The sequence below is a fragment of the Desulfosporosinus lacus DSM 15449 genome, from assembly GCF_900129935.1.
In the GTDB taxonomy this organism is placed as follows: domain Bacteria; phylum Bacillota; class Desulfitobacteriia; order Desulfitobacteriales; family Desulfitobacteriaceae; genus Desulfosporosinus; species Desulfosporosinus lacus.
The window spans coordinates 259,522-317,192 of sequence record NZ_FQXJ01000006.1 but is presented as its reverse complement, the minus strand read 5'-3'; the positions used below and the strand labels follow the sequence as shown (position 1 = coordinate 317,192).

At 42.4% G+C, this 57,671-nt stretch carries 51 protein-coding genes, 1 tRNA gene and 1 pseudogene (1 of these 53 running past the window's edge); 47 read left to right on the top strand and 6 right to left on the bottom strand.

From position 1 onward, the window contains the following. From BUB11_RS10430 to mbdU, 14 genes are all read left to right on the top strand, one after another. Window positions 1-490: the end of an acetyl-CoA C-acetyltransferase gene (locus BUB11_RS10430; RefSeq protein ID WP_073029686.1), read on the top strand. The gene continues 689 nt to the left of window position 1, outside the view; only the last 490 of its 1,179 coding nucleotides appear in the window; its start codon lies off the left edge, out of view; the stop codon is at window positions 488-490. Between the two features lie 480 nt (window positions 491-970). Beyond that, on the top strand, window positions 971-1,123 hold the full coding sequence (locus BUB11_RS27535; RefSeq protein WP_159436928.1) for a hypothetical protein: 153 nt from the start codon (window positions 971-973) through the stop codon (window positions 1,121-1,123). A 60-nt stretch (window positions 1,124-1,183) separates the two neighbouring features. Further along, window positions 1,184-1,321 carry an oxaloacetate decarboxylase subunit gamma gene (locus BUB11_RS10425; RefSeq protein ID WP_073029685.1) on the top strand — a complete coding sequence of 46 codons (138 nt, stop codon included), beginning with the start codon at window positions 1,184-1,186 and terminating at the stop codon, window positions 1,319-1,321. A 47-nt stretch (window positions 1,322-1,368) separates the two neighbouring features. Continuing rightward, on the top strand, window positions 1,369-2,481 hold the full coding sequence (locus BUB11_RS10420; protein ID WP_073029684.1) for a sodium ion-translocating decarboxylase subunit beta: 1,113 nt from the start codon (window positions 1,369-1,371) through the stop codon (window positions 2,479-2,481). Between the two features lie 122 nt (window positions 2,482-2,603). Next, window positions 2,604-2,816 carry an acyl-CoA carboxylase biotin carboxyl carrier protein subunit gene (locus BUB11_RS10415; RefSeq protein WP_073029683.1) on the top strand — a complete coding sequence of 71 codons (213 nt, stop codon included), beginning with the start codon at window positions 2,604-2,606 and terminating at the stop codon, window positions 2,814-2,816. 142 nt (window positions 2,817-2,958) lie between these two features. After that, complete coding sequence (locus BUB11_RS10410; protein WP_200797897.1) at window positions 2,959-4,743, top strand: acyl-CoA carboxylase subunit beta; 1,785 nt, start codon at window positions 2,959-2,961, stop codon at window positions 4,741-4,743. Window positions 4,744-4,881: 138 nt separating this feature from the next. Further along, window positions 4,882-5,271, top strand: coding sequence for a hypothetical protein (locus BUB11_RS10405; RefSeq protein ID WP_073029682.1), 390 nt, complete (start codon window positions 4,882-4,884; stop codon window positions 5,269-5,271). 479 nt (window positions 5,272-5,750) lie between these two features. After that, window positions 5,751-6,752 carry a TAXI family TRAP transporter solute-binding subunit gene (locus tag BUB11_RS10400; protein ID WP_073029681.1) on the top strand — a complete coding sequence of 334 codons (1,002 nt, stop codon included), beginning with the start codon at window positions 5,751-5,753 and terminating at the stop codon, window positions 6,750-6,752. A 19-nt stretch (window positions 6,753-6,771) separates the two neighbouring features. Then, window positions 6,772-8,766: a TRAP transporter permease gene (locus BUB11_RS10395; RefSeq protein WP_073029680.1), complete on the top strand. Its 1,995-nt coding sequence runs from the start codon at window positions 6,772-6,774 to the stop codon at window positions 8,764-8,766. Between the two features lie 146 nt (window positions 8,767-8,912). After that, the gene (locus tag BUB11_RS10390) at window positions 8,913-11,033 is read left to right on the top strand and encodes an acetate--CoA ligase family protein (RefSeq protein WP_073029679.1); all 2,121 of its coding nucleotides are present in this window, start codon (window positions 8,913-8,915) and stop codon (window positions 11,031-11,033) included. Between the two features lie 305 nt (window positions 11,034-11,338). Then, on the top strand, window positions 11,339-11,836 hold the full coding sequence (locus BUB11_RS10385) for an ACT domain-containing protein (protein WP_427846306.1): 498 nt from the start codon (window positions 11,339-11,341) through the stop codon (window positions 11,834-11,836). 59 nt (window positions 11,837-11,895) lie between these two features. After that, window positions 11,896-11,972: transfer RNA gene (locus BUB11_RS10380), tRNA-Pro, on the top strand. A 351-nt stretch (window positions 11,973-12,323) separates the two neighbouring features. After that, window positions 12,324-12,539 (top strand): ArsR/SmtB family transcription factor, encoded by a 216-nt coding sequence (locus BUB11_RS10375; protein ID WP_073029677.1) that lies wholly within the window; start codon window positions 12,324-12,326, stop codon window positions 12,537-12,539. Between the two features lie 133 nt (window positions 12,540-12,672). Further along, on the top strand, window positions 12,673-14,046 hold the full coding sequence (gene mbdU, locus BUB11_RS26605) for a metal-binding double selenoprotein MbdU (RefSeq protein WP_427846305.1): 1,374 nt from the start codon (window positions 12,673-12,675) through the stop codon (window positions 14,044-14,046). Window positions 14,047-14,302: 256 nt separating this feature from the next. On the opposite strand, the gene BUB11_RS10355 is transcribed toward mbdU, so the two are convergent. Continuing rightward, window positions 14,303-14,902 carry a cysteine hydrolase family protein gene (locus tag BUB11_RS10355; RefSeq protein WP_073029676.1) on the bottom strand — a complete coding sequence of 200 codons (600 nt, stop codon included), beginning with the start codon at window positions 14,900-14,902 and terminating at the stop codon, window positions 14,303-14,305. Between the two features lie 149 nt (window positions 14,903-15,051). Between BUB11_RS10355 and BUB11_RS10350 the strand changes: the two genes are divergently transcribed. Further along, window positions 15,052-15,465 carry an Lrp/AsnC family transcriptional regulator gene (locus tag BUB11_RS10350; protein ID WP_073029675.1) on the top strand — a complete coding sequence of 138 codons (414 nt, stop codon included), beginning with the start codon at window positions 15,052-15,054 and terminating at the stop codon, window positions 15,463-15,465. Between the two features lie 223 nt (window positions 15,466-15,688). Here the strand turns inward: BUB11_RS10350 and BUB11_RS10345 are convergent, their stop codons facing one another. Next, on the bottom strand, window positions 15,689-16,000 hold the full coding sequence (locus tag BUB11_RS10345) for a LysR substrate-binding domain-containing protein (protein WP_345788576.1): 312 nt from the start codon (window positions 15,998-16,000) through the stop codon (window positions 15,689-15,691). On the opposite strand from BUB11_RS10345, the gene BUB11_RS10340 reads away from it, so the two are divergent. The 4 genes from BUB11_RS10340 (at window position 15,992) to BUB11_RS10325 (ending at window position 19,286) form a co-directional block, all read left to right on the top strand. Further along, complete coding sequence (locus tag BUB11_RS10340; protein WP_084110238.1) at window positions 15,992-16,417, top strand: MFS transporter; 426 nt, start codon at window positions 15,992-15,994, stop codon at window positions 16,415-16,417. The genes BUB11_RS10345 and BUB11_RS10340 overlap by 9 nt on opposite strands. A gap of 126 nt (window positions 16,418-16,543) precedes the next feature. Further along, on the top strand, window positions 16,544-17,227 hold the full coding sequence (locus BUB11_RS10335) for a CDGSH iron-sulfur domain-containing protein (protein WP_073029672.1): 684 nt from the start codon (window positions 16,544-16,546) through the stop codon (window positions 17,225-17,227). A 318-nt stretch (window positions 17,228-17,545) separates the two neighbouring features. Further along, on the top strand, window positions 17,546-17,986 hold the full coding sequence (locus BUB11_RS10330) for a MarR family winged helix-turn-helix transcriptional regulator (protein ID WP_073029671.1): 441 nt from the start codon (window positions 17,546-17,548) through the stop codon (window positions 17,984-17,986). 145 nt (window positions 17,987-18,131) lie between these two features. Then, entirely contained in the window at window positions 18,132-19,286 is a 1,155-nt protein-coding gene (locus BUB11_RS10325) for an epoxyqueuosine reductase (protein ID WP_073029670.1), read from the top strand. Window positions 19,287-19,570: 284 nt separating this feature from the next. Here the strand turns inward: BUB11_RS10325 and BUB11_RS10320 are convergent. The 3 genes and pseudogenes from BUB11_RS10320 to BUB11_RS10310 form a co-directional block, all read right to left on the bottom strand. Then, a pseudogene (locus BUB11_RS10320) lies at window positions 19,571-19,864 on the bottom strand (DUF3102 domain-containing protein); the annotation flags it as partial. Between the two features lie 401 nt (window positions 19,865-20,265). Next, window positions 20,266-21,285, bottom strand: coding sequence for a spermine/spermidine synthase domain-containing protein (locus tag BUB11_RS10315; protein WP_073029669.1), 1,020 nt, complete (start codon window positions 21,283-21,285; stop codon window positions 20,266-20,268). Between the two features lie 300 nt (window positions 21,286-21,585). Next, window positions 21,586-22,020 carry a PaaI family thioesterase gene (locus BUB11_RS10310; protein ID WP_084110237.1) on the bottom strand — a complete coding sequence of 145 codons (435 nt, stop codon included), beginning with the start codon at window positions 22,018-22,020 and terminating at the stop codon, window positions 21,586-21,588. A 726-nt stretch (window positions 22,021-22,746) separates the two neighbouring features. On the opposite strand from BUB11_RS10310, the gene BUB11_RS10305 reads away from it, so the two are divergent. The 23 genes from BUB11_RS10305 to BUB11_RS10195 all read left to right on the top strand — a co-directional run bounded on the left by BUB11_RS10305 (window position 22,747) and on the right by BUB11_RS10195 (window position 48,869). Continuing rightward, the gene (locus BUB11_RS10305) at window positions 22,747-24,501 is read left to right on the top strand and encodes an acyl-CoA dehydrogenase family protein (protein ID WP_073029668.1); all 1,755 of its coding nucleotides are present in this window, start codon (window positions 22,747-22,749) and stop codon (window positions 24,499-24,501) included. Between the two features lie 62 nt (window positions 24,502-24,563). After that, on the top strand, window positions 24,564-25,418 hold the full coding sequence (locus BUB11_RS10300; protein ID WP_073029667.1) for a 3-hydroxyacyl-CoA dehydrogenase family protein: 855 nt from the start codon (window positions 24,564-24,566) through the stop codon (window positions 25,416-25,418). Between the two features lie 24 nt (window positions 25,419-25,442). Next, window positions 25,443-26,225: an enoyl-CoA hydratase/isomerase family protein gene (locus tag BUB11_RS10295; protein ID WP_073029666.1), complete on the top strand. Its 783-nt coding sequence runs from the start codon at window positions 25,443-25,445 to the stop codon at window positions 26,223-26,225. 78 nt (window positions 26,226-26,303) lie between these two features. Next, on the top strand, window positions 26,304-27,497 hold the full coding sequence (locus BUB11_RS10290) for a thiolase family protein (protein ID WP_073029665.1): 1,194 nt from the start codon (window positions 26,304-26,306) through the stop codon (window positions 27,495-27,497). A 375-nt stretch (window positions 27,498-27,872) separates the two neighbouring features. Beyond that, window positions 27,873-29,330 carry a sigma-54 interaction domain-containing protein gene (locus tag BUB11_RS10285; RefSeq protein WP_084110236.1) on the top strand — a complete coding sequence of 486 codons (1,458 nt, stop codon included), beginning with the start codon at window positions 27,873-27,875 and terminating at the stop codon, window positions 29,328-29,330. A 411-nt stretch (window positions 29,331-29,741) separates the two neighbouring features. Further along, a complete protein-coding gene (locus tag BUB11_RS10280) occupies window positions 29,742-31,088 on the top strand; it encodes an MFS transporter (RefSeq protein ID WP_073029664.1) in 1,347 nt (448 codons plus the stop codon). Between the two features lie 191 nt (window positions 31,089-31,279). Continuing rightward, the gene (locus tag BUB11_RS10275; RefSeq protein ID WP_159436927.1) at window positions 31,280-32,617 is read left to right on the top strand and encodes an acetyl-CoA hydrolase/transferase family protein; all 1,338 of its coding nucleotides are present in this window, start codon (window positions 31,280-31,282) and stop codon (window positions 32,615-32,617) included. A 114-nt stretch (window positions 32,618-32,731) separates the two neighbouring features. Next, complete coding sequence (locus tag BUB11_RS10270) at window positions 32,732-32,914, top strand: hypothetical protein (RefSeq protein ID WP_073029662.1); 183 nt, start codon at window positions 32,732-32,734, stop codon at window positions 32,912-32,914. Next, window positions 32,901-33,830 carry a DMT family transporter gene (locus BUB11_RS10265; RefSeq protein ID WP_073029661.1) on the top strand — a complete coding sequence of 310 codons (930 nt, stop codon included), beginning with the start codon at window positions 32,901-32,903 and terminating at the stop codon, window positions 33,828-33,830. Before BUB11_RS10270 ends, BUB11_RS10265 begins: the two co-directional genes overlap by 14 nt. Before the next feature lie 268 nt (window positions 33,831-34,098). Continuing rightward, entirely contained in the window at window positions 34,099-34,455 is a 357-nt protein-coding gene (locus tag BUB11_RS10260) for a DsrE family protein (RefSeq protein WP_073029660.1), read from the top strand. A 280-nt stretch (window positions 34,456-34,735) separates the two neighbouring features. Continuing rightward, the gene (locus tag BUB11_RS10255; protein ID WP_073029659.1) at window positions 34,736-35,932 is read left to right on the top strand and encodes an HpcH/HpaI aldolase/citrate lyase family protein; all 1,197 of its coding nucleotides are present in this window, start codon (window positions 34,736-34,738) and stop codon (window positions 35,930-35,932) included. Next, on the top strand, window positions 35,883-37,286 hold the full coding sequence (locus BUB11_RS10250) for a phosphoribosyltransferase family protein (protein ID WP_073029658.1): 1,404 nt from the start codon (window positions 35,883-35,885) through the stop codon (window positions 37,284-37,286). Before BUB11_RS10255 ends, BUB11_RS10250 begins: the two co-directional genes overlap by 50 nt. A gap of 52 nt (window positions 37,287-37,338) precedes the next feature. After that, entirely contained in the window at window positions 37,339-38,457 is a 1,119-nt protein-coding gene (locus tag BUB11_RS10245; protein ID WP_073029657.1) for a cysteine protease StiP family protein, read from the top strand. After that, complete coding sequence (locus BUB11_RS10240) at window positions 38,454-39,290, top strand: HAD family hydrolase (protein WP_200797896.1); 837 nt, start codon at window positions 38,454-38,456, stop codon at window positions 39,288-39,290. The genes BUB11_RS10245 and BUB11_RS10240 overlap by 4 nt, the downstream gene beginning before the upstream one ends. A 287-nt stretch (window positions 39,291-39,577) precedes the next feature. Beyond that, window positions 39,578-40,195 (top strand): TerD family protein, encoded by a 618-nt coding sequence (locus tag BUB11_RS10235; RefSeq protein ID WP_073029655.1) that lies wholly within the window; start codon window positions 39,578-39,580, stop codon window positions 40,193-40,195. Between the two features lie 28 nt (window positions 40,196-40,223). Continuing rightward, window positions 40,224-40,802 (top strand): TerD family protein, encoded by a 579-nt coding sequence (locus tag BUB11_RS10230; protein WP_073029654.1) that lies wholly within the window; start codon window positions 40,224-40,226, stop codon window positions 40,800-40,802. Between the two features lie 150 nt (window positions 40,803-40,952). Further along, window positions 40,953-41,537, top strand: a complete 585-nt coding sequence (locus BUB11_RS10225; RefSeq protein ID WP_073029653.1) for a TerD family protein — start codon at window positions 40,953-40,955, stop codon at window positions 41,535-41,537. A 186-nt stretch (window positions 41,538-41,723) separates the two neighbouring features. Then, a complete protein-coding gene (locus tag BUB11_RS10220) occupies window positions 41,724-43,661 on the top strand; it encodes a proton-conducting transporter transmembrane domain-containing protein (RefSeq protein WP_073029652.1) in 1,938 nt (645 codons plus the stop codon). Window positions 43,662-43,671: 10 nt separating this feature from the next. Next, entirely contained in the window at window positions 43,672-44,640 is a 969-nt protein-coding gene (locus BUB11_RS10215) for a respiratory chain complex I subunit 1 family protein (RefSeq protein WP_073029651.1), read from the top strand. A gap of 3 nt (window positions 44,641-44,643) precedes the next feature. Then, window positions 44,644-45,297, top strand: a complete 654-nt coding sequence (locus BUB11_RS10210; RefSeq protein WP_073029751.1) for a hydrogenase — start codon at window positions 44,644-44,646, stop codon at window positions 45,295-45,297. 6 nt (window positions 45,298-45,303) lie between these two features. Continuing rightward, entirely contained in the window at window positions 45,304-46,758 is a 1,455-nt protein-coding gene (locus BUB11_RS10205; protein ID WP_073029650.1) for a hydrogenase 4 subunit F, read from the top strand. A gap of 1 nt (window position 46,759) precedes the next feature. Beyond that, the gene (locus BUB11_RS10200) at window positions 46,760-48,358 is read left to right on the top strand and encodes a hydrogenase large subunit (RefSeq protein ID WP_073029649.1); all 1,599 of its coding nucleotides are present in this window, start codon (window positions 46,760-46,762) and stop codon (window positions 48,356-48,358) included. Window positions 48,359-48,377: 19 nt separating this feature from the next. Then, entirely contained in the window at window positions 48,378-48,869 is a 492-nt protein-coding gene (locus tag BUB11_RS10195) for an NADH-quinone oxidoreductase subunit B family protein (RefSeq protein ID WP_073029648.1), read from the top strand. Window positions 48,870-49,052: 183 nt separating this feature from the next. On the opposite strand, the gene BUB11_RS10190 is transcribed toward BUB11_RS10195, so the two are convergent. After that, a complete protein-coding gene (locus tag BUB11_RS10190) occupies window positions 49,053-50,930 on the bottom strand; it encodes a sigma-54-dependent Fis family transcriptional regulator (RefSeq protein WP_073029647.1) in 1,878 nt (625 codons plus the stop codon). Window positions 50,931-51,344: 414 nt separating this feature from the next. Here BUB11_RS10190 and BUB11_RS10185 point away from each other — a divergent pair, with 414 nt between their 5' ends. The 5 genes from BUB11_RS10185 to BUB11_RS10165 all read left to right on the top strand — a co-directional run bounded on the left by BUB11_RS10185 (window position 51,345) and on the right by BUB11_RS10165 (window position 57,532). Beyond that, window positions 51,345-53,138, top strand: a complete 1,794-nt coding sequence (locus BUB11_RS10185; RefSeq protein WP_073029646.1) for an aldehyde ferredoxin oxidoreductase family protein — start codon at window positions 51,345-51,347, stop codon at window positions 53,136-53,138. Window positions 53,139-53,347: 209 nt separating this feature from the next. Beyond that, window positions 53,348-53,572 carry a MoaD/ThiS family protein gene (locus BUB11_RS10180; protein WP_073029645.1) on the top strand — a complete coding sequence of 75 codons (225 nt, stop codon included), beginning with the start codon at window positions 53,348-53,350 and terminating at the stop codon, window positions 53,570-53,572. After that, window positions 53,573-54,265, top strand: a complete 693-nt coding sequence (locus BUB11_RS10175; RefSeq protein WP_073029644.1) for a HesA/MoeB/ThiF family protein — start codon at window positions 53,573-53,575, stop codon at window positions 54,263-54,265. 84 nt (window positions 54,266-54,349) lie between these two features. Next, window positions 54,350-55,591 carry a molybdopterin molybdotransferase MoeA gene (locus BUB11_RS10170; RefSeq protein WP_073029643.1) on the top strand — a complete coding sequence of 414 codons (1,242 nt, stop codon included), beginning with the start codon at window positions 54,350-54,352 and terminating at the stop codon, window positions 55,589-55,591. 33 nt (window positions 55,592-55,624) lie between these two features. Next, the gene (locus tag BUB11_RS10165; protein ID WP_073029642.1) at window positions 55,625-57,532 is read left to right on the top strand and encodes a molybdopterin biosynthesis protein; all 1,908 of its coding nucleotides are present in this window, start codon (window positions 55,625-55,627) and stop codon (window positions 57,530-57,532) included. Window positions 57,533-57,671 lie beyond the last annotated feature (139 nt).

Below are 57,671 nucleotides of genomic sequence, written 5' to 3'. Positions count from 1 at the left end.
CAAACTAAAAGGCGCTTTCAAAAAGGAGGGAACCGTCACTGCAGGGAATGCTTCGGGGATCAATGACGGGGCTGCTGCTGTCGTCGTTATGGCTAAGGAGAAGGCAGTGGAACTGGGCTTAACCCCTCTTGCGACCATCGCATCATGGGGTTCAGCAGGTGTAGATCCCTTAATTATGGGAACTGGGCCTATTCCGGCTAGCCGTAAGGCATTAGAAAAAGCGGGACTGAAAATTGAAGATATTGATCTTGTGGAGGCTAATGAAGCATTTGCTTCTCAAACTTTAAGAGTTGCTAAAGAGTTACAGCTTGATATGGCGAAAACGAATGTAAACGGTGGAGCAATTGCTATCGGTCATCCTGTGGGTGCTTCTGGAACTCGTATTCTAGTAACACTGTTGTACGAAATGAAACGTAAAAATGCCCGTCGTGGATTAGCCACATTGTGTATTGGTGGAGGTCAAGGGATCGCCATGATTGTAGAACGTTAAAAGACCTGTGCATTGTCCTTTATTGATTGCAGGAGATGTGTCCTGAAAACACAACAGTTGAAGAAATTACATCTTTAAAATGGGCATGCCGCGCTAAAAGCGGAAGATTGATTTGGCTATTAATCAAATATACGGAGCTAGAATCATTTGCCGTTACAGTTTTTGTGAGAGTAGTCCTAAAAGAGCATCCTGATCAGGATGCTCTTTTTTCTTATGATTAAATAACAATCAGTTTTTACTAAGTATCTTGCAGATAAAGAGTAAACAAAATAATCTGATAAATTGGCACGTATATTGCATTACACATTAAGAGGATCTTATAAATAATATTTGAACTAATGATTGATTAGGTGGTGAAGCCTGAACAAAACTGTCAAGAACTGCTCCAATTGGCCGTAAGAAGACAGGTTGCCTGATGTCGGACCCCAAGTCGTGGCCACTGAGCTTAGGAATTATGCGTTTTGACAAAAGGGCTAAGGTATGTATTTAGCTGAAGGAATTACCCAGCGGCAGATTCGAGAAAATATTGGTTTTGAAATGGATGTAAGCAGAGGTGAGGAAGCTGAACCTCCCAGTCAGGAGATTCTCGATATTCTCTTAAATAAAGTAGATCCCCAGCGCTTAATGGTTTAAAGATATGCCCTGCTAAAAGGCCTAATGACGTTTAATTAATGCAGGAAAGGGGGGGAGTATATGTCATTGCCGCTAACTACTTTTATCTCAGGAATATCTGGAGTATTTATAGTTATGACATTTTTACTGATAATGATTAAATTAAGCTCTAAACTTGCAATAGCCTTAGAGAAGAAACAGGAAAAACAGGAATCATAAGTGCAATGATGCTAACAAGTTAATTAGTCAGAAAGGAGTTTGGAAAAATGGAGTTATTACAAGGCATGTGGACGTCCATGGCTTTTGACAACCTCTACTGGGGTAATTTTGTCATGTGGACCATTGCGTTAACATTTGTTTATCTCGCTATTAAGAAGGGTTTTGAACCCCTGCTGTTATTACCAATAGCCTTTGGTATCCTTTTAGTTAATCTTCCCTCAGAAATCATGACACCCGGGGAAGGACTGCTTTGGCGTTTTTACCATTATGGCGAGGAGTGGGCTATAATTCCTCCCCTCATCTTCCTGGGCATTGGCGCCATGACCGATTTTGGTCCGGTTATTGCCAATCCCAAGACTCTGCTGTTGGGTGCAGGTGCTCAGGGCGGGGTGTATGTTACCTTCTTTGGAGCTTTGGCATTGGGCTTCGATATTAACCAGGCGGCTGTCATCGGAATTATTGGAGGTGCGGACGGCCCGACCACTATTTTTCTAGCATCTAAACTGGCTCCGGAAATGATGGGTATATGTGCGGTGGCTGCTTACTCCTACATGGCTCTTGTACCGGTTATCCAACCACCGGTGATGAAATTACTTACCACTGAAGCGCAAAGAAAGATCCGCATGAAATCCTTACGCAAGGTATCCAAACTGGAAAAAATATTCTTCCCTATTATTACGGTTATAGTTATTACCCTTGTTGTACCAGATGCTGCTGCCCTGATGGGTATGTTCTGTTTCGGTAATCTTTTGAGAGAATCCGGGGTGGTAGATCGTCTGAGTCTTACGGCTCAAAATGAATTGATGAATATTGTTACCATATTCTTAGGCATATCAGTTGGGGCAACTATGCCGGCAGAGGTGTTTTTGAGTCCTAAGGTTTTGGGTGTATTTGCGCTGGGTTCGATAGCATTTGCTTCTGCTACTGCCACCGGTATAGGGTTGGCACATCTAATGAATTTATTCCTAAAAGAAAAGATCAATCCATTAATTGGGGCTGCTGGTGTTTCAGCTGTTCCGATGGCAGCTCGGGTAGCTCATAAAGTAGGTTCAGAAGCAGATAAGAAAAACTATCTTTTAATGCATGCCATGGGTCCTAACGTAGCCGGTGTTATTGGTACTGCGGTGGCAGCAGGCATGTTCATCAGTGTATTAAAGTAAACTAATATTTGTTCCTGAGGTTAAGGAGATTATCCGACCAACAGCACAATATAAACCGGATTAGGATTAATCCTTAACTTTAGTATAAAGAGAAAAAAGATTTTAAAGGAGGAAAATTTATAATGGCAAACATTGAATGCCCGATGTCAGGTAAAGTTTGGAAGATCCTTGTTAAGGTGGGAGACACTGTTGCTGAAGATGATGAAGTAATCATTCTCGAAGCTCTGAAAATGGAAAATCCTATATATGCACCCGAAGATGGCGTTGTAAAAGAAATCAGCGTTAAAGAAGGCCAGCAAGTCACTGAAGGTGATGTACTAGTTGTATTGGAATAGTCCTTTTAGATAATTAGGTGCAAAGATTGGAAGTTGAATGATTATTCAGCTTCCTCTAGCTGTATATCTAAATGAGATTTAGAGTGATCGCTTATGCGCGCTTATTTAAGCAGTACTTTGTACTTGAAAGGAGTGTTAATTAGTGAGTGAATTCGGATATTCTATGCCTAGATATTTTGCGAAAATGAATGATCTGGGGACTGTATTAAAAAAGGTAAATACGAAAAATGCCGAAGAACTGTTAACAGTTGAAGCTGAAATTGATGCAGAAGTTGATCGGATTAAAGGCGGTGGAAAACCTAGCGATAAAATAAATGCCGGTGGAGAATGGACTGCATGGCAGCGTATCGACTATTTGGTCGAACCAGGTACATGGTGCCCGTTGCATACTATTTACGACCCTACCGCTAACGAAGAGGGTACTACTGGGGTTATCGATGGAATTGGAAAAGTTAACGGCAAATGGGTAGTGGTTATTGCCTCGGATAATAAGTATTTGGCTGGTGCTTGGATTCCGGGACAGGCTGATAATATTACTCGAGTAACTGATATAGCAAAGAGAATGAACCTGCCATTAGTTTGGATTTTGAACTGCAGTGGTGTTAAGCTGAGTAATCAAGAAGAAGTATACGCAAATCGTATTGGTGGTGGAACTCCGTTCTACAGACATAATGAACTGGAGCAGTTGGGTCTGCCGATAATAGTAGGTATCTACGGCACTAATCCAGCTGGTGGCGGATATCATAGCATCAGCCCCACCATTTTGATTGCTCATAAAAAAGCTAACATGGCTGTTGGCGGTGCTGGCATAGTGGGCGGTATGAGTCCGAAGGGTTATGTGGATGAAGAATCTGCTCAGGCATTAATTGATGCTACCCGCGAATTTAAATCCACTCCTCCAGGAAGAGTTGAAATTCATCATGGTGTAACTGGTTTCTTCCGTGAAGTCGCTGATAGTGAAGAAGGCGTTTTGGACGCTATTAAAAAGTATGTAGGGGCTTTACCTGCTTATAAGCCTGAATTCTTCAGAGTTGCTGATCCAGCCGAACCTAAATTCTCCGGTGAAGATCTCCGCAGTATAGTTCCTGCTAATCAGAGGAGAGGCTACGATATATATGAAGTATTAGCTAGGCTCTTTGATAACAGCGAGCATATGGAATATAAGCCTGACTATGGTCTGGAAATGTATACCGGCATAGCCAAAATCGATGGTTTGCTTTGCGGTTTCGTTGCTAATAAACAAGGCGTATTGAAGAATTATCCGGAATATACTAAAGAGTATATAGGCATTGGAGGTAAACTCTATCATCAGGGTCTGATCAAGATGAGCGAATTTGTTACTCTCTGTAATCGCGACAAACTGCCGATAGTCTGGATTCAGGATACAACGGGAATTGATGTTGGTGATATAGCAGAGTCAGCAGAATTGTTAGGCCTGGGACAGTCTCTGATTTATTCTATCCAAAACACTGATATTCCTCAGATGGAAATTACCCTCAGAAAGGGTACCGCTGCTGCTCACTATGTATTAGGTGGACCTCAGGGTGCTAAAACTAATGCATTTAGTATTGGAACTGCAGCAACAGAGATCAATGTAATGCATGGGGAAACTGCTGCGGCAGCTATGTATTCCCGCAGATTAGTTAAAGATCAGGATAGTGGTAAATCTCTGGATGGTACCATTGCCAAGATGAATGACCTGATTAAGGCGTACGCTGAAAAATCCAGACCGGCATACTGTGCTAAGAAAGGCTTCGTTGATGAAATTGTTAAGATGCCAGAATTGCGTAACTATATTAAGGCATTTGTCGGGGGAGTATATCAAAATCCAAAATCTATATGCCCGGTACATCAGTTGATTACTCCTAGAGCCATTAAAGACCATATGGACGTATATGTAAATAAAAGTACGGTAAGGGATAATTGATTTTTTAAAAGTATAAATAAGCGAGCTGGTATAATAAAGCCGCTTTATTTACATGCAAAATCTGATTCAAAGGACTAAAGGGCAGAGACATTTCAACCACGTGCCGCAGGATTTCTGGCGAAAGAGGAGTTGTTGGATATGTACAAGGTTACAAGTAAAGAACTGAATTGCAGAGCCTGTGGCAAGACTGTCCTGGAAAATGCTTATCATTGTCCGAACTGTGGCGTTGGAGCTCCAGGAATATATAGCAGATGTCCTAAATGTAAGTCGGAAAATTATATCTATCATAAATATGGCTATGCGATTATCCGAGCTCTATTAGCCACCTGTGTTTGTGGCCCACTCGGTCCGGTCTTTGGATTTGTGGGTTACAATAGAACCGAATGTATTTGTCTTACCTGTAATCAGGGATGGTTTCCATTTTTAGAAGATGAACAGCTCGGACCCTTTAACACCTTTGTCGGAGAAGAAGGTAAAATGAGCAGAAGATTTAAGAAAAAAACCACTAGAACCTCTGTTCAATTATAGAAAGATCTGTTGCAGCATGCACTCACCCTTTATGAGAATGTTTTTTGGGTAGCAAGGGTTAAATATTTAATGAGACGATAAAGAAACCTTAAGAGATCAAATGAGGACGTAATGAAGTTAGCGAAGAGCGATTTCATACGTCCTCATTGATTTACATGCTATGACTATATCGTTTTATTGAGATTATTTCTCCCACCAAGATATGGAGAAACTTGAACTCGATTTACACAATGAAAATTAATAGTCAAATTACAATGAAAATTTAGAAATTTCAAATAAAGTGTATAGACTTTGAAAAGGATGGTGTGATATAATTTTTATAGGAACATTGTTCCTATAATAGGAACAGGTAATTAAATGTTGTGGAAATGATACCGTATATCGGTATCGTGATAAATCAGAGGAAGGAGTTGAGAAAAACTAGGTTTACTTATCCAAAATTAAAGAGGAAAAAATTATTGGAGGAGGGCGAATCTAAAATGCACAAAAAACTGGCGTTAATTATGGTAATCATTATAACTTTGGCTCTGACGGGGTGTGGAAGTACCAGTTCTACTAGCGAAGGTCAAACTACCGGAAAGATTCAAAAAGTAAACATTGCTACGGGGACGACTTCGGGTGCTTATTACCCAATAGGAAATGCCTTGGCTAAAATTTGGTCGGACAAGGTTCCGGGCGTTAAAGCTTCGGCCCAGTCAACCGAGGCAAGCGCGGCTAATATGAATTTCTTGCAACAAAAGGAAGCCGAAGTGGCTTTTACTATGGCCAATGTGGCTGTGTACGCTTATGAAGGCCAGGATACATTTCAGGGACGGCCCAACAAGGAGCTGCGCGGTATGACGTTCTTATATCCTAATGTGACTCAAATTGTCGTACGCAAGGATTCCGGAATCAACTCGCTCAAGGATCTTCAAGGAAAGAGATTTGCCCCAGGGGCCACTGGGAGCGGAACGGTAACCAATTCTAAAGAAGTCTTGGGTGCCTACGGGCTAAATTTCTGGGAGAAGGATAAGAGTAATGTGAAAGCGGATTACGTCGGATTTACTGAGGCAAGTGAATTATTAAAAAATAAGCAAGTCGATGCCGCTAACTTCTCAGGTGCCATGCCCTTAGCGGCGATTATGGATGTCTCTAACTCGATTGACATAAAGCTGATTTCTCTTGAACCAGAAATGATAAAAGAAATAATCACCCAATATCCCTTCTATTATGAGGTTGTCATTCCTAAGGGAACCTATAAGGGGCAGGAGGAAGATGTACACACCGTAGCCTTAGCCAATCTACTACTTACCCGGGCCGATCTCAGCGAAGATTTAGTCTATAATCTTACGAAAGGTATTTATGAAAACTTGCCGGATCTGTTGAATGCCCACTCTATCACTAAGAACATTAAGAAAGAAGATTCCAGTAAAGGGATGGGTCCTCTGCCCTTGCATCCTGGTTCCATTAAGTACTTCAAGGAAATCGGAATAATGAAGTAAGGAAGGCGGTGAACAGTGCATGAACGACCAACAAGGAAAGAGTGACGATAAAGAGGGGACGAGATTATCAGCCGATGGAATCGCCTCAGAAGAAGTCGTCCAAGAACTCCTGGAAAAATACGACAAGGAATCTCAATTTCGGAAGTTTAAACCCAGAACAAAGCTTGCGTTATTAGTCTCAGCAATCGCTGTTTCATTTTCTCTTTTTCACCTGTGGGTAGCGGGTTTTGGTGCGCTGGAAGCCATTAAGTTACGCTCCATTCACCTGACTTTTGTCATGGTGCTGATTTTCCTGCTCTATCCTGCCCGTAAGAAAGGGATGAGGAGCAAACCGGGCATTATAGACTGGATCATGGTAGCTCTTAGTATGGTAACCGGTCTTTACATGGTATTTGCCAACGAGCAATTAGCACTGCGTGGTGGTCTGCCGATTACCCAGGATTACATCATGGGCGCATTAGGCATCTTGGTTGTGTTAGAAGCCGGACGCCGCGCCCTTGGCAAAGAGTTGCCAATCCTCGGCGTACTGTTTCTCCTCTATGCCTATTTCGGTGAATACGTCCCTGGTACCTTCGGGCACAGTGGTTTCAGCCTGAATCGGATTATAGCTCACATGTATATAGGTTCAGAAGGTATCTTCGGTGTTGCACTCGGTGTTTCGGCCACGTTTATTTTCCTTTTTGTGTTATTTGGTGCTTTCCTTGGGGAAACTGGCATGGCCAAGTTGATTAATGATGCATCAATGGCTATGGCCGGAACCTCACCGGGCGGGCCAGCCAAGGTCGCTGTATTTGCAAGTGGAATCATGGGAACCATCAGTGGCAGCGCGGTAGCTAATGTAGCTACGACCGGTGCCTTTACCATCCCCTTGATGAAGAGCGTCGGCTATAAGCCCCATTTTGCTGCGGCAGTAGAGGCCGTAGCTTCGACTGGTGGTCAGTTAATGCCTCCAGTCATGGGAGCAGCGGCTTTTATCATGGCGGAATTCTTAAACATCCCTTATAAAGACATAATGATTGCCGCACTGATACCAGCGTTTCTCTATTACTTAGCGGTCTTTGCTATGGTACATCTAGAAGCGCTTAAGACGGGATTAGTGGGCGTATCCCGTGAGAAATTACCCATTATGAAAGTGGTTTTAAAAGAGCGGGGTCATCTCGTATTGCCACTCATTGCGATCGTTTACCTGCTTATGAAAGGTGTAACCCCAACGTTTGCGGCTTTTTATGGGATCTTGGTTGCCATTGGGGCCAGCTTCTTGCGGAAAACGACACGCATGAGTTGGCGCGGGCTTCTAATGGCGCTGGAAATGGGGGCTAAAGGGAGCGTGAGTGTAGCTATTGCCACTGCAGTCGTCGGGTTTATCGTCGGGGTATCTTCACTGACGAGCTTAGGCATTACGCTAGGAGACAATATGATTGCCTTTGCTCACGGAAACTTGTTTGCAACCTTAGTTTTGACGATGATCACAGCCATAATCCTAGGCATGGGAATGCCCACCACTGCAGTCTATATCGTGGGTGCTACTATTGCTGCCCCGGCTCTCCTGAAACTGGGGATTGCTCCGTTGGCCGCTCACCTTTTCGTATTCTACTTTGGCAATATCTCTAATGTCACCCCTCCTGTGGCCTTGGCTGCCTTTACAGGAGCAGGGATTGCTGGTTCAAGTCCAAGTCGAACGGGGTGGGCAGCAGCTCGCTTGGCATCAGCTGGGTTTTTGATTCCCTTCATTTGGATCTATTCACCAGCCTTAATAGCACAAGGGAGTATGACCGAGGTGCTTTGGTCGCTTGTGACAGCAACTGTGGGGGTTATTACGCTAGCTTGTGCTGTACAAGGTTATATGCTAAAAGCAACTAATACTATCCAGAGAATATTATTGTTTGTAGCTGCCTTTGGGCTGATTAAGCCGGGATTAATTACTGACACGCTTGGTATTTCGGTACTGATAATTGTATTCCTCTGGCAACGGTTTCAGTGCAATTCAGTTAAGGCCGGCAGTGTTAATGTGTAGTATTTAGTTAAGTTTTAGTTTGTTGTAATTTGCAGACCAAACTTAAGGAAGGGATACACTAACAGGCTGAGCTTAGCAGGCTGCCAGAATAGGGGTAGGCCGTTAAGTATCTGAATATTGTGACTTTCGAGAGGGGGACAGAGGAAATGGATTATTTTATGGAGCCAACAGGGGTTGCTATTATAGGAGCTAGCCAGGATTTTAAAACCATTAATGGTAAAATCCTTAAATATTTACTTAAGCATAAATATCAGGGCCAGATTTATCCGGTAAATCCAAAGTACAGAGAAATTGAGGGGTTGCCTTGTTATCCTTCAGTTGACGCAATTCCAGAACGAGTAGATTTAGCGCTGATTGCTGTGGCCGCAGCGCGGGTGCCCGGAATTTTAAGGGATTGCGGTGCCAAAAAGATTAAAAGGGCTGTCATTTTTTCATCTGGATTTTCTGAAACCGGGTCAGAAGGTAAGAAAATTCAAGAAGAAATTATCAAGATTGCTCAAGAATTTGAGATGCGCTTGATAGGCCCAAATTGCCTGGGTGTCCTCAATGTCTCTACAGGGCTGATCGCTTCTTTCAGTGCCTCGATGGAATTAGACAGCATCAAGGAGGGCCCGGTAGCTTTAGTATCTCAGAGCGGTGCTGTTGGTTTTCTGCTGTTTAATCTATTGCAAGATGCTGGTGTTGGAGTAAACTATGTTATCACTACTGGCAATGAAGCGGATGTAACTGTTAGTGAAGGTTTGGCCTATTTGGTGGAGAATCCGAGTACTAAAGTAATCTTAACCTATTTGGAAGGTTTAAGGGATGGAGAGACCTTTAAAAGGACAATTGAAAAGGCTGCAGAGGCAGGTAAACCAATTATTGCCTTAAAAGTTGGCAATTCTGCCAGCGGTCAAAAAGCTGCCGCTACTCATACGGCAGCCTTAACCGGCTCAGGAGCCGCCTACAAAAGCTACTTTGATAAAATGGGCATCATACAGGCCAAAGACAGTGATGATATTATCGACTTGGCTCAGGCCTTTGTGCCCGGAAAGTTGCCTAAAGGAGCTAGGCTGGGTATTGTAACAATGTCAGGTGGAGTTGGTATCTTGCTGGCAGATCGTTTAGAAGAAGTTGGGCTACAAGTACCACAATTAAGCGAAGCATTGCAAGAAGAGGTGCGCAAGGTCATTCCGGCCTTTGGTTGCGCTCAAAATCCAGTTGATGTCACTGCCCAATCTCTAAACGAGGGAGAAGAGTTTAAGAAATGTTTAAAAATTCTCTTGGAGTCAGATGAACTGGATATGCTGATCGTTGCTATAACTATGGCTACTGGGAAACTGGCAGAAAAAATCGGCCGTGACGTTGCCGAAGCGGCTTTAGAGACAGATAAACCTCTAGTTGTCTGCTGGAGTGTAGGGCAAGTAGCTAAGCCAGGATTTGATGTCCTAAAGGATGCGGGTATCCCCCTCTATCACTCTCCAGCCCGGGCGGCTAAAGTCATGGGGGTTTTATACAACTATGCCAGATTTAAAGATGGCTGGAAAACAACCGTTGCAGAAAAAATAAACATCCCCAGGCAAACCAAAGTCCAAAATGCCCTCAAGGAAAGTAACAAAGCTTTAAGTGAACATGCTACAAAGGAATTGTTAGAACTGTACGGGCTCCCAGTTACTAAAGAATATGTTGCTAAGAGCGCGGAAGAAGCTGTAGCCATTGCTGAAAATATGGGCTACCCGGTAGTGATGAAAATTGACTCTCCTGATATTTTGCATAAAACAGAAGCAGGAGGAGTTGCAGTAAATATTAACTCAGCACAAAGCGTAGAAGCCACCTTTAATGAAGTCATGAAAAGGGCCCTAAATTACAATCCTCAAGCCAAAATCAATGGAATCTTAATGCAGGAGCAAGTTCCGGCAGGAGTAGAGGCAATCATTGGGCTTCAGAGGGACCCGGTTTTAGGTACTCAGATCATGTTTGGTCTCGGTGGGATCTTTGTAGAGGTGTTTAAAGATGTCGTATTAAAGCCAGCACCTTTAAGTCGTGAAGATGCCCTTGAGGTGTTGAATCAGATCAAAGGAGGTGCTCTCTTAAACGGTGTCAGGGGCGGACAGCCGGCAGACAAAGAGGCTTTAGTAGAAATATTGCTTGGAGTCAGTCAATTAGCAGTAGAGGCAGGAGAGGATCTGCTCAGTCTAGATATAAACCCAGTAACGGTTCTGGCCCAAGGCCGGGGCGCAAAAATCCTGGATGGGGTGCTTGTCAGTTCAGGTTTGGACAATAACTAGATTCAGTAAATTACCTCTTGCTTATTAGGACCATATAAGCATGGGCCTGTGGTTTATCTCCGATGAATAACTTAACCATGACTAGCAGTAACTATCTCGGTTCAAGTCGGACTGCTTCTGAAAAGATTGAAGGCGTGCCAGGGTCCTTGCCTGACCATCTGTGCCGTATAATTCTTGGCCGGTTATATCAAGCTCTTCTAAATTATTAGCCTTTGGTTTAAAAATCGTTTTATGCTTTAAACGCTAAAAGCTTACTAAGAGTTGAATGTTCTTGCAATACTCACACAAATTAACATATAATATGCATGAATCATTATTACCGGATAAGGTTAGAAGAGTTAGATAGGGGCGATTTAGTGGCTGGCAAGACTAACGATTTTTTAATTGTCAGTAAAAATATTTTGTCGGAGGCCATTTTAAAGACTGCGCAGGTGAAAGAACTCCTTGTAAAAGGAGATGCCGATACAATTAACGAAGCTGTGGAGCGTGTAGGGCTTAGCCGAAGCGCTTTCTATAAATACAAGGATGGCGTATTTCCGTTTTACGAGGCTAGTCGTGAAAGAATCGTTACCATTTCCTTGATTCTAGAAAACAAAGCTGGTGTGCTTTCTCACGTTCTTAACTTTATTGCCTCAGTAAAGGGTAACGTTCTGACAATTAACCAAGGGATCCCCTTGCAGGGAGTTGCCAATGTCTCGATTTCCATCGAAACTGCTGGAATGGAGGATACTCCGGAGAACCTTTTGACTGGGCTTGGGGAAATTGTTGAAGTAAGAAAAATTGAAGTTATCGGTCAAACTTAGGGTTGCGATTTTGGAGTAAATATGGTATCCTTTAAAAGCCTTAACAAGAGGGCATTAATCGGGGCGTGGCTCAGCTTGGTAGAGCGCTACCTTGGGGTGGTAGAGGTCGCATGTTCAAATCATGTCGCTCCGACCAGTAATATCAAGGCTTTCAGCCTTTTGGGAATATGGCAAAACACCAAATTAATACAACCGTTTTTAATTAGCTTTTTCTAACTAGATTCCTCCCATTTTGGGGGGATCTTTTTTATCTTTTTAAGTAACCCCATTCATAGTTATAGAGGTTTGGACTTTTACCTCTGGCATGACGTGTGCGTAAGTGTCACCTGAAGTGCATTCCTAATATGCCGAGGGATTTGGGGCATCATCGATGAGTTGCCTCACATGGTTGAGTCAAGTGTTGACCGATCTTTAGTGGTATTTATATAAATGATCATTGATATAGATAGTTGTTTATGCTAAACTCAATAACAAAAAGGTGAATGCAATGGAAGATTACATAGAGGAGCAAACATTTTTTAAAGCTTTGGCAGACGCGAATAGGCTAAGGATAATAGAAGTTCTTTCTTTGGAGTGTAAGAGTGTCAATGACATATCAGAGTTAGCTGGGCTTTCACAACCCTTGACCTCGCACCATTTAAAGGTCTTGACGAAGGCCGGGATAACCCGTGCTGAAAGCAGAGGAAGCTTTAATTATTACTGAATAACTAACCCGGTGATCTGGAAGATCATAAAAGACTGTCGAGGTTTTTTGCAATCCATTCGGTGAAAATAAGGGATTAAATCCTATCGTTGCTAGCTTTACTGTACAAAAAAAATGAATTTGGGGTGTTGCTATGATTGAAATGTTCAATACTACTCAACCATCAGCAAATTGCTGAGCTCCGAAAAATGATGCTGGTCAGCATCAATTGGAAACCAACACGGAAAATTGCCAAATCTGTGGTCAATCGCTGAACTACTTTAGTGTGGGTAAAGAAATGACCTGTCAACAATGCGGAAAGAGTGAGATAGGCAACATTAGCTGTCCAAATGGGCATTACATATGTGACGATTGCCACGGGAAACATCTTTTCGAAATCCTTTTGAAGGACATTCAAACAACACAGGAACAAAATCCCTTTGCGATTGCTGAGCGCCTCATGAGCGATGAAAGGGTGCCAATGTTAGGTTGTGAGAACGCCTGGATCGCAGCCGGCTCTTTCCTCGCGGCACTTAAAAACGAAGGAACGCTTAAGATAACCGACAATCAGATTAGCGAAGCTTTACAACGAACGAAAAGACAAGCCATCGGCGGATATTGCGGTTTAACGGGTGTTTGTGGCATTGCCCCAGCCATTGGAGCCTGTTTTAGTGTTATTCTAGGAGCGGCGTGTCCCAAGGATCAAGAAACAGCAAAAACCATGACTGTTGTTGGTAACATCGTTCATGCTATTGCCGCTCTTACTGGTCCGTGCTGCTGTAAGGCTTTTGTCAGGGTTGCCCTCACTGAGGCCGTAGCATCTGCTCGAACGTTCTTTAATGTCTCCCTGGCTGCACCCGATCAGATTGTTTGTACTTATAGCGCACGGCACCCTCATGAATGCCGAGAAGATAAATGCCCGTATTATAAGCAAACGGATAAGGCAACAGAAATTTTTAGCATTTCAAGGGAGGAAGTGAAGCAGGTGCAACATGAGTTAAGCAAAGTTGAACAGCTCCAGAAAAGAGCAATAGAGCTGGGTGCTCAGGGCGCAAAGCTAATTCAGACAAGTTCAATTGCCGTTGCGGAATGGGTACAATGGAAATGCAAATATGGATGCCCCTTTTATAATAAGGATTCATTGCATCCGCCTTTATCGCCAAGCGCGGAAGAGACCAAAAAGGTGCTTAAGGAATATGATAAGGCACTGTTACTTACGGGTTCCGATGGACCGCAATTATCTCAGCACGCAATTAAGCTTGAACATGAGGCCTATGCTATGGGATATTATAAATCATTTGCTTTGTTGGCCTTGCCCTTCGGTACGGGCCCTTCCTGACAAACGGGGCAAAATGTGACTCAGTCTGAGTCACCCGTACCTCAGGGGAAAAACAAAGATGTCAGGCCTTTGATGGAGGCTTGTGGCATAGATGTATTTAAAACAGCCAGAGATAACGGATATCAGGTCGATACTAAAAAAGAAACCTATGGACAGTGGAACTATTTTGCTCTGGTATTGCTTGAATAGACATAATTATTTTATCGAGTGGCCGATTCAAGGCCGCTCTTTTTGTTGCCATAGCAGCTGGGCATAAGGCCTCAAAATATGTTGTTTAAAAGTGTCGTGTTAACGGCAATCTGGAAGGTACAACGTCAACTGAAAAAATGATGCAATATGTGCGATGGAAGAATGGTGTAAATCAAAGCCACTCCTGGAAAATCAATCGGTTTAAGGTAAACCGTATAGTCGCTATGACGGAAGAGAGTTATCTTGAAGATAACATTCATGGGATATGAAGGCTGGGAAGTTTTTTGGAATTCTCGAAACTATATTTTTCATTTAACCCTTTAATCCAATCATCTGTAGAAATCACCTTGGAGAACCGCATAGCTTGAGTAACAAGAATGGCATTGTGAAGTTCCTTCGCTGTTATTTTTCCAGCATAATTTGATACATCCATAGTGCCGGTAGCATCTGACAGAAATTCAACTGAGAAACCTAGATGAACTGCCTGTCTTGCAGTTGTATCGCAGCACATCTGAGTCATGTATCCACAGATGACAACTGTATTTATACCCATTTTCTTCAATAAATTCTCAAGTTCGGTATCTGTAAAACTTCCCGGCAATTTTTTATCAATAATGCATAAATGTTCTTTTTTGAGGATCTCATCAAGAATTTTCCATCCTCTACTGTTTTTAACAAAAGTAGTAGCATTCTTTTGCGGTGCTTCATGTCTGATTAGAATCACTTCTATTTTATTTCGATTGGCTGCATCTACAGCTTTAAGGACATTATCGAAACTATCTTCAGGATACGTAACCGGCATCTTTCCGGTAAAATATTCATACTGTACATCAACCACCATTAATGCTCTATTCATTCATAATTCCTCCAAACTATTCCCCTAAATCTTGTTTGAATTGTTTATCCTGCTAAGTCCTCTGCTATAATTATTATACAGACTAATGTAATTGTGCCGGGAAAGTATCCGACGTTTTTTGCTTTCTCCAGGAAAGGATTTATTGAGAAATGCTTGATAATACTGATTTGAAAATTTTAAAACTATTAAAATCAAACTGCAAAATGCAATTTAGAGATATTGGCGAAGTAGTTCATTTAACCGGACAAGCAGTTTCCAATAGAATTTCAAGAATGGAACATTTCGGAGTAATAAAAGGTTATACCGTTTTGCTTGATGAAAAAATGCTTAATAAATCCTTAACTGCTTACATAACCATTTTTATGAAAACAACTAATCATGAAGTATTTTGCGAATTTTTATCAAATAATGAATCGGTTTTGGAGGCTAATCGGATCAGCGGAGAGGGATGTTATATGCTGAAAATCCAAGTTAATTCCCAAGAGGATTTAAATGATTTTTTAGATTCCGTTTTGAAATATGGAAATTACCGAGTTAATATTTCTATCGGAAAAATCAAATAGGGGTTGGAGTTTTGCCCAACCCTAAAATACTTTATTAGAGTAAATTTGCCGCAAGATTTTACCTCACTTATCTCCATTGTTAATTATCTCATGTTAATTATCTCAATCTTGTATACCAGTTAAACACATATTCGAGGTAAACGAAGCCTTGTTTGCTTTCGACCAAGTACTGCTCGGAGGCTAATGTCGTTCTGAAAGCGACCTATTAGCCTCATTATGTTACCTATTCGGTTAAACGCATGGTGTTTTCAACATAGGACTTAAAATATGTTGCGGCAGGCGACATATACCCATTTGTTCGCCAAACCATTTGAATGACTATTAAACAACGAGGTTCACGGACACGAATCAGTGAAATTTTCTGCATATCAAGTCCAGGCATTAATGGGATGAGTGCAACGCCAAACTTTGCTCCAACAAGTCCAGCAACGGTCCGTTCTTCAAAAGCTTCAAAGGACATTTTCGGATGAAACCCAGTATCATTACAAAGCCCTTCAATGACATCATGTAGTGCAGATTCAGGTCTATAAAGAATAAATGGATCATTGCGGGGCAGTGGGTAGGCAAAGGTTCTCAGAAAAAGATTCTTATTTACTCGGCCATTGCGTTTCTAATTGGAATGTTCCTTTTAAGTCAAGCCCACTCGAGTGGCGTTATTTTGATGGCTGGAGCTATTATTGGTATCGGTTATGGTTCGGTAACGCCAATATTTCAAACACAAATCATTAGTTCGGTGGAACCTCAGCGGATAGGAATCGCTAACTCTTTATTCTTTAACTCGATGGATGCTGGAATGGCAATTGGTGCGTATACTTTAGGCATAGTAGCGGGTGTTACAGGCTATCCTAGCATTTATGAGGTGGGATTTGTATTGATTATCGTTGCTGGCCTTCTATATTTTGCTCTAACACAAAAGAGAAAAACTGAAGCGAGTGAGTTAAGTCTGTCGTGACTCTTCTTTGCTTATGGTGGTTTTCTGAATCATGCTCAGCAGAAGATCAACTGGTTAACGGCTTATGTCGATATTTTAACAGAACAAGAAATCAAATTACGTAAAAAATTTAAAGGGTGATTGCATATGATGGACAAAAATAAACTAGCTAAGATTAAAATATTAAAAAATGGGCCGTATCTTATCACGGGAAATGTTCCTTTGGCGGAAAGGATCATAGTTCCTAAGGGAAAAATCTATGAATATAAAAATGGACGTGAATTGCCGCAGAGTGAAGAATATGCTCTCTGCCGATGCGGTCAAACAAAGAATGCTCCCTTTTGTGATGGCTCACATGAAAAAGTCGGTTTTATCGGAGAGGAGAAGGCATCAAGGGAGACGTTTGAAGACCGGGCAGATTTGTTTGAGGGTCCGGCTCTCGACCTTCTCGATGATAATCGATGTGCCTTAGCGCGTTTTTGTCACAGGAAAGACGGAAATGTATGGGAGCTTACCGAAAACTCGGATAATCCGAACTATAGAGCAGAGGCAATTATTGCAGCATCTGAATGTCTAGCAGGAAGATTAGTTGCCTACGATAAAACAGGAAAACCGATTGAACCTAAGTATGAACCTTCCATAGAAATACTTCAGGATGCCGAAAAAGAAGTCAGTGGCCCAGTTTTTGTTAAAGGAAACATTCCGATTGAATCTTCGGAGGGTTTCACCTATGAAATCAGAAATAGAGTCACTCTATGTCGCTGTGGCAAGTCAAGAAATAGCCCATTTTGCGACGCCACACATATTTCAATAAAATTTTCTGCTAAGTGAGAGTGTTATCGGTTTCCGGTATGTATTGCTGCGATTGACCGATAAAAGTTTAAGTCATGTGGCCATCTCGGCAATTTAAACATTCAATGACTAGCGGATCTACCTCTATAGTTTAAAGGGTGTTGTAGTTATATTGGCATGCAAGAAACGCCCTCCTACGCTGATTTTTAAACGTTAGGAGGGCGCTTCTATTTTAAAACCCTTATTTTTAGACCCACATCCTTGAAGTGTAATGCAATTTGTAATATATTATATAGAAATAATAAGTGTATATACACGTTTTTGGGGTGCATAATATATAGAAGAAGGCGATAATCAATGAAACATATCAGATACGATCTTAAATCTTCTAGCCCTTGTCACTGTTTGAATATAAGGCGCGCTTCCCGGGCGGTAACCCAATTTTATGAAAAGGTTTTGGAACCAAGCGGACTTAAAGTTACGCAGTATTCGTTATTGCGGAATCTAGAACGAGTGGAGTCAGTTAGTATGAGTGCACTAGCCAAAACCATGCGTATTGACCGAACTACTCTGAACCGGAATATTAAGCCACTGATGAATGCTGGTTTAATAATGGTTAATTCTGGAGAGGATTCGCGCTCTAGGCATGTGATGCTCACTGATGCTGGCAAAGCCGCGTTGGTCAACGCTTGGGCGCTATGGGGTGAAGCGCAAACATTATTGGAGGAATATTTGGGAGTGGAAGAATTAGATGTTTTTGAGAAATTGCTTTCAAAACTGGAGGCTCTGACTAGGTAAATCTGTGTTAGGAGGCGAGGTTATGTAGAAATGCTTATTATTGAAGATCTCTATCATTAAATTGGTGTATATACACATTATTACTAAATCTAATTTGACAAAATCAAACTCGGAACTCGTCGGAAATTGAGAGGAGAGACGAAGTATGTCGCTTACAACACAAATTAAAGAATTTGCCTTAGATATAGGGTACAGCAAGGTCGGCATTATTCCTGCCGAAAGCTTTCCTGAATACATCGCTGATTTAACCGATAGACATGAGATGTATTCATTTTATATCAAAGGACCGTCTCGTCCGTTGGTTGCAGCTGAACCCCGTTCGCTGATGCCTACGGCGAAGTCCATCATTACAACAGTTTATGATTATGCACAAAAGAGCTTTCCGAAGGAATTGACCGATAAAATCGGCCGTGTCTATCAAGCGAGGTGTTATAATGCACCAGATGAACGGATCAATGGAGCCAGACCACAACTGATGCGGGAATTTCTGCGCAAACTCGGGTGCGAAGTGGGTGATAAGATAAATTTGCCAGAAAGATTGGTTGCGGCTAAAGCAGGCATAGTAAATTACGGTAGAAATAATTTCGCTTATGCCGAAGGTATTGGCTCTTTTATCTATCTTACATCCTTCGTAGTCGATATAGAGCTTGACTATGATAGTCCAACCGTTGAGGTTGGTTGTCCGGAAGGCTGTTCTGCCTGCATGAAAGCTTGTCCTACGCAAGCCATTTATGAGCCGCTAAAATTGAATCCGCGCCGTTGCATTGCGTTTAATACATTCATAACGCAGGATCGTATGGTTGGAAGTCACATTGAACCTGAAATCCGTGAAAAAATGGGGACGAAGGTTCATGGATGCGACATTTGCCAAGAAGTATGTCCCCGCAATCAGACGAGATTAAAAGAAAAACTGCTGGACGATGAGTTTTTGGTGAAAGTGGCTCAGGATTTCAGTCTCTCACAAATGCTCAATATGACAGATGAATTTTATTCGACTAGAATACAACCGCTGATGTACAACTATATAAAAGAGAGGAAATACTTTCAGCGGAATGCCGCCATTGCTCTTGGTAATCTAGGCGACCCGGCATTTGTTCCCAATCTCGCAGTTGCCATGAATGATCCTGAAGATTTAGTACGTGGTTATGCCGCATGGGCTTTAGGGAAAATCGGTAGCAGATCAGCCAAACAAATACTTAAGGATAATCTTAGCAAGGAAACAACTGAATCTGTAATAGAAGAGATTAGGAACGCTTTATTTAGAAGTGAAATAAGGGGCGAACTAATCGACTTTAGTTGAACGAGTTCACTGGTAAAGACTTTACTTGGTTTCTGCCAGAAGCTTTTGCTTCATAAAGAGCTTTATCAACGATCAGAAATAACTCTTTCGGTGAACAATCAAGATAGGGAGCCACGGAAGTTTATGGCTTCAGTTTATCTAAAGGGTCGAACGCCAGCGAATACCAAAATGGCAATCAGAGACCACAAAGTGGTCTTTTTTCTTCCTCAAGTAGGCCTTGGTGCCTATGTAGTTGTGCCATGAACTCATCAACGGACTTTGTTATTTTGCAACGTCCAAGATTCGGTCAAATTCGTCTGCGCCGACGAATTTGAGCTGCCGCCGTCATCGCTGGAAGCGAACAGTTTATCTCCATATTCTTCAAAGAGCTGTATCAGCCTGTTGGCTGTGCTGGGAATAGCTCACCGATTCGACCAACCATTTTCCCCATTCTCCATGGGGGAGCAAGGCCTTGGCCTCCTTCAGGCGCTTGCCGACCTCGATGGCATTGGTAAGCATGATTTTAAAGTCTGTTGTTTGATCCTATTAATCTCAGCCGCGATGCCTTGCAGTGTACGTTCAATGATTGGTTCATTCATTTTGATTCCCGCCTTTTGGTAGCTTTAATTACAGCATATGTAGACGGGCTTTCGATGGTGAAGGCTTAGGTATAAATGCCAGGACCTAAAGGTTCTGGCTTTAATTTGTTTAATTTGGAAGGAATGAACAGGCGAGATGTGGAATTTCATATACAAGGCGCTGGTTGTCGGCCAAACATCATAGGGTCCTGACGAAGAAAGAAGTGATGAGATGAACTGGAGAAAGAAATTGCTTTTAATCGTAATCATTATTTCTCTAGGGTTTTGGACGCGAAGAAAACGACCGGAGGGATAAGTTAACGGCCTCGGCCTGCTGCAGGTCTTTCCTCGGATCAATACATAAGGTGTGACACTGCTCAGAGGCAAGCTGTCGTGCGACTGTTCCCAGGATAATGATTTTTCTACTGGGCGAGTATCTCTCTCAAAACATCTTTCCCATGTATGATACTCAACAACTCATCTTCCGTTCGTACTACGTCATTCCTGGTCTTGAAGTATCTGTTTACTTTCGTCGCAAGTTCCTTCAAATCTCCGTCAGTAGAGGAGATGAAATCTGTCACACACCTGCCTTCGTAAACGGCGTAAAGATACGGGGCTATGATGTATTTCACGTTGTGGAGCATAGAGTCCTCCACCCAAAAGTCGACATGAGGGAGGTCCCTCTTCTTTTTCATGAGCCTTGTGTACAATCCCAAACCATCTCCGCTAGATTCCCAGAAGTCCACATACACATAGTCGAACTGGTTCAGGAAGTCTTCGTTGTAGTAGTCGAAGGCATCACCATGAATGATTTCAAGTTTCTTAGCGGTTCTAAACTGTGGTCTGATGTATTTTTCAAACAAATCGATGACGTCTTGGTTGATTTCAACGACCGTCACACTTTCTACCTCGTCTTTCAGCAGCCAAAGATAGGGGAGGACCCCGATTCCAAGCCCTATGGTCAGGCATTTCCCATGCCCTTTTTCAGTACCCTCTCCCATGCTCTCAAGTTCGCTGATGGCAGGGGACATCCATATTTTCTTGCCTTCTTTTAAGACTGGCAAATCGATGTCTGCTTCAAAGTACCCGATGGGATGATGGTGAAACAGGTACTTTCCCATAAGCTGATGGAAATTCGTGCTTATTAAAGTTCTTTTCTTGATGGTGGCTTTCTCATAATTCACGGTCTCGGAATCCACGCTGTCAAGTTTGACGTCCTTGAAATATGGATTCTCGGTCAGGACTTTCAAGTCGTATTTCAAGCCCTCTTGAGGCACGTTGTATTTTCTTAATATTTCTATTAGATCCTTTTCCTTCTGCCGCGTAAGTTTCATCCCCATATAATGAGAAATAGTCGTAATGTAGTCACTCACATCAACCATGGAGCGTATGAGGTTCTTCATTGCTATATCAAGTTCCGTATTTCTTTCAAATCTAATCATCTTTTTACCTCGAATCTACTTAAATATTTTTTTGGTATTAAAAAAACGAGTATACTTTGCAACTGGACTTACGCCGCAAAGGCTACTCGCTGTTCATTAATTGTAGCATTATTTGATTTTCTTCGTAAGTAATTTCTTAAGGAGTATTAAGATTTACTAAGCACTCTCAAACTGAAGTGAGCAATTATTCATGATACCGACACCAAAAATTTTCAAAGAAAATGGATAGAACAATAAAAATACCGTCAGATTGAGAACAATCACTGCACTTAACCCAGACCAGAAAGACATACTATTTTCTCACTTGCTCTTTTTCGACGAGTGAACACCATTGACGATTGCCTTGGTTATTCTCGATTCAGCAATTAACTGACCTTCAGAGTCTGTGATTTTGACATTGATAAAGGCTAAACGACGAGTGCGTCTGGCAACCAGAGCTTGAAAGGTCACTTCACCTTCAGTCGTGCCTCGATAAATACTCGTCTGAGTGTCTATGGTGACGGCATGCTCGTCACTGGATAATGATGTTTCAATGGCGACGGAGGATGATACATCTGCCATGAGGTAAATTACGCCTCCATGCAACGAACCCGCAGGATTAATGGTAGAGTCCCCGACGACAATGATCAGGCTGGCTTCTAATTCCCCGACCGAAGATATCTTTAGTCCTAAAAATTTATGAAGGGGCAATTCTTCGATCATGCGTTTAAATGATGCAGCTAAAGCCTCATCCAAATTCCTATATACCTCCTCTTGGCGATTATTGATTGGTATCTCTTACCCTTAAACTTCGTGTTTAGATGCAAAGGGCATTAGCAATCTTTGCCAACAGGTTGATGATACCATAAAAAGATAAAATATAGAATACTCTAAATAATCAATTAACGAATAGAGGTAAAAGGCCTGTACTCATCTTTCATACTTCTAACATGTATCTCTCCATTTTTATTCGCTTTTAGGGCTATGCTTCCTTTATCGTTGACAGATGTTGTAACATTAGGCACTGCTAAGAAAGCTTGTTTTCATGATATGAACCTATATTAATCCCAATAAAATTACTATTTTATTAGACAAAGGTAAATTTTTGACTTAATGACTTTAAATGACCACCTAATTATTTTTCCAAGAATTAGGTGGTCATTTTTGAACGTCATTTTTGACCTTTTTAATCTTCCGATCTCTCTTTTTAGGACTGTTTAATTAGACTCTATCAAATAAAGACTGCTAACCATGAGGCTTGAACTATGGACCAGCAAAAGAATATGACCCAAGATAGTACAAGAACTTACTAACTCTGATGACTGCACTAGGAGTGTTAACAGGCATAATTATCGTGGCACAAAAATTGCATATATTTAAAATATACTGAATAATGCGAAATCTTGTCCCGGAAAACTTAAGAAGGAGGTATAATAGAGTTCATATCCCATAATTATTCTCAATGAAAGTGAGAGTGAGCCAATGAGTAGCTTACCCAAAGGGGGAAGTTTTCTCTTCGGGCAAACCAACCCCCAAGATATATTCACGCCCGAGGATTTTACGCTTGAACACAAAATGATTTATAGGACGACGGCGGGTTTTATAACGGATAGCGTTCTGACCAGAATGGATGAACTGGAGAACAAAAAAGAAGGTCTAATTAATGAACTTCTGGAGGCAGCCGGTGAGTTAGGTCTTAACGGTGCTGATATTTCGGAAGAATATGGCGGCATGGAGATGGATAAAATCAGCACTACCATCATTGCCGAATGTATAGGAAGAGCAGGTTCCTTTGCTCAGACCCAAGGTGGCCAAGCAGGTATTGGCAGTATGCCTATTGTCATGTTCGGAACCCATGAACAAAAGAAGAAGTATCTGCCGGGATTAGCCACCGCTGAAAAAGTCGGGGCCTATGCGTTGACTGAACCGGGAGCGGGGTCGGACGCTTTGTCTGCTAAGACTAGAGCAGACTTAAGTCCTGATGGAAAGTATTATATCCTAAACGGAACCAAACAGTTTATTACCAATGCCGGAATGGCCGATGTATTCATAGTTTATGCCAAAATAGACGGGGATAAGTTCACTGCTTTTATCGTAGACGGAGATTCTGAAGGTCTTTCTACCGGGGCGGAAGAACACAAAATGGGTATAAAAGGCTCCTCCACCCGATCAGTAATCTTCGAAGATGTAAAGGTGCCGGTAGAAAACTTGTTGTTTGAGATCGGTCGAGGTCATGTGGTGGCTTTTAATATACTGAACCTGGGCCGCTTTAAACTGGCAGCTACTTCTGTTGGTATGGCTAAATTTGCTTTGGAGCTAGCAGCAACCTATGCTAATGACCGCAAGCAGTTTGGCATACCCATTGCAAATTTCGGTCTCATTAAGGAGAAACTGGCCGAAATGGCGATTAAAATTTACGTGACCGAGAGCATGGTCTACCGGACTGGCGGCTTGTTAGAGAACATGATGGACAGTCTGGATACCTCGGGTAATGACGGGGGCCTGGTAGCTGCCAAGGGTATTGAGGAATATGCCCTGGAGTGCTCGATGAACAAGGTTTTTGGCACAGAAACATTGGGCTATGCTGTAGATGAAGGGGTACAAATCCATGGCGGGTACGGATTTAGTTCAGAATACACTATTGAAAGACTATATAGGGATGCAAGGATTTACCGTATTTTCGAAGGGACCAATGAAATAAACCGGATTTTGATTCCTACTACCCTGCTGCGTCGAGCGGCTAAAGGGGATTTCCCCCTTCAGGAAGCCATCGAAAAGCTTCAGGGAGAGATCGCCGCCGGAAGTTTGGTCAGAAAAGGGGAAGCGGGGTTAGTACAGGCAGCAAAGGATATCTTCCTGCTGACTATGGGTGCCGGGCTTCAAAAGTATGGGAAAGACTTGCAGAAACATCAAGAAATACTTGGCAGACTGGCTGATTTAGCGATTAGAGCCTTTGCTATGGAAAGCGCCTGGCTTCGGGCTCAAAAGGCAGGAGCCAATGATGGTGGGCCCAAGGCAAAACTTAAGCAGAATATGGCTATGGTCTACATTAATTCTACTGTTGGCCTGTTGGAATATTCGGCGAAAGAAACCTTGACAGCTCTTGCTGAAGGTGAGGAATTGGCAAGCCTACTGGATAATTTACAGAGGTTGACCAAATATACTACACGGAACACGGTAGCTCTAAGACAGGAGATTGCTGCAGCTATTTCAGAAGACGGTAAGTATGCAGTGTAGTTTTTTTGAGGAACTGTGTTATGTCTAAAGTGTAAAGGTTAATTAATAAAGGAGGATGTACAATGGAATTCAAGAAAGCAGCTGTTATTGGCGGGGCAGGCACTATGGGATCTGGTATAGTACAAACCATTGCTCAAGCTGGGATCCAAGTCTTACTCTTTGAAACAAATCTGGAAGTAGCTCAAAAGGGAAAGACAAAGCTGGACAAGGTCGTCCAGAAACTAGTGGATAAAGGTAAAGTATCCGCTCAAGATAAGCAGAATATGCTGGACAAGATCATTTTATGTGACAATTATCAAGCAATGGCTGACGTGGATTTGGTAATTGAAGCAGTTTTTGAGAATATCCAGTTGAAAAAAGAAATCTTTAAACAACTGGATGAAATTGTTAAGCCTGAGGCTATCCTTGCTAGTAACACATCCGCTCTGTCTCTGACGGAAATAGCCAGTGCTACCAAAAGACCGGACAAAGTCATAGGGTTGCATTTCTTTAACCCTGTGCCCGTAATGAAGTTGGTCGAGTTGGTAATGGGTCTGGCGACCAGCGAAGAAACTTATCAGGCTTCAGCGGCTTTTTGTGAACAAATTGGCAAAAAGGTGATCAAAGCCAAAGATACCACAGGTTTTTTAGTGAACTATCTTCAGATTCCGTTGCTTAACGGGGCGGTAGCAGCGTATGAGGCAGGACTATCCTCGGCTGAGGATATCGACAAAGCATGCGTACTAGGGATGAATCATCCCATCGGTCCTTTGGCTTTATTAGATCTGATAGGGCTCGATACTGCTTTAGACGTATTCAACGTTATGTATGAGGGAACAGGAGATATGAAGTTTTGGCCGCGTACTGTTCACAAGCGCCTGGTTCAAGCGGGACATCTGGGCCGAAAAACCGGCAAAGGCTTTTTTACCTACAATTAATAGGTAACGGGAGGAAAAAATATTATGGCTGACAATAAGGTCGTTGAACTTTTGATTACTGAAGGTGTTGGGATTATTACCATTAATAATCCACCTGTAAACGCTCTTACCTTGGATGTTAGAGAGCAATTGAAACAGGTACTGCAGGAGGTAGAAGGAAATGCGGAGATCCGTGCCTTGGTAATTACCGGGGGTGGAGCAAAGTGTTTTGTTGCAGGTGCAGATATTAAAGATTTTCCCAAGCAGATGGAAAGCGGTCCGAGAGATAATGCGACGATCTATAAAGAAATGTTTACTTATCTGGAGGAAACGCCCAGGCCTGTCATTGCAGCCTTAAATGGCCTGGCTTTGGGCGGAGGGTGTGAGTTGGCTTTAGCCTGTGACATTAGGATAGCCGATGAAAAGATGAAGATCGGTTTGCCGGAAGTGACCCTGGGCTTGATTCCCGGACTTGGCGGTACGCAAAGACTGGCGAGGTTGATCGGGCCATCTAAAGCTAAAGAATTGATGTTTACAGGAACATTCATTTCTGCTGATGAGGCTTTACGGATTGGACTGGTCAATCAAGTTGTGCCTCAAGGTACAGCCTTAGGAGAAGCTCTTAAGCTGGCTCAAAAGCTCGCTAAGGGGGCCGGTGTGGCCATGGGTTATGCAAAGCATCTAGTTAATAAGGGGACTGAGATTCCGTTGCAGGATGCACTGGAAATGGAAATGCAACATGTTGAAAAGATCTTTGGTTCAGAGGATCTGCAAGAGGGCATTGAGGCATTTATCAATAAACGCCCTGCAGTGTTTAAGAACAAGTAAATATCAGACAGGAATCATCTCGAGTTCCGGTGGGAGAACCGAAGGTATTTGACTTATAGAATATAGGGAGGTTTTCAAATGTATTCAAAGGCTTATATTCCATATGGGGGTTACTACAGTACACCCTTTGCTCGTTGGCAGGGGAGTTTGCAAAATGAACATGCTGTTGAACTGGCAGGGTCGACAGCTAAAAAATGGCTCGCCACCAAAGAAATTGATCCAAAGATATTTGAATACCTTGTTTTTGGTAAAACCATCGGACAACTGTATACATTTTACGATGCTCCTTGGGCTGCATCTCTAATGGGTGCCCCAAATATTCCTGGTATGCATATTAGTCAGGCCTGCTCTACTTCCACGACAGTTTTAAATCAAGCTGCTGCAGCGATCGAAACAGGTCTTTACGAAACCTCATTTTGCTTGCTGACAGACCGTTGTTCTAATGGCCCGTTCACAATTTGGCCTAACCCAAAGGGCCCAGGAGGCGAAGTGATTAAGGAAAGTTGGATGATGGATAACTTTGACGGTGGTCCCTGGGTCGGGGTTGCCATGATTCAAACTGCTGAAAACGTGGTCAATAAGGCCGGCGGAATTACAAAGGAAGACGTTGATAGGGTTACTGCCAGACGTTACGAGCAATATCAGGATGCTTTATCTAATGATCGAGCGTTTCAAAAACGTTATATGATACCCGCAGAATATAAAATAAGTAAAAAGAAAATGGGCATTGTTGAAGCAGATGAGGGGATTACTCCCACGACTCTGGAAAGTTTGACTCCCTTAAAACCAGTTATTCCAGGCGGGGTACACTCATTTGGCGCTCAAACCCATCCGGCGGATGGCAACTGCGGGCTTATTGTAACCACAAGAGACAAAGCGCGGGAACTGAGTACAGATAAAAACCTGGAAGTTCAGATAGTATCCTATGGTTATGCCCGTGCCGAACAGGCCCATATGGCTATGGCTGTAGTGCCTTCAGCAAGAATGGCTCTAGAAAAAGCCGGGATTGGCATCAAGGACGTAAAAGCAATCAAGTCTCATAATCCTTTTACGGCTAATGATTTGTATATGGCTAACGAAATGGGTCTTGATGTTATGACCATGAATAATTACGGTTGTTCACTTGTTTACGGGCATCCCCAAGGGCCTACCGTCGGTCGGGGAATTATGGAAATGATCGAGGAACTGGCTATTCTAGGCGGCGGTTATGGTCTGTTCACTGGATGTGCGGCCGGCGACACTGGTGCAGCCATGGTTATCAAGGTTTCTTAAACAGGATACAAGAAGCCCAGGGGGAAACCGGTTAATACCCTAATTGTGAATTCTAGCCTTCTTGGGGTTAAAGCAATCATTTAACTCCAGAAGGCTATACAATTCTATAAAAACATAAGTTCCTTGTGACATAAAACCTACATATAGATCCTTGTACCTTGTACACAGTCCTGACACTAAATATTAAAACAAATATTACAATGTCTTTTACAAATGATATTTTTGAACTCTAACCATGCAAATTATGCGATCTAGGCAAATTTCATGACCTATTATGCAACATTTGTTCATGAAAGATTAGAATCGTTCTAATATAAAGGATTGATAAAATCTTGGTCCAGCTTGTTGTTTAGTCTCAAAAAAGGAGTGGATTGAATGGGATTGGCAGGAGAAATAAGTAACCAGGAACTGCCCGAACAACTTCAGAAACGAATCATGGAATTAGAGCACCTAAATAGGGACTATTTGGGAATGCTTGAAAACTCTTATGATGGGTTGCTTATAGCGGATGGAAAAAGCAGAATTTTATATATCAATCCCTCGATAGAACGAATTATGGGGCTTAAGTACCCGGATTCCATTGGTCAAACAACCAAAGGACTGACAGAAGCGGGGATAACTGACGCCAGTGCAACGTTGAAGGTTATTGAGTCCGGTCAGAAAGAAACTGTAGTGATTAACTCGATTAATGGCAAGATTGCTCTAAGTACTGGTGTTCCAAGTTACGATAGTAACGGGAAAATCCACAGGGTCTATTGTAATGTGCGGGATATCACGGATTTGAATCAACTAAAGCAAAAACACCAGCAAACTCAAGTGCTTGCCTTGAAATATTTAGCAGAGCTTAATCAACTTAAGAAAAATAATAACTCGGAGATCATCGCCCATAGCAAAGAAATGCGCAAGGTTATTGATTTGGCGTATCGAGTAGCTAATGTTGACAGTTCGGTGTTGTTGCTAGGCGAGTCTGGGGTGGGGAAAGACTTAATTGCTAAAATAATTCATAAAGCAAGCCCGCGTAATGAAGCGGGTTTGTTTTTAAAAATTAATTGTGGAGCTATTCCTGAGAATCTTTTGGAATCCGAGTTATTCGGATACGAAACAGGGGCCTTTACCGGAGCCAGCAAAGAAGGTAAAGCGGGATATTTTGAGTTTGTCAATAAAGGCACACTTTTTTTGGATGAGATAGGGGATTTACCAAAAAACATGCAGGTCAAACTCTTGAATGTTATTCAGGATCAAAAAGTAACCAGGGTGGGAGGGGTTAAGCCAAGAGAGATTGATGTGCGGATATTGGCTGCCACCAATAAAAACCTTGAGGAAATGGTTATGCGTGGACTTTTTCGTGAAGATTTGTATTATCGATTAAACGTTTTGCCGATCACAATTCCCCCCTTGCGAGAGAGAAGAGAAGACATACTTTTAATTGCTCAACATTACGCGGATCATTTCAACAAAAAATATAATCTCAATGTGAAATTCAGTAAAGAAGCGATTGAAATCTTGTCAAAATATGATTGGCCGGGTAATGTGCGAGAGTTGACCAATTTAGTTGAGCGCTTGATCATTATTGCTCAAGAAACAGTGATAACTCCTGAACACATTCCCCCTAAATATCATTCGGCTTGTGAACCTCTAACGCTAGAATATAATTATCAAGCAAAGACACTTAATGATGCTATGGAAGAATTCGAAAATAAATTTATCGCTCAAATGATTTCACACTGCGGGAGCAGGGAAGAAGCAGCTGTACAGCTGGATATCAGTTTATCTAGTCTAACCAGAAGGATTAGAAGACTAAGAAAGTCAAAATTGACGCTCGTAAATGACTAATAGAGAGTTCTCAAACTAATAAGAATCAGGACGTAAAGAGAAGAAAGGGCCAAATACCGGCTTTAATTATCTGAAAATATTGAATATAAATTCTAATTGAATTGGAATGAATATTGCAACTATTAAATTATGCCTGGCCATGATGGGTCAGGAAAAGGAATTGTCGGGGTCGATAGGAGTTACAAAAATTAATGCGAAAAGGGGTGAGCACCAAGAACAATTTCGGAGTTAAAGCGGAGGGACGTACATTTATCTATCTCTCTGCTAAAAGCGTTGAACGATCTTAAGTGCTTGAGATCCAGCGTGTCAATTAATTCATCGGAATTATTAAAGAGAACGTTATAAGGAACGTTAGGGATGGTTTTAAACCATCAGCCCTATATGGCATTTATAAGGGGAGGTTACACAGGAATGGATAAGAAATCTACAATTTCTGAGATTGTTGATGATTTAGGCGTTTCAAAATATACTTGGACTGTTTATTTTTTAGTTGGTCTGGCGCTTCTTTTTGATGGGTTTGATTATATGATTGTTGCATATACAATGCCGCAGATGGCTAAAGAATGGGCGCTGACAAAGATCCAAACAGGAAGTCTTTCTTCCTGGAGCGTTATAGGTTTAATCTTTGGGGGAGTGATGTCGGGGCTTATCTCTGATTTCATTGGCAGGAAAAAGACACTTATTTTCTTTGTGGCATTTTACTCCTTGTTAACATTGCCTATTTATTTTGCGCAAAGTTTCCAAACATTTGCCCTGCTAAGGATACTTAGCGGTATTGGTCTTGGTGCGTGTATACCTATTGCCATAACAATGATGTCGGAGAATGCACCGACTAAAAATAGGGGTTATTTTATAGGATCAGTCATGAGTTTCTATGTCTTTGGCTGGGTAATTGCCGGTATTGTGGCCATTTACGTAGTTCCTACCTTTGGCTGGAGGGTTGTCTATCTTATCGGAGCGCTTCCTGCTCTGTACTCTTTATTATTGGTTTTCAAACTCAATGAATCTGCACACTGGCTTTTAGGCAAAGGGCGAGAAAAAGAAGCGTTAGGAATCATCAAAAAGATGGAGATAGCTGTTAAAGGTGTAGCAACTGAACGGGCTCTGGGTAGTTTAATTGCACCACCAGCTCGTAAAAAAGTTGGTGTGAGTGCTATCTTTGGTCCAGAATATCGCAAAGTGACTATGACTATTTGGGTATTGTACTTCTTTGGCACAATGGTGATATACGGAATATCAGGCTGGCTGCCTACCCTTCTTGTTGAAAAAGGATATGGTTTGGTTAAGGGTTATTCATTCGCCATTTTACAAAATATATTTGGAATGATTGGCGGGGCGGCTACCGGTTTTGTAGCAGATATTGTTGGACGCAGAAAAAACGTTATTTTTGGTTGGATATTCACAGCCGTAGCAATTCTCTTGCTGGGAGTTGCCGGAAACCAATGGCAAGTTGTTGTATGCGGTGTGATAGTGGGTTTTGCCATAAATTGGGCAATAAGTGGTACACAGCCGATCATGGCGGAAGCTTACCCAACCGAATTCAGAAATACCGGTGTTTCTTGGGCTCAGGCATTCGGTCGCGTTGGAGGATTTATTGGCCCAATTGGTGCTGGTTGGGTACAACAGATGGGTTTCGGATTTACTGGGACTTTCGTATACTTTGCCATCCCATCAGTAATGGCTGCAATGGTTGCATATCTCTTTGTTGTTGAAAGTAAAGGAAAAAGCATCGATAACATTTCCGGTGTTAAAGCCTAAAACATTCTGACTTACTTAGTTGCTTGGAAGACTATATCTGCAAACATTTAGTGAATTTACATGCAATATATAGCGTTTGAAATTAATCGGCACTATATATTGCATAATAAAATCACAAAATTGGGGTTTAGCAGCAGCAGAACACCTATTACTTTTATTTAACTGTCATGTATCATAAGGGGGAGTTTCTTTTGTATTCGAAATTCAAAGAACAATATAAAGGAAAGTTAAAGTCACTGGAAGAAGCCGCGAAGCTGATTCAATCTGGAGACAAGATTGTGGCAAATCAATTCGTCAGCGAACCGATAGGTATATTGAATGCAATCGGTAAACGGGCTGAAGCAGGGGAATTTGATGATGTTGAAGTCCTTGGGCTTGGGCCTACATCATCCACAGATTGGATAACACCTGAAATTTACCCTCACCTAAGGGCAAGTTCGGTGTTCATTAATTCTGCGAAATTGAGAGAAGGGGTAAGTAAAGGTTACGCTAATTATATTCCGGATAATGTAAGCGGTAATGCAGCTTCCTTTAAGTACAGGATTCAAGACCTTGAGCCAGGTAAGGCCAAGGTAATATCCGCTTCAGCTCCAATGGATAAGAATGGGTATTTCTGTACTGCAACTGCACCCCTATACTTTCATGATGTGGCAAAGATGGAAAATACAACTATCATCATGGAAGTTAACGAGAATCAACCCTATGTATTTGGGGATAACTTTATCCACATATCCCAGGTTGATTGTATCGTAGAAAGCAACCGACCACTCTTTACGATTCCTCCGGTGACAGAGGGCACTCCAGAGGAGATTGCTATTGCGGATTTGTTATTAGACATGATTGAAGATGGGTCTACAATACAGTTGGGCATTGGTGGGATGCCTAATGTATTGGGAAGACTCTTGGCAAATAAGCATGATTTAGGAGCCCATACGGAGATGCTGGGAGATGCCTATAAATACCTATGGGAATTAGGCGTCCTAAACGGAAGAAAGAAAACCTTGTGTCCCAATAAAATATGTGCATGTTTTGCTATGGGGTCAGCTGAAACCTATAAGTGGATGCACGAGAATCCGTCCATAGAGATGCACAGCACATCTTGGACTAATAATTCATATGTAATAGGTCAAAATAATAAACTTATTGCCATAAATCAAGCGGTTGAAGTGGATCTCACAGGTCAGGTGGCGTCTGAAAGCATCGGTCCGAGGCAACATAGTGGTACCGGCGGTCAGTTGGATTTCGTTCGGGGAGCACAACTTTCATCTGGAGGAAAAGCCTTTATATGCCTTCGTTCAACAGCCAATACTAAGAAGGGCCGAGTTTCTAAAATTGCTCCTTTGTTAAACCACGGAACTACGGTTACCGTTCCCCGTCACGAAGTTAATTACGTTGTAACTGAATACGGAGTTGCCCAACTGCGCGGGAAGACTATGAGAGAGCGGGCGCAAGAGTTAATTGGCATTGCACATCCTGATTTTCGGGACGAACTCCGCGAAGAGGCTAAAAAACTAAATTTGATAAACTGATACATCAATTCCATATTCCCAATTATTAATATGAATGTTCGAAAGACGGGTCTTAGAGGACCGCTAATTGATAGAAACTGGTAATAACAAGTTTCGAGAGATAGCCTTTTTGGGGTGGAAGCCAACCGAAAAGGTTACTTTTTTGCAGCAACAACAAAAGATTATTTTATCTTTTGGGGGGATATCAAAGAAAGATGTGGTATGCTTGAAGAGATTACAGGGTTATCCAGATTGCTTGAAAAAAATGGTTTCGGTACTGTAAAATTAATAAGCAAAAGGGTGAATGACCATACTTAATTTTAATTGGAGATCTCCCTACTTATATCTGATGCTTGTACCTTTTCTTTGGTCTACCAATTTTGTTCTTGGCAAAATAGTAGTAAATACCATACCACCTTTAACTATGAGTACGGCGCGCTTTACAATAGGAGTATTAATCCTTTCAGGGATAATGGCAAAATCAAAAAGCCCTGAACAAGGTTCTTGGCAAAAGGCCTTTATTCCGCTGCTTATAATGGGAATTTCCGGAGTCTTTGGGTTTAACAGTTTGCTTTATGCCGGCCTGCGCTATACCAGTTCTACAAACAGCTCAATTATTAACTCTTTATATCCTGTTCTTGCCGCATTGCTGGCTGCCTTTTTCTTAAAGGAGCGTTTTAATGCGCGTCAACTGATTGGTTTGTTTTTCTCAATTGCCGGCGTTTTGCTAGTTACTTCGCGGGGGGCTTGGAGTGGATTGAGCGGGATTGTTTTTAACCAAGGCGACCTGCTGGTAATTTTGGCCTCCCTAAGTTGGGCTATTTATTCATTGGCATCCAAGCTTGCCATGAAGCATCTTTCTGCCTTACAGGCCAGTACATACAGTATATACTTGGGGTTGCTTTTTCTTTATCCGGCCTCTATATATGAGCTGTCTATGGGCGCGCATGTAACCCTAAGTTGGTCTGCTTTCTTGGCGCTTATATATTTGGGTATAGTTCCTACAGCGATCACTTATATTCTTTGGAACAAGGGTATTCAAGCGGTAGGTCCTACTAAAGCTGGTTATTTCTATAACCTTCTTCCTATTTATACGGCAATTTTGGCTGCGGTTTTTCTAGATGAAAGTATCAGTTGGTATCATTTAGCCGGAGGACTGCTCGTCCTGTCAGGCGTATATTTGGGCTCTGTCGTCGTCAGAAATCAGACTGAGTTCCTACGTCCTTCGACTTGAGCGTGCTTGATGCTATGGGTAATTGATGCCGGGTTGTGTTAAAGGGCTTGTTCAGCACAAGTATTTTAGATGTCTTTCTCATACATGAGAGGGACATCTATTTTTAAGATTTTTCTAAAATAAAATTACGCGGTATTTTACTTTTTAACAGGAGAATTACAATTTATGGAGAAAGAGTAAAAGAAGCTGCTATTGGGCATATGCTCAAACTGGCAGCTAAGATAATAGACGTAACAGGTTACAGATTAAGTTTGAGGAGGGAATAACTTTGGAGAAATTTTTATTTGTCCTCAGTCGCGGACTTGAGGATCCGGTTCGTGCAACCCGGGCATTTCAACTTGCGAAGGTCGCCAAAGAAAAGGGTCATGAAGTTAATGTTTTCTTAGTTGATGATGCTGTGGTCTATGGAGTTTTGGGTTTAGCTGATAATGTTAAGGCACCGACCGGAGATGATGCGAAAGCTTATATCGACTATTTAGTCGAGAAGAAGGTAGCATTTTATATTTGTACACCTTGCGCAAGGTACAGGCTTTTCGGTGAGGACGAATTTATCGAGGGCGCAAAATTATCTACAGCGGCACACCTAATCGATTTAGCTGCCGAATCGAAAGTGTTTACATTCTAGTTTAACGGTTTACAGCGGGATGCAATAATGGTTTCAAAATGCTGGTATATGGCAGTGTTATTAAAGCAACTAAAGGAAACTCGCTTTAACTTTTAGTTTAATCCGGGTTTCCTTTATGTTGCCTTATAATATAGTTAAATTTAGCCAAAATTTAACACAAATTTCACCGAAACTTCACCAAATAGGAAGGAATTAGTAGTAAGCTTAAGATGTGGCTAAGCCACATGTTTTTATTCGAGAATTGAAAGGAGAGAAGTACAGCTTTGGCTAGTACGATTAAGTGAGACATTTTAACTATCTGACAAAAGAGGGTGCAGACGCCACCTTCTTTAGAGCTCCAGAGGTTTTCGATAATAATACTCATCGAGGGATTCTTTCCCATGCACTCGGGGCAACGCTTTATATGCCTGGAACCAGAGAAACAATAGCGAAAGATATAATCTCTAAAAAAAATAGGGGACTTGCATCAACCGTATTTTGCCTGGAAGATTCCATCGGGGATGCAGAGGTGCCTCGTGCCGAGCAGAATATTACAACCCAAGTACAAGAAATTTATAAGGCTTTGAAGGAGCAGGAGATCGAACCGATTGATCTTCCCCTCATTTTTATAAGGGTTCGCAGTGCAGAACAGATCCTCAGACTAACGGATAAGATGGGTGACAGTTCAAAGCTTATTACAGGTTTTATCTTTCCGAAATTTACGTCGGAAAGTCATGAATATTTTGAAGCTGTTAAGAGCCTCAATCAACAATCAGTCGGTCCTTTTTACGGAATGCCGATTATTGAAAGTACTCAAGCCATTTATCGCGAATCACGCATCCATGAATTGATGGAAACCAAGCGGCTCTTAGATAGCTATCATGACTTAGTTTTAAATGTTCGAATAGGGGCAACGGATTTTTCCGGGTATTATGGAATCCGTCGAGGACCAGATGTAACCATCTATGATATCACGGTGATCCGTGATTGCATTGCAGATATAATCAACATTTTTGGACGTGTTGAAAGCGATTATGTAATCTCGGGACCCGTTTGGGAGTACTTCTCAAATGGAGGAAGAGTTCTTAAACCTCAGCTTCGTAAGAGTCCCTTTGAACAGTTCCATGATACTCAGGGGAATAATAGAACTAAGATTAGAAGCCAGCTTTTAAATAAATATGTTGATGGTCTAATCCGAGAAGTGATTTTAGACAAGGAAAATGGAATTATTGGGAAAACCATCATTCATCCGAGTCATATCATACCCGTACAATCTTTGTACATTGTCGGGCATGAAGAATATTTAGACGCATTAAGTATCATTGAAAACAGTAATGGCTTGCAAGGCGTGACGAAAAGCCATTATACTAATAAAATGAATGAAGTTAAACCCCATTATAAATGGGCCCAAAAGATCTTGTTAAGAGCAAAGAATTATGGAGTGTTTCATGAACAACACAATTTCATCAGCCTCTTCACCGAAGATATATACGTATAACCTTGAAGGGCAAAGGGTATCCGTTGCCCTGGAAAGCAACCCCTTTGATTTTGACCCTCAGACTTTATTTTCATTAGCTGCTAGAAAGAATAAGAAACGAGGGTTCTTATTTGTAAGCAATGTTCTTGGTAAACATGTGCCTGTTGATCCTTTCGTCCCTTTGCTTGCAGGGTTTGCGCTTGCAGTACAATTCATGAGTAAGATACATAACATCAATCATGTCGATACCCACGCTATTATACAAGCCCTGAAGAAGAATGAGGATACGAGAAAGGTTTATGAATCCGTAATCACAAAATCGCGCTTTGCCTTGCCCCAGGAAACATTATTTATTGGCTTCGCCGAAACAGCGACAGGACTGGGGCATGCAGTGTTTAGTGTGTTTGATAATGCACATTACCTTCATACAACACGCGAAGAAATACCGCTGTTGCCAGTTGAACTTGACTTTAGTGAAGACCATTCCCATGCTGTTAATCATCGGTGTTATCCTATCGACCCTGAGTTATTTAGAAATCCAAAAACTATCGTTCTCGTTGATGATGAGATTACGACGGGAAATACTGCTTTAAATATAATTAGGGCAATTCATTTGAAATTTCCCAAAACGAATTATGTTGTCTTATCTCTCTTAGATTGGAGAACGAGAGAAGAAAGGGACAATTATAAAAAGCTGGAGCAACAGTTGGATATTGAAATTGATACTATTTCCCTTTTAGAAGGGGAAATAGAGGTTAGCGGCCAACCCTTCTGTGAGCAAATGGGTCAAAGTAACCTTGTGTCAGAGACTGATTTCCCAGAAGGTTTCCCTTTAAATCAAGAACAAAAATTCCTCAACATCCAGGATGTGATTTCGGTTTTTTCTATAGATTCAAGGGGTAACAGCAGCCTGTCACCGTATCTAAGGTTAACTGGGAGATTTGGACTGTCAAGCAGGGAGGACCGGGAAATTCTGCCTTTAGCAAAGAGGATTGCTGAATCCCTTAAGCGCGATAGGGCAGGTGGAAAAACTCTTTGCCTGGGAACCGGCGAATTTATGTATTTGCCCATGCTCATCTCAGCTTATATGGGAAATGGAATAAGGTATCATACCACTACGAGGAGTCCAATCTATCCCTTCCCTAAAGCTCAGTATGGGATTCAAAATGGTTTTGCCTATAACTGTCCTGACAATGAGAGTATCACTAATTACGTTTATAATATCCCCTTAAACTATTATGATGAGGTGTATTTGTTCCTTGAAAGAGAAGTTAGCCCCGAGGGATTAAAGTCCTTGTTCAATGTCTTTCATAAGATAGGTATACCACGACTGGTTTTAGTGATTAGTTCTTCTTCAAGAGCCGTCCATGACTAACCTGTCAAGTAGCAATTCGCATAATAACAAAATGAAAAGAGGTGACTGTTAGGTGAACCATAAGCTCTTCACTCATCCCATTCCTGAACCTGAGCCAATGGGATGTTATAACCCTAAAGATGTGGTTTTTTTACTTAAAAATCTTAATGGCCTATTGACAGAGACTGATCTTCAAACTCGTGAGCAAAAAATTCAGTCTGGCGGTCATTATTCAGAAATGTTACCGATAGAGTATGAACCCACCAAGGACTATCTCGATCTTTTCTATCAAACACTTCATGAGAGTGCGACTAAAGTTGCCAAGGCAGTGGGTATAGTATCAGAACGTATTTTACAGAATAACGGACCAAAGATGGTACTTGTTTCTTTGGCACGTGCAGGAACCCCCATTGGAATCCTTATTAAACGTTACCTCTTAGAAAAAAAGGGCTTAGATCTGCCTCATTACAGCATTTCAATTATTCGAGGCAGAGGGATTGATGAGAATGCGATACTATATATTCTTCAGAATCACAGGGGTGCAAAAATTCAGTTTGTTGATGGTTGGACGGGCAAAGGGGCAATAACCGAAGTTTTAAGGCAAGCGTGCGCAGATTTTAAAGCTAAATACCAGTTCGAATTAGATAGTGATTTAGCAGTCCTTGCAGATCCAGGGCACTGTGTGAAAACCTTTGGAACAAGAGAGGACTTTTTAATCCCTAGTGCTTGTCTGAATTCAACCGTCTCGGGGCTGGTTAGTCGTACTGTATTTCGGACTGATCTAATTGGAGATAAAGAATTCCACGGGGCAAGATTTTATGAAGAACTTCTAAAAGGAGAAGTGTCTAATCTTTTCGTAGATACAATTTCTAAGGAATTTAAAGAGCTGAAACTGCAAGATGTGAAATTCCAGAATATCGATGACAATGCTGAGGTCTCTTGGCAAGGCTTAAAATCATTAACAACGATCAAAGAGAAGTATGGGATTAATGATATTAACTTTATTAAACCTGGCATTGGAGAAACAACGAGAGTTCTTTTAAGGCGATTACCGGATAGGGTTTTAGTGGATAGTATTGAGAACACGAAATTGAAACATATTATGTTGCTTTGTAAGGATAAAGGAGTTCCAGTTGAAGAGTATCCTTATCTTACCTACTCCTGTTGCGGCATAGTTAAACAAATATCATGATGAACAAAAAGATGTTTGCGAGCGATCTTGATCAAACTTTGATTTATTCATACCGATCAATTATCAACGAAAAGGTTGAGGTACAAACCCGCCCGGTTGAATGGTTCGAGGATCGATATATTTCTTATATGACTGAAAGCGCCCTAACTAAATTACAGCAGATTTCTAGAGAATTTCTTTTCGTGCCAGTAACAACTCGAACTAAACTTCAATATCAGAGGATAAACTTTCTTCAATATAACATTTCATATCAATATGCTGTAACTAGTAATGGCGGGACAATCTTTTATAACGGGATTGAAGATCGAGAATGGATGCGAAAAATTTCTGCTTCTAAAGATAATTGTTTGGAAGCGGAGGATCTCATCAATAGGTTTAATGAAATAAGACATCCTTCATGGGTAAATCCGGATTCCGGTAAATTAGCGGATGACTTATTTTTTTACTGTTTAATAGAACGTGAAAAAATTCCCATACCAGAGTTAGCTGCCTTTAAACTATGGGCGAGGGATAAAAACTGGGAGTTATCTATTCAAGGAAGAAAGCTTTATTTGGTTCCCATGAATGTCAATAAGAAGGCGGCTGTCCAATATATTAGAGCAAAGGAAGGGATTGAGCTGGTTATAGCAGCGGGAGATTCCTTGCTGGATCTGGATATGCTAAAAGCTGCAGATTTTGCTGTCGCACCAGCACATGGAGAATTGTACTCCCTTTATTCACAGAGAAATTCTGACTTGGAAATGATAAGATTTACTGAGAAAAGTGGAATTAAAGCCGGAGAAGAGATTTTAGATTGTGTAGATGGTACCCTGTCCCAGGGGTTAGTAGTATAAAATTCTTATTAATTGTAAAATATATAATGGTAAACATTGGGTGGAGAGGTAAAATAACTATGTCATAATGAAGGTGATTAGTAATTAATGAATTAATAATTGCTAGTTGCAAAATATGTGAAAGTTATGTGAAACATTATGATTTGGGTTTTTCCCCAAAGCTTTCCTGTGGTAAGATACAAGTATTCCATTATTTTCACATTTTGCTTGAAGAAATAAAGGAAAAAATGAAGAAGCAGAGAAGACAGATGATATAATACCTGGTATCTAAAAAAGGGGGATTCATAGTGGGAATTAATTTGCAAAAAGGGCAAAAGATTGATTTAACAAAAGGAAATCCTGGCTTATCAAAAATCATGGTAGGCTTAGGATGGGATGAAGTATCGAAACCGAAATCGGGAGGACTCCTTGGAGGCCTTTTTGGAGGGGGCAGCGGCGGAAGCGCTTCAATTGACTGTGACGCATCTGCGATCCTTCTCGATCCACAAGAAAAGCTTACTTCTAAAGATCGCTTGGTCTACTTTGGCAATTTGCAAAGTGGGGACAAGAGTGTAAAACATAGTGGAGATAATCTAACGGGTGCTGGGGATGGAGACGATGAGCAAATTAATGTGGAACTAAGCAGTGTCCCTAGCAGTGTACAAAAAATTGTTTTTGTCGTGAATATTTATGATTGTGTAAAACGCAAACAGGACTTTGGGCTGATTTCCAATGCCTTTATTAGGGTAGTTAATCCAGTAAATGGGCAAGAATTTTGTCGTTACAATCTAACTGAAAGCTATGCTGGCAAAACGAGCTTAGTGGTTGCAGAAGTATATCGTCACAACAATGAGTGGAAATTCGCCGCCATTGGTGAAGGTACGAATGATGCATCCTTAAGTGAACTTATCCGTCGATATCAATAGTTTAAAAAATATTAAGGGGGATAATAAAATGGCAATTAGTTTACAAAAAGGTCAAAAAGTAGATCTTACCAAAACAAACCCGGGTCTTACGAAAATTATTATTGGATTGGGTTGGGACGTCAACAAGTATGATGGCGGTAAGGATTTTGATTTAGATTCCTCTGTTTTTATGTTAAATCCTGAAGGAAAAGTCGCAGATGAAAAAAACTTTGTCTTTTTTAACAACCCAAAGAGTCCTGACGGTTCAGTGACACATACTGGCGACAATCGTTCTGGCGCTGGTGATGGGGATGATGAGCAAATCAAGGTTGACTTAGCACTCGTCTCTAGTAATGTATCCAAGGTTACCTTTGCGATTACAATTCATGAAGCCCAAGAGCGCAGTCAAAATTTTGGACAAGTTTCCAACGCCTATGTACGAGTGTTAAACGAAGCATCGGGTGAAGAGTTAATTCGTTACGACCTCGGTGAAGACTTCTCAGTTGAGACAGCCGTTGTGGTGGGTGAGCTTTATCGGAATAATGCAGAGTGGAAGTTTAATGCCATCGGCAGCGGTTACCAAAACGGCTTAGCCGGATTGTGTAAAGATTTCGGACTAGACGTATAAATCGGAGGTCGGAGGTCAGAAGCCTGAGGTCGGATAGTAATAGCTACATTTCTTCTGAAGATTTGATATTTAGCTTTGGCTGAATTGGTTTTCTAACTTCAACTTAGATAATAAAGATATGTCCTAAATGAATAATAAGAGGTGTTTTTTATGGCAGTCATTAGTCTTCAAAAAGGACAAAAGATTGACTTAACTAAGGGAAACCCTGGTCTAACGAAGATCATTGTCGGATTAGGTTGGGATACCAACAAGTATTCTGGCGGGTCGGATTTTGACTTAGATGCCTCGGTGTTCTTACTTGATAAAAACGGTAAAGCCGGTGGTATTGAAGATTTCATATATTACAACAACCTCGTTGGGGGTAACGGATCAGTACAACATACAGGGGACAATCTTACTGGAGCAGGTGATGGGGATGATGAACAAGTTAATGTTGATCTGGCCTCTGTACCTGCCCATGTGGAAAAAATTGCCTTTACTGTTACAATTCATGAGGCCGCACAAAGATCACAGAACTTTGGTCAAGTATCAAATGCATTTGTGCGCGTTGTAAACGAAACCAACGGACAAGAAGTCATGAGATATGATTTAGGTGAAGACTTCTCTGTAGAAACCGCGCTTGTAGTTTGCGAACTGTATCGTCACCAAGGAGAATGGAAGTTTAATGCTGTCGGCAGCGGTTTCTCAGGGGGATTGGCCGCCCTTTGCGCAAACTATGGTTTACAAGTAGGTTAAAACGATTCTATTAAGAGGATCAAAGAGGCGCTCTCATGATTTGGGGGCGTCTTTCGTGCGTGTAACGCGTACCCAATACGGTATTCTTGAGCTTGTAAAAAATGTAATAATTAGTTATAATTTTAGAATGCTTATTATTTAATTAATTAAAAAAGTCACAAATGTGCGGATCAGGGGGAAACATCAATGGGTAATAAGGAGAGCCAATCCTTTCGTCAATTATTTATGGGTTTAAGTATTGTATTGGCGGGAGCGGGACTCATCTGGGGAACGATTTTGACTTGTCGAGGGGGGGACTGGATTAAAACAGGATTTCAATTATTTACTGAAGCAGGAGCGGGACTTTCACTTACGTGGAAATTGGATGGACTAACGGTATTCTTTCTCTTTATCTTGCTCTTGGGGCAAGGGTTATCGTCTCTCTATGCCCTAGGATACTTAAAGGAGTATCAAGACAAGAACAAGTCTCTTTGGCCTTTTTTGATTAATTGGTTTTTATTTCTTGCCAGCATGTTTGGTGTATTGCTTGCGGATGATGGCTTTACCTTTTTATTGAGTTGGGAAATGATGTCTCTGTTTTCATTCTTCTTAGTTCTTTATGAACATGAAGACCCTCAAAATCGCAAGTCTGCTTACATATACTTCGTAATGACCCATGTGGCAACAGTATTATTGACCACGGCGATTTTGTATTTATATGCATTGACAGGAAGCTTTGCTTTTGAGGCATGGGCGAAAGCGGTTCCCACACTTTCCACAAGCCAACTAAATTTAATTTTTCTAGCATTTTTTATTGGATTAGGAACAAAAGCTGGTTTTGTTCCTTTTCATATCTGGCTGCCTTATGCCCATTCGGCTGCACCAAGTCCAGTATCGGCACTAATGTCTGGAGTCATGGTAAAGGTTGCACTCTATCTGTTTATTAGATTGGTATGGTTGACCTTGGGACCAGGCCCGGTCTGGTGGGGTTGGTTATTTTTGCTCGTCGGAGCTCTATCAGCAATTGTTGGGATATTATCTGCTTCTGTGCAGTCAGATCTTAAAAAACTACTCGCTTTTTCTACAATAGAGAATGTTGGAATTCTTGGTATCGCATTGGGTAGTGCCTTTCTGGCAAGATCTTGGAATAATTCTTGGGCAATGAATTTAGCGTTCGTTGCTTTCTTTTGGCATACTATTCAACATATGCTTTTCAAATCATTACTGTTTATGGGAGCAGGGAATATCATACAGGCAACGCATACTCGGAACATGGAACGATTGGGAGGACTGCTCAAGCGAATGCCCAAAACGGGTTTTGGAGCGCTTATTGGAATTATAGGAATCACTGCATTACCTCCTTTAGGCGGATTTTGGGGAGAATTTATGCTTTTTCAATCTCTATGGGTGAATACAGCTCACCTCGCAAATGGCTGGAGTAAAGTCTTCTTGCCTTTGTCAATCGGTGTTCTCGCTTTGGTTGGTGGATTATCGATTGCTACGTTTGTAAAGTGGTTTGGGATTTCCTTCCTTGGACAAGCTCGCTCAACAGTAGCAGAAAAAGCCAAAGAAGCACACCCTGTTCAATATATTACACCTTTGATAGTTGGAGGGTTGGCAGTTTTAAGTGTACTTTGGCCCTCGGCAATTTTAGCCTTAATCAATCTACCGCTTTCAGTTTTGAGAACTGGAGACGTGTTAGGAATAAGTTCAGCTCTCGGGACACCGCTTAACCTGTCCTCAACCTATCTGATCCTGCTGATTCTTCTGACAGTTATTGTTATTGTCCTGAGCAAACGAGGGATTCGTAGAGTTACTGCGACATGGAATTGTGGTGGGCCATTAACCCCAAGTCTCCAATATACTGCCGGTGGATTAACAAATCCTATTCGGGTCCTTTTTACTAAAGTGTTGGGTTCGCACCGACATGTGGAAGGAGATTTTGCAGGAACTCAATACACTCTGCGTTCTCTAACCTACGAAGGAAAACTCAAAGAAGTATTTGAGTATAGTTTCTATCGACCTGCGATTGGCGGATTAATTTGGCTGTCGTCTCATATCCGCAAGCTGCAGGCAGGGAGCATCCATTTATATTTAGCCTACCTGCTAGTTACAGTCATCGTCGTTTTGATTTTAGGAAGATAGGAGAGAAGAGATGGACGAAATATTCATGATATTAACCCGTCTTCTGATGGGAATAGGACATTTGGCGTTGATCGTAGTTGCCGCTCCGCTTGTTCAAGGTTTGATTAAAAAAAGCAAAGCGTTCTGGCAGATGCGGCAGGGCCCACCAATCCTTCAACCATACCGAGATTTAAGAAAATTATTGAAGAAGGAGGAACTGGTTTCGGAACATGCCTCTTGGATCTTCCTCTTAGCTCCTCGCATCGTCTTGGCTGGAACACTGATGGCAGGGCTCGTTATTCCTGGTGCTTGGGGTTGGGCACCATTCAGCGTATGGGGGGATCTCTTTTTATTCGGGGCAAGCCTTGGCTTAGTGCGTCTGTTCCTGACACTGGCCGGTTTAGAAGGGGCAGGAACGTTTGGAGGAATGGGCTCTAGCAGAGAACTTTTTATTGGATTATTAACAGAACCGGCCTTACTTCTAGGGTTAATCGTTTTAGCCTTCATAACTGAGGCGACCTCCCTGCAAGGGATCATGGTAGGTTTGCAAAGTGTATCCCCCTTGGATATCTCCAAAATTTTGGCCTTGATAGCCTTAGGGATGGTTAGCATTGCGGAGATGGGACGAATCCCCATGGATAATCCGGATACTCATTTGGAATTAACGATGATTCATGAAGGGATGCTACTGGAGTATTCGGGACCTTCACTGGCTCTGCTGAATTTTGCGGAACAGATAAAACAACTCTTACTGCTTGTTTTATTGGCGCAAATCATTTGGCCTAGCGGGTTGATCTCATTTAGTGATGGACTTTTAGGGACGCTCTGGGCTTTGGGTTTTATTGGAGTAAAGGTGGCAGCTTTAGGATTCTTCTTCGCCACGGTAGAAAGTCTCTTTGTTAAGAGGCGGCTTTTCCGAGCTCCTCATTATCTGGCAACAGGCACTTCTTCTGCCATTTTGGCCTTAATTTCACTCTGGATTATAAGGGGGCAGATTTAGGTGATGATAGGTATTTCTGACAATGAACTTAATTTAGTGCTGCTTGTCCTCTTAGTTAGCGGACTGATTATGGTCTATAGTGCCCGAGTTAAAAATGCCTTAAATTGGTGGACGTTACAAACCGTTTTCGTTTCCCTTCTTCTAATAGCAGAAGGCTATCATAACCATGCCATAGAGGTTATTATATTCGGCGTGTTGTTGTTAGTCGCTAAGGCTGGAGTTATTCCCATTCTTCTGCGACGGGTTTTGAAAGAGTCAAAGACAGAGTGGGTGGGTGAAATATACCTGAAGCGCGCATTGTCCTTAGTTTTTGCCGGGGGCTTAACGCTTATAGCCTATGAGGTGACAGAACCTCTGATGGCACTTCACTCCGGCTATCGTAACGGTTTAGCCGTCGCATTTGCCCTTATCTTCTATGGTCTTCTGCTAATGATGGCTCGCAAAGTTGCTATAGTCCAAGTGCTGGGAATCTTGCTCATTGACAATGGAATATTCCTAGCGGGATTTTTCCTAACCCAGGGGATGCCTTTGTTAGTGGAATTGGGCGCAGCTTTTGACATTCTCGTGGGGATCGTGATTATTGGAATTTTGTCTAAACAAATGCTGGAAAATTATGATTCACTAAATGTTGATCACATGAGGTCATTGAAAGGATAGTATGCGATGTTTATTGGAGTGGCGGTAATCGCGGCAGTAGGAATGCTATTTTCGGCAAAGGATACCTACTTAAAACTATTGAACAGCGTGGCTCTTGTGTTGTTAACGTTGAGTGGAGGATGGACCATAAGAAAGACGTTAAGCCAAGGGTCTTACGCCTATGGGACAGGTATATTTTATTGGGACGCACTGAGTGCTTTACTACTTGGCGTCATTATCATGATTGCTGTATATGTTATTCTATTTTCCTTTGGGTATATGGAAGAAGAAGTCCATGAGAAGAAATTCCCGAGAACGCGGCTGAAATGGTACTATTTCTGGATTTGGATTTTTATGGCAACAATGCTTTTGGTCGTAAGTACACCTAACCTGGGCATTATTTGGGTAGGTATTGAGGGAACAACCTTAGCTACGACTCTCTTGGTTGGCTTTTATCGAAACAAGCAGGCGATTGAAGCTGCGTGGAAATATGTAATTTTGTGTGTTGTCGGTATCAGTTTTGCCTTACTGGGTACTATGCTGCTTTTTGCCTCTGTGGCACCGCTCTTGGGTCAGAGTTTAAGTGCGTTGGATTGGCGAATGCTCCCCAAGGTAGCTGGTCAGTTAGACCCGACTTTATTTCGCTTAGGTGCTTTATTTGCCATTGTGGGCTATGGGGCGAAGGTGGGTTTTGCTCCAATGCATGCTTGGCTTCCTGATGCGCATAGTCAGGCCCCTTCACCGGTCAGTGCTTTATTATCCGCAGTTTTACTCAATTGTGCTCTCTATGCCATTTTACGTTGGTACAGTTTTGCTCGGTTAACTGCTCTAGGCCCAGATTTTGTAGGAACGATACTTATGAGTTTCGGGTTTTTATCATTGGCGCTGATGACAGGGTTTATCTTGTTGCAAAAAGATATCAAACGATTATTGGCCTACTCTAGTGTTGAACATATGGGAATTTTAGCTATCGGTTTTGGGTTGGGTACTAAGGAGGCTGTTTGGGGGGCCTCACTACATCTCTTGCTTCATGGCCTTACCAAGGCAAATCTATTCGTCATTGTCGGAAGACTTGTACAAAAAACTGGAACAAGGCAAATGGCTAGAATTCGTGGGATTTTTAAAGTTCTGCCTTATACCGGAATGATCATGGTGCTTGGATTATTGAGTATTACCGGAACCCCGCCGTTTGGAACATTTCGTTCGGAAGTAAGCATCTTATCCGGACTATTTAAAACAGGTCATCCACTACTGGGCTTTTTTAGCATTCTATTTCTCACGGTGATCTTTGCGGGGTTTCTCTATCATTTCCTCCAGATGCTATATGGTAAGCCAAGCAGCCGGCATCAGCCTGGAGAGAGCGTAAGTACACTTGCTTTGGCGATCCCTCTTTTGGTAGTCCTTTTCTTAGGCATGTTTATTCCCCAAAGTCTGAATCAGGCACTGAATCAGGTCGTCAAAGTAATTTTGGGAGGAGTTTAGGATGCAAGGCTTACGGGAGTATTTACAGAGTTATCATAGTTGTCCGGACATTGAGATAGTAGAATGGGAAAAACAAGAGGGAATTGTCGACGTGCCCCCCCGTGATCTTCCGGAAATATTGACCTATTGTTTAGCTATGAGGCCGCGTCCAATTTGGTTAACACATGTTGTCAATGATGAGCGACAGTTGGGGCGTGGATTTTGTCTTTACTTGGTTCTCCATTTTCCGGGAATGGATTTTTCTCTTACTCTAGGAGCCAAAGGAATCAATGATGAATTCCCCTCACTGGCCAAAATCTTTCCGGCCCTAAACTGGTCAGAAAGAGAAGCTCAAGATCTCTTTGGTTTACATGCTGTTGGACATCCTGACCCGCGCTCTTTGGTCTTACATCCGGGTTGGCCAAAAGGCTTCCATCCCTTGCGCAAAGATTACAAAACAGGGGAAGAAGGCAAGAACTTTAAACGTGCTCCACTAGTTTTCCCAGAAATGCATGGAGACGGAATCTTTCAGGTTCCGGTTGGTCCGATTCATGCCGGTATTATTGAACCGGGGCATTTTCGTTTTTACGCTATTGGGGAACCAGTGTTGCATTTAGAAGCTCAGCTTTTTTACACTCATAAGGGAATAGAAAAACTTGTAGAAGGTAGAAGCATTGAAGAGGGTTTGCGCATTATAGAACGAGTTTGTGGGGTATGTGCTCTAAGTCATGGTCTTGCATATTGTGAGGCTGTTGAAAAACTTGCTAATGTGAAAGTCTCACGATCAGCCTTACTATGGAGAACGATCCTCGCTGAATTAGAGCGAGTTTATAATCATATTGGAGATATTGGTAATATGTGTGCTGGAGTCGGCTTTGCAATAGGTAACGCCAATGGTTCACAAAGCAAAGAAAAGCTTCAACGCCTAAATCTGAAATTCTTTGGCCACCGGTTTTTACGGGGAATGGTTGTTCCCGGAGGAGTAAAGTCAATCCTAAACTCGAAAGACTGCCAAACCCTTTTGAGTCAACTGCTTGAAATAGCAAAGGATTTTGAAGAGTGGATACCGCTTCTTCTCCATCATGACGGTTTCAGGCAAAGAGCAGTTACGACGGGTGTGTTAAAGTCGGAAAGCGCAGTGGATATGGGTGTTACCGGACCGGCAGCACGCGCGTCTGGAATTGCTAATGACTGGCGAGAGCTCCATGCCCACCTTCTTTATCCAGAACTTAACCTTCAATCGATGGTTGAGCAAGAGGGGGATTGCTGGTCTCGGCTAGTGGTACGGGTTAAAGAAGCGAGAGAAAGTTTTAGATTCTTACAAACTTTACTTGAAGAGGGTATGACGGAGTCAGAGGGCAAGAGTGATACTTCTAACCCGTTTTCTTCCCGTAAACTTAGGCCATGGCAACCTGCTTGGGGATGTGTAGAGTCCCCTCGAGGAACTGATGTTGTGTGGCTTATGGTGGATGAAGAGGCAAAAATTTATCGTTGTCGGATTCGATCTGCCAGTTATGCTAACTGGCCAGCAGTACCGCTAACAGTACCTGGAAATATCGTTCCTGACTTTCCGTTAATCAATAAGAGTTTTGAATTATGCTATAGTTGTTGCGACCGCTAGTCGAAAAGGGGAGATAACATTGTTGAATTTGCTGCTCCGAAAACTAAAAATGGGACGTCTCACTGAGAAGGGCGGAAATTCGCTAACAAACCAAAAACCATCTAAATTGCCATCAAGCTTTAGGCAATCCCTACAAGCTCGGCATTTAGATTGTGGATCTTGTAATGGGTGTGATTGGGAACTAACAGCACTGGGTAACTCTTTTTATGATCATCAGCATTTAGGAATTGACTTTGTGGCGTCACCCCGTCATGCAGATCTCTTAATGTGTACTGGACCGGGTTCTACCCAGTTATTGATGGCTGCTCATGAAACCTATGAAGCGATGCCGAGGCCGAAATGGGTTGTTGCTGTCGGCGACTGTGCTATCGATGGTGGAGTATTCCGGGGAGCATATGCTTGTGAAGAAGGGATAGGTAAAGTTTTAACCGTAGATGTAGAGATTCCGGGCTGTCCTCCAAAACCTGAGGATATTATTAAGGCTTTGTTGGAGTTTATGGGGAAGAGATAACATCCTTTGGGACTTAGAACTTTGCTCTAGGGACCGTGGTGTGGGGACCAGAGAAACATAACAAAAAAGAAATATCCCTGGAGCTCGTTGTGGCTTCCAGGGATATTTCTTTTCATGATTGTTCAAGATACCTTCTGCAACTGTCATTTCTAAACAGGGGAACTAATCCCCATGTTTTGTTGTTTAAAACTTAATATCAAGCTCTTTTATCTTTCTGTAGAGCGTATTTCGTCCAATCCCAAGAAGCTTAGAGGCTGGCGCGATTTTTCCCTTGGTTTGGGTTAGTGCATAGAGGATTGCTTGTTTAGTATGTTGATTAAGCAAGGGTTCGGTTGAGGCTGACGATTCAGATTCGCCTAGGTTTTGCAGGATTTCGTCTGGTAAGTCAGCTATCGTTAGAAGAGGGCCTTCTGCTAAACCGACCATGCCCTCAATACAGTTTTCCAATTCTCGGACATTACCAGGCCAGTTATGGGACAATAAATGAGTATATACTTCCTCTTGAACCCCTAGTGGAGGAAGATCAAGGGATTTACATGTTTTATCGATAAAATACGGAACAAAGTCTAAAATGTCTTCAGAACGTTCGCGTAATGGAGGTAATTCTAAAGTGACGACTTTCAGGCGATAGTATAAATCCAGACGAAATTTTTCCGCAGCGACTAGGGCATTAAGGTCCTTGTGGGTTGCTGCAATAACTCGTACATCTATTTTAATCGACTTTGTATCTCCGATTCGAGAAACTTCTTTTTCTTGGAGTACTCGAAGGAGTGCAACTTGAACATTTAAAGGCATATCTCCAATTTCATCAAGGAAAATAGTCCCTTTGTTTGCTAATTCAAATTTACCGGGTTTTCCTCCCCTGCGCGCTCCAGTGAAGGCACCCTCAACATAGCCAAATAACTCACTTTCGATGAGTGAGGCTGGGAGTGAGGCACAGTTTAAGGCGACAAAAGGTCCTTCGCTGCGTGAGCTAAGTTGATGGATTGTATGAGAAATAATCTCCTTGCCAGTTCCGCTTTCTCCGTGAATGAGCACAGAAGAGTGGGTTGAGGCAATTTTGGAAGCTCGTGCCAAAGTTCGCTGGGAAAGCTGGCTGGTTCCTATCCACGTAATATTGGACAGAGGAGCTTTCTTTGAGATTTGCAACGTTCCTACTGCGCCCAGTGATTGACCGGCTTCATTGACTACCTGATTTAAGTGGGAGGTAATTTCTTTCCCTGAGCTATCTTTTAAATGGAGATTCAGGGAATGTCCGTTCAACATCCATCCTTTTGGTGTACTAAAAACTTCGCCAGCGAGTCGCCCAATGATATCTTCTTGTCTGCGGCCAAGCAGTCCGGCACCGTAGGAGTTGATGTTAGTAATGACGCCATTCTGATCAATAGCCAGAAATCCTTGTTGCAATAGTGAGGAAGCTAACTTGGACCCTTCTTGGTAAAATCTCAATTGGTTTTCCAGCTCGAAAAGTCGCAAGTTTTTTTCGATCATACTCGCACCCATCATGGCAATATTTAAAATCTTTTGACGGTCTGGATTAGCTTCACCGCTAATATCTAAAACCCCAAGAGGGATACCCTGGCTACTTTGAATTGGGGCAGCCCAACAGGCCAAAAATTGATTATCGTGTACAAAGTGCTCCCAACCAAAGACAGACATGGGGGCATTATCGCGGAGGGCAGTTCCAATGGCATTAGTCCCTCGGATTTCCTCACGCCAACTGGCACCGGGACTTAGATTTACTTTTTGAGCTTTACTCATAAAGGGCCCATCTCCGACGGCCTCGATGATGTAGCCATCGTTATCGCCCAACAGCACTGTATAATTAGTATTTCCAAGCAAGCTGAAAATGTAAGGCAAAACGGGTTCACTCGCTCTGATCAGGGTGTCTTGTGCCTCGCGGCGTTCACTTAAGCGTGGAGTAGAAAGAATATCCTGATGAGAAATTAGAGTATGGTCTACTTGATACTCAATGCTTCTTTGCCAGGAACGATAGATGGTAGGAGATACTTCGGATTCAACGCTCTCGCCATTTATAAAACGTTTCCAATAGTTATCCATATATCGCTTTCCCTTTCCTCTCTGACATGTTTTTTTTGTCTTTATAATTGTCACAATACCATATCTATTCAATTCAAACAACTAGTCCGAAAAATATAAATATTTCGTTAGTGTTCCGTATTGGAACACATTATCAAAGTAAACTGCTCAAATATGGAACGCTTTTAGTTCGGCATACCAATAATGTCCCGCTAAATATCCGTAGAGGGCACTTTTATGAAAATAAACTTGCTTGTTTTAATTTGTTCTAATTTGTTTTATTTTGATAGAGTTAGATTTATTTGAAAATTTAAAACTATTTTTTTGATTGTTAAAAATGGCATGAATATTGCTATATCTCTATATGAGAGAAAGATTTATTCTCTTAAGAAAAGGTTTAGTAAAAATATTTTATAGAAATAAGGGGGAAGATTCATGGGTGGGTATACTGGGAAAATATTAAGAATTAATCTCACAGAAGGAAAAACTAGTACTGAGCCGTTAAACATGGAACTTGCAAAGAAATATTTAGGCGGGCGGGGGCTTGCCGGCAAAATGTTTGCGGATGAGGTAGCTTCAGATGTAGATGCGCTGTCTCCTGGGAACAAGTTGTTCATTGCTTCCGGAGTGCTGACTGGTACAAACGCCCCAACTCCATCACGGTATATGGTTGTGACCAAGTCTCCTCTGAATGGGGTTATCGCATCTTCGAATTCTGGGGGATATTGGGGTGCAGAACTCAAATTTGCCGGTTATGATATGCTTGTCTTGGAAGGCAAGTCAGATCATCCTGTCTATATTTCCATTAAGGATGGACAAGTGGAAATCAAGGACGCAGGCAAGGTTTGGGGTAAGGATGTCTATGAGACAACTGATGCTTTAAAACAAGAATTTGGAGATGACAAAGCGAAAGTTCTAGCCATCGGACCGGCTGGGGAAAATCTTTCCTTAATGGCAGCGATTGTAAATGACCTCTATCGGGCTGCAGGGCGTACTGGGGTAGGCGCTGTTATGGGATCTAAAAACCTCAAAGGGATTGTAGTCCGCGGAACAGGAAAAGTAGAGAATGCGAATCCTGACCAAATGAAAGAAGTCGTTGCTAATTCCTTGAGGAAAATTCGGGAAAATGGCGTAACAGGACAAGGGCTCCCAACTTACGGATCGGCTGTGCTTGTCAATATTATCAATGAAACAGGAGTATATCCGGTCAATAACTTCCAAGGTTCCTATGATCCTGAGGCAGATTTAATCAGCGGAGAAACCTTGACTGAGAAATATTTACTTAAGAAGCATCCTTGCTATCGTTGCCCCATTGCCTGTGGCCGCTATAGTAAATGGGATGGCAAAGAAGGGGCAGGCCCAGAGTATGAAACTGCTTGGGTCTTTGGTTCGGACTGTGGTATCCATGACTTTGATGCAATTCATGAGGCCAATGATTTATGTAACAAACTAGGTTTAGACACTATTTCTGTCGGTGGAACAATCGCTGCGGGAATGGAACTCGTTCAGCGCGGCTACATTAAACCGGAAGAACTTGATGGTACACCGTTAGAGTTTGGCAATGCTAAAGGCATGGTTGAATGGGTACGAAAAATTGCTTATGTTGAAGGATTGGGAGCCAAAATGGCGATGGGTTCTTATAATCTAGCAGAAAGCTATGGCGCCCCGGAACTTTCAATGAGCGTTAAGAAGCAAGAACTGCCTGCCTACGATCCACGTGGCATACAAGGGCAAGCCTTATCCTATGCAACAAGCAATCGTGGAGGATGTCACGTTCGCGGGTACATGATTTCTCCGGAAATTTTGGGGCTTCCAGAAAAACTTGATCGTAATTCCCTCGAAGGAAAAGCGACATGGACTAAGATTTTCCAAGATCTCACAGCCGTTATTGATGCTGTAGGACTCTGTTTGTTCTCTTCCTTCGCACTGGGCTTAACTGATTATACGGCACTCGTAAATGCTGTGACTGGTTTTAATTATACCGATGAGGAGCTTCTAGCTTGTGGAGAACGAATTTGGAATATAGAGCGTTTACACAACCTGAAAGTTGGATACTCTGCTGCCGATGACACCTTGCCTAAACGACTATTAAACGATCCAATTCCTTCCGGTCCTTCAAAAGGACAAATGCATAACTTGCCTGAGCTTCTAGTACAGTACTATGCTGAACGCGGATGGGATAAAGCAGGTGTACCAACTCCAGAGCGTCTAAATATGCTGGGAATATAGGATTCTCAAGCATCGGTTAGAAATTCGAAACTAAAACTGTTGTTACGAACTTAGACTAGACGGTAATCGATGAACAAATATTGAGGGGGGACCTTTTCTTAGGGTCTCCCCTTGAAGTCATGGTATAATGGAACAAATAATCATCATCTGCAAGATGTGCAAATAACTATCGGCTTTCCAGGGTATATAACAGAGAGGGGGGGAGTGAAATGCGTGTGACGGTTAAACTATTTGCGACATTTCGAGATGGTCGTTTTAAAGTTGAAGAGAAAAATCTTTCAGAAGACAGTCGGGTTCTTGATATCCTCCAACTGTTAAATATTTCACCGGAAGAAGTCGCCATTTGTTTGGTTAATGGCAAGGATGTTAAGGAACAGCACCTCTTGAAGGATGGAGATACTATTGCACTCTTTCCACCTGTAGGAGGGGGCTAAATGACGATAGAAGGTCGTTACGTTCGAAACAAGAAAACTTTGACTGATGAGGATCAGCATAAATTAGCAAACTCATGCGTTGCAATCGTGGGTTGTGGAGGGCTTGGAGGGTATATAGCCGAAGAGCTCGCCCGAATCGGGGTTGGCCGATTAGTGCTGATTGATGGGGACCGCTTAGAGGTTAGTAATCTCAATCGCCAGATCATGGCGACCGAACTGAATATCGGGCAGTGGAAGGTGGAAGCTGCCCGGGACAGATTGCGCAGTGTAAATTCTGAGGTGAAAGTGGAAATTATTAAAGAGTGGTTTAAGGAGGAAAAGGGACCGGAAATGTTTCAAGAAGTCGACTTGGTTTTTGATGCTCTCGACTCCCTAGCTACTCGAGTCGAGTTGGAAAGGGTCTGTCACAGCCTTAAGTTACCACTGGTTTTTGCTAGCATTGCTGGGTGGTTTGGCCAAATAGGAGTTAGTTTACCCGGGGATTTTAGCGTCTTGCGCTTATTTGGGCGTGGGGAACGGGGAGTAGAGAGTACTTGGGGCAACCCTGCCTTCACCCCCGCTGTCTTAGCAAGCCTGAGTGTAGCAGAGGGTGTAAAATTATTGGCAGGACGTATGCCTGCCCTGCACAGGGCATGGTTGCAGGTGGATTTACTAACTATGGAATTTGAACGCTTTGAAATTAATAATACATAATTTTGTTTTGGGTTTACTATTTTAAAAATAAATTTTGCCTTATTCTAAATGACAAAAATATGATCGTGGAAGGTGTAATAGAGCATGGGAAGCAGCAGTGAATTATTTAAGGTCCAAACGTTGGCTGAGGCAATCGACTCATTAAAACCCTATGTTCTCTCATTTTACCAGCGGGCAGAAAAGATACCTTTGGCTGAATCACTGGGACGTATTCTAACGCAGGATATTCCGGCGACCTGTGTCTTGCCTCATTTTCGTAAATCTACGATGGATGGGATGGCTGTTCGAGCGGCAGATACATTTGGTGCCAGTGAAAGTATGCCAGCCTTAATAGAGTGTCGTGGCGAAATACGAATGGGTGAGGCTCCCTCAAAACCACTGGAACAGGGGACGGGTCTACTAATGCCCACAGGCGGAATGCTTCCTGAGGGAGCGGATGCAGTTGTGATGGTTGAACGGCTTGAACACTTTGGTGAAACTCTTTATGGTGTCACGAAGGCCGTTGCACCTGGGGAAAATCTCATTGACATTGGGGAAGATCTGGTCGAAGGGGAAATTATCCTTTCTGAATTTACGCGAATCAGAGCCCAGGAAATGGGACTCCTGGCGTCTCTTGGGCTGGCTTATGTTCCGGTATTGCCCCGTTTTCACGTCGGGATTCTTTCGACTGGGGATGAAATCATTCCTCCTGAACAAGAACCTTTGCCTGGTCAGTCAAGAGATATTAACGGCTATACCTTGCTGGGTCAGGCCTTAGCAAGCGGTGCAGATGCTCGCTATTACGGAATAGTTAAAGATGATTTGGCAGAGCTCCGTAAAATGCTTGCCCAGATGTTAAAGGAAAATGATGTTGTTTTGCTCTCCGGCGGGAGTTCGGTGGGGTTACGCGATTTATCGGCCCAACTTATCGGCGAATTAGGAGAGCCGGGACTGCTTTTTCATGGTTTAGCACTTAAGCCAGGTAAGCCTACGATCGGTGGGGTGGTTGATGGCAAATTAATTTTCGGACTTCCGGGACATCCTGCCTCGGCGATGGTCGTTTTTGACACACTCGTTCGGCCGTTGTTGGATGGTTCTTTGTTAAACCCCCAAGTTGATCCTCTGCCAAAAGGAACTTTATCCCAAAACTTATATTCAGGAAGCGGCCGTGAGGAGTTTGTACGAGTTAGGCTCATACCGAAGGGTGAAGGATGGCAGGTTGAGCCGGTTCGAGGAAAATCCGGCTTAATAAGAACAATGGTACTAGCTGATGCCATAGTACACATTCCCTTAGATACAGAAGGTATTGAAGCAGGGAAAGAGGTCTCTTTCCGGCTCTTGCGTTAAAATATAACTGTCTTGAAGAGGAGGTAAAGAAACTTGGAACGACAAATATATCTTGAAAATACGGCTTGGCAAGAAGGTCTAAAGTTAATGATGGACAAGCTTTCCGGGCGTTGTCTTCCCCAAAACGAATCGATAGATGTTCGTTTAGCATTGCATAGAATCACGGGGGCGATTGTCAGAGCCAAAAAAAGTTCGCCTCATTTTGCGGCTTCAGCGATGGACGGATATGCTGTTAGGGCTAAGGATACCCATGGAATCTCGGAGCGTGAGCCTCGTTGGTTAGAACTTGGAGTTCAAGCAATTCAAGTAGATACTGGTGATCCGCTTCCTGAAGGAATGGATGCAGTCGTCATGCTCGAAGATGTCTTGGAGTTGGGCGAAAAGGGAATTCTGCTCCAAGCGCCTATCGTTCCTTGGAATCATGTTCGCCCTGTCGGGGAGGATATTGTTGAAGGGGAAGTGCTGCTGCCTATTCATCACCGCATTAGGCCACAAGACCAGGGAGCATTACTGGCTGCTGGGGTCATAGAGGTTGAAGTCCGATGTAAACCACGGGTAGGAATCTTGCCGACAGGTGATGAAATTCGACCGGTGGAAGTTGATTTGCAGGTGGGAGATATTGTAGACAGTAATTCGACAGTGCTTGCTTCCTTAGTGGAAGAATGGGGTGGATCTGCAACGATATGGCCCATTACACCAGATAAACAAGAGCAACTGGAAGCTGCAATCTTGCAAATGGCAGCTTCTCAGGATATTCTAGTCATCATTGCCGGATCATCCCAGGGGCGGGACGATTATACGTCTCATTTAGTTGGCAAGCATGGAACCCTTTATCTGCATGGTGTTGCCATTAAACCAGGCAAACCTGTTGTTTTAGGAGAAGTTCAAGATAAGCCTGCTATTGGGATTCCGGGCTATCCGGTGTCGGCTTACTTGACCGCGCATTTATTTTTGGAACCTTGGGTGAAGCATTATCAAGGTTTGGGTAAAGATACTCAGACTTCCTTAGATGCTGTGATCAGTAAAAAAGTCTTTTCCTCACTCGGCAGCGAAGAGTTCGTGAGGGTTAAGGTGGGGAAAGTCGGAGAGCGTTGGGTCGCCGCTCCTTTGAGCAGAGGAGCGGGTGTCACCATGAGCTTGGTACGGGCGGATGGGATGCTCCGGGTTCCTCGCTTACAGGAAGGGTTTCACGAGGGAGAAACAGTGCCAATAGAACTTTTGCGCCCTATTTCGGAGTTGGAAGAAACTCTCGTATGCATTGGCTCCCATGATCTTACCCTGGATGTTTTAAGCAGTCATATGAAGGCTAGAGGCGGGTATGGGGGGATTGCTTCAGCACATGTAGGGAGTCTTGCAGGAATTCTGTCCTTGCGCAAAGAGGAAGCCCATTTCGCAGGAATTCACTTGCTTGATCCTGAGACAGGGGAATACAATCACGCCTATTTAAAACGGTTTTTACCGGGAAGAGATATCGCCTTGATGAACCTGGTCTATAGGACTCAAGTTCTTATCGTACCCAAAGGTAACCCCCTGAATATTAAGACCCTGGCGGATTTTACTAAGCAGGGTGTTCGATTTATTAATCGTCAGGGCGGTTCCGGGACACGAGTGCTTTTTGATTTCTTGCTTCAGCAACAAGGGCTTAGCAAAGAGCAAATTTTAGGGTATGAGCGAGAAGAATTTACGCATTTAGCGGTTGCTATAGCAGTTGCCTCGGGGGCAGCCGATGTTGGATTGGGTATTCAAAGTGCGGCGGAAGCCTTGGGCCTAGACTATGTTGTCATTGGAGAAGAACGATATGATCTGGCAATTCCGCGCGAATACCTTGAGGAACCCCGCATGAAGGCGATGATTTCTGTTATCCAAAGCAAGGCCTTCCAAGAGGACGTTCTGGCACTTGGCGGGTATGATGTTCGAGAGACTGGGGTATTTTACGCCTAATCAATCGCTTTCGTCTTTAATATTGTCGATAATTTAAATTTAAAGGCACCTTCCTAATGATGGGGAGGTGCTTTTAAATTTGTACGGTGATAGGTCAAGAGCGAATGCTCCATGTATATATTCCACAATTTGGCTATTA

Bases quoted from the DNA above. Each gene is read 5' to 3' on its own strand.
- BUB11_RS10170 (WP_073029643.1), top strand. From the start codon at position 54,350: ATGGGAAGCAGCAGTGAATTATTTAAGGTCCAAACGTTGGCTGAGGCA.
- BUB11_RS10175 (WP_073029644.1), top strand. From the start codon at position 53,573: ATGACGATAGAAGGTCGTTACGTTCGAAACAAGAAAACTTTGACTGAT.
- BUB11_RS10335 (WP_073029672.1), top strand. From the start codon at position 16,544: ATGATGGACAAAAATAAACTAGCTAAGATTAAAATATTAAAAAATGGG.
- BUB11_RS10180 (WP_073029645.1), top strand. From the start codon at position 53,348: ATGCGTGTGACGGTTAAACTATTTGCGACATTTCGAGATGGTCGTTTT.
- BUB11_RS10375 (WP_073029677.1), top strand. From the start codon at position 12,324: ATGGAAGATTACATAGAGGAGCAAACATTTTTTAAAGCTTTGGCAGAC.
- BUB11_RS10315 (WP_073029669.1), bottom strand. From the start codon at position 21,285: ATGATTAGATTTGAAAGAAATACGGAACTTGATATAGCAATGAAGAAC.
- BUB11_RS10395 (WP_073029680.1), top strand. From the start codon at position 6,772: ATGAACGACCAACAAGGAAAGAGTGACGATAAAGAGGGGACGAGATTA.
- BUB11_RS10355 (WP_073029676.1), bottom strand. From the start codon at position 14,902: ATGAATAGAGCATTAATGGTGGTTGATGTACAGTATGAATATTTTACC.
- BUB11_RS10400 (WP_073029681.1), top strand. From the start codon at position 5,751: ATGCACAAAAAACTGGCGTTAATTATGGTAATCATTATAACTTTGGCT.
- BUB11_RS10215 (WP_073029651.1), top strand. From the start codon at position 43,672: ATGGACGAAATATTCATGATATTAACCCGTCTTCTGATGGGAATAGGA.
- BUB11_RS10285 (WP_084110236.1), top strand. From the start codon at position 27,873: ATGGGATTGGCAGGAGAAATAAGTAACCAGGAACTGCCCGAACAACTT.
- BUB11_RS10325 (WP_073029670.1), top strand. From the start codon at position 18,132: ATGTCGCTTACAACACAAATTAAAGAATTTGCCTTAGATATAGGGTAC.
- BUB11_RS10350 (WP_073029675.1), top strand. From the start codon at position 15,052: ATGCTTGATAATACTGATTTGAAAATTTTAAAACTATTAAAATCAAAC.
- BUB11_RS10305 (WP_073029668.1), top strand. From the start codon at position 22,747: ATGAGTAGCTTACCCAAAGGGGGAAGTTTTCTCTTCGGGCAAACCAAC.
- BUB11_RS10295 (WP_073029666.1), top strand. From the start codon at position 25,443: ATGGCTGACAATAAGGTCGTTGAACTTTTGATTACTGAAGGTGTTGGG.
- BUB11_RS10190 (WP_073029647.1), bottom strand. From the start codon at position 50,930: ATGGATAACTATTGGAAACGTTTTATAAATGGCGAGAGCGTTGAATCC.
- BUB11_RS10210 (WP_073029751.1), top strand. From the start codon at position 44,644: ATGATAGGTATTTCTGACAATGAACTTAATTTAGTGCTGCTTGTCCTC.
- BUB11_RS10280 (WP_073029664.1), top strand. From the start codon at position 29,742: ATGGATAAGAAATCTACAATTTCTGAGATTGTTGATGATTTAGGCGTT.
- BUB11_RS10300 (WP_073029667.1), top strand. From the start codon at position 24,564: ATGGAATTCAAGAAAGCAGCTGTTATTGGCGGGGCAGGCACTATGGGA.
- BUB11_RS10265 (WP_073029661.1), top strand. From the start codon at position 32,901: ATGACCATACTTAATTTTAATTGGAGATCTCCCTACTTATATCTGATG.
- BUB11_RS10200 (WP_073029649.1), top strand. From the start codon at position 46,760: ATGCAAGGCTTACGGGAGTATTTACAGAGTTATCATAGTTGTCCGGAC.
- BUB11_RS10385 (WP_427846306.1), top strand. From the start codon at position 11,339: ATGAATCATTATTACCGGATAAGGTTAGAAGAGTTAGATAGGGGCGAT.
- BUB11_RS27535 (WP_159436928.1), top strand. From the start codon at position 971: ATGTATTTAGCTGAAGGAATTACCCAGCGGCAGATTCGAGAAAATATT.
- BUB11_RS10290 (WP_073029665.1), top strand. From the start codon at position 26,304: ATGTATTCAAAGGCTTATATTCCATATGGGGGTTACTACAGTACACCC.
- BUB11_RS10415 (WP_073029683.1), top strand. From the start codon at position 2,604: ATGGCAAACATTGAATGCCCGATGTCAGGTAAAGTTTGGAAGATCCTT.
- BUB11_RS10330 (WP_073029671.1), top strand. From the start codon at position 17,546: ATGAAACATATCAGATACGATCTTAAATCTTCTAGCCCTTGTCACTGT.
- BUB11_RS10205 (WP_073029650.1), top strand. From the start codon at position 45,304: ATGTTTATTGGAGTGGCGGTAATCGCGGCAGTAGGAATGCTATTTTCG.
- BUB11_RS10425 (WP_073029685.1), top strand. From the start codon at position 1,184: ATGTCATTGCCGCTAACTACTTTTATCTCAGGAATATCTGGAGTATTT.
- BUB11_RS10185 (WP_073029646.1), top strand. From the start codon at position 51,345: ATGGGTGGGTATACTGGGAAAATATTAAGAATTAATCTCACAGAAGGA.
- BUB11_RS10420 (WP_073029684.1), top strand. From the start codon at position 1,369: ATGGAGTTATTACAAGGCATGTGGACGTCCATGGCTTTTGACAACCTC.
- BUB11_RS10240 (WP_200797896.1), top strand. From the start codon at position 38,454: ATGATGAACAAAAAGATGTTTGCGAGCGATCTTGATCAAACTTTGATT.
- BUB11_RS10250 (WP_073029658.1), top strand. From the start codon at position 35,883: ATGAACAACACAATTTCATCAGCCTCTTCACCGAAGATATATACGTAT.
- BUB11_RS10220 (WP_073029652.1), top strand. From the start codon at position 41,724: ATGGGTAATAAGGAGAGCCAATCCTTTCGTCAATTATTTATGGGTTTA.
- BUB11_RS10405 (WP_073029682.1), top strand. From the start codon at position 4,882: ATGTACAAGGTTACAAGTAAAGAACTGAATTGCAGAGCCTGTGGCAAG.
- BUB11_RS10225 (WP_073029653.1), top strand. From the start codon at position 40,953: ATGGCAGTCATTAGTCTTCAAAAAGGACAAAAGATTGACTTAACTAAG.
- BUB11_RS10390 (WP_073029679.1), top strand. From the start codon at position 8,913: ATGGATTATTTTATGGAGCCAACAGGGGTTGCTATTATAGGAGCTAGC.
- BUB11_RS10230 (WP_073029654.1), top strand. From the start codon at position 40,224: ATGGCAATTAGTTTACAAAAAGGTCAAAAAGTAGATCTTACCAAAACA.